We start from the raw sequence: 57,671 nt of genomic DNA on the forward strand, positions 1-57,671 counted from the left end.
GTGCCTGTAACGCCAGTCGGCCCCGTAACGCCCTGAATGCCTTGAACGCCAGCCGGTCCGATATCGCCCGTGGCGCCTGTAACGCCTGTCGGCCCCGTAACGCCCTGAATGCCTTGAGCGCCAGCCGGTCCGATATCGCCCGTAGCGCCGGTTGGTCCTGTAATGCCCTGAATGCCTTGAGCGCCCGTAGCCCCAGTAACGCCTTGGTTGCCCTGAGCGCCAGTCGCTCCGGTATTGCCGGTATCGCCCGTAGCGCCGGTAATGCCTTGGATGCCTTGAGCTCCAGTCGGCCCAGTTTCGCCCTGGATGCCTTGAGCGCCGACTGCTCCCGTTTCGCCTTTAGGCCCTATGGGACCGGTATCGCCCGTTTCGCCGCGGGAACCGGACCACCCGGATTCGCCCTTCTCGCCTTTTTCTCCCTTTTCGCCTTTTTCACCGTTATCGCCCTTCGGCCCTGCAGGTCCTGCCGGCCCCGCCGCACCCTGAGGTCCTACAGGACCTTGCTCGCCACGAACGACTTCCTGCGGCTTCGCGGCGGTTGTCGAACCCGGCAGCTCGACCAAATAAGCGACGCCGTCTTTATGTACGACCGAGATGAGTTGTCCGACCGCAAGCGCGGCGGATTCCAGCTTCTGCGAAGAATTTTTGTCGAAGTATTGGGTTTCGGCGGACAGGATGAAAGTTTCCGCGGACGAGCCTATCGCAACCGAAACGGAATTGCCGGCGACCGAAGTGACGACGCCGCTCGTTACCGCATTGGACAAATTCGCGGGCACCGCCGAGCTTCCGTTCGTCAAGTAAGGGAGCGCATTGCTGAGCATGGCGGCCATCTGCGCGCGAGTGACCAGTTCTTTCGGCTTGAACGTGTTGTCGCTGAAGCCTTCGACGATTTTCAGATCGACGGCGGCGTTAATATATCCGCGCAAGGAAGGGGTGCTTTGGCCAAAATCGGTAAAGGAGCTTGACGTGCCGGCGAGCCGGTCGGCATCGGCCTGGCGATCGATAATGCGAATGATCAGCTTCGTGGTCCATTCGCGGCTGGCAGGTTGTTGTCCCCACTGGCCTGCGCCCGAGCCATTCTCCTCCTGAGCGTTCAACAGCCCTTCCTTCAGCGCCAAAGACACGTAAGGCTTGGCCCAGTCGTCGGAAGCGAGCGGCGGGTTGGCCGACGCTTCCGACGAAACCTTGTCCTCCAGACTGAGCAGCCGGATCGCCATCAGAATCGATTCCTGATGGGTTACGTTGCTGTTCGGATTAAAGAGGCCGGCGTTATCGCCGACGATAATGTCCATCAGTGCGAGCTTGGCGATGTACTTCTGAGCCCACGGTGCCGCTTCGGCGTCCTTGAATGTCGCGCTCGCGGCCGATGCGATCTGGGTCGCCGGACTCAGTGTAGCGAGCACTGCCATGGCAACGGATGATTTTCGTATAAATGGTTGCATAAGGTCCTCCTCATAAATAAATCGTAAACGTTGTTGCTGCGGTATAAAGCCGGACGGACAATCGGGGAGCCGGATGAAGGATAATCCGCGTATTCCCCCTTAGTTGAACGGAGAGGCATGAGGTGCTGCTGCGGCTACGACAGCCTTATAGTATCACAGGGGAAAGAGGTGATATCATTAACAATAGTTCAAATTTCCCCTTTTCGAATAAGAAGGCGATAATTGAAAGTATTGGAATATAGAATAAGAGAATCGAGAATTTATTGCGATAAATGATCGGTTTTAATTGTTTTGTCGGAATACGATTATTAATTTACTCCTTGACAAAAATAATTTATGATATGAATTGTTTTGTATATAGGTACAAGGATTTGTTTTTAGGGAAGAAGCATTAACATTACATCAATTTTTTTTGACATCGTGCATCGCTTTTTTGTTGTAAATAATCGATTATAATCTAGTAGAGGCATCAATTTGGCAGCTTGGAGCGTGATCTGGCATGAGAACCGACATTATAGTGTTTGCACAGCATTTCGAAGCTTTGCAGGAATGTTTATTCAACATAAGACTTTCGACTCAGTCTTCTTACCGTCTGATTGTAGTGGCAGAGGAAGGCGCCAACTCTATCAAGGAATGGTTGGAGCAAAACAGCAATGTCGTCCCGGTTGTCGGCAAAGACGGGATCGGGGTGGCGGCGGCATACAATCTGGGGGAGCGGGTCGCGGATACGGATCATGTCGTATTTATGCGCGACTACATATACGTGACCGACGGGTGGCTGGAGCGTCTGAACGGCTGCATGGAGCGCAATGGGCGGGCAGCGATGGTCGGCCCGGTCAGCAGCGGCGTCAGCGGCATGCAAAATGCCGACTTTCCAAGCGATAATCCGGCGGTCACCGAGCATTTCTCCGAAAGCCTCGGGGTCATGCGGGCCAATGAAAGCAAGCGGGTCCCCCGATTGCTAAGCCATCTCGTCATGATTCGCAAAAGCGTGTTCGACGAGTTGGGCGGTTTCGACGAGCGATTCGAGCCGGAATCTTACGAAGACGACGATATGTGCTACCGTGCGCTGATGTCCGGTTACGAGATGTATGTGGCGAAGGACTGCTTCGTCCGGTATGAGCGGAAATTCGGACCGTACGCCGACGATCCGACCTGGTACCAGCGTCACATTCAGGCTAACGGCCATAGGGCTCTAGCAAAATGGGGCTTCGACCTGCCGGCCGCGCTCTATGCCTGGAGGCAGCCGATCACGATCAGCTTGTGCATGATCGTCAAGAACGAGGAGCAGACGTTGGCCCAATGCCTGTCGAGCGTAGAGGGAATCGCGGACGAGATCGTCATCGTGGACACCGGCTCGAGCGACAGAACGAAGGAAATTGCCGGACGGTTTACCGACCGCATCTACGATTTCGAATGGATCGACGATTTTGCCGCGGCGAGAAATTTCGCCTTCGGGCAGGCTAAGATGGATTACATGTTATGGATGGATGCGGACGATTCCTTCCTGCCCGCGGACGCGGACAAATTCCGCGAGCTGAAAAAGTCGCTGCAGTGGGATACGGACGCGGTCTCCATGGTATATAACCTGTCGTTCGACGAATACGGCAACGTGACGTCCAGTTTGCGCAGAAACCGGCTGGTGAAGCGCGAGAACGGATTCCGCTGGATCGGCGTCGTGCACGAATATCTTGCCGTTTACGGGAAGATCGAAAATGCGGACATTGGCGTAACGCACAACCGCCAGCATACGCAGACTGATCGCAATTTGAACATTTATGCCAGAAAAGAAAAAGAGGGGGTGCCGTTCTCCTCGCGGGATTTGTATTATTACGCCAACGAGCTGTTCGATCATTCGATGTGGGAAAAGTCCCTGCATTATTACGAACAGTTTCTCGACCGCAAGGACGGGTGGATCGAGGATGTGATCAACGCCTTCGGCCAGGCCGGCGATTGTCTGCACAAGCTGGACAAACGGCTGGAAGCGAAAGCGAAGGTGCTGCAATCGTTCGCCCATGCGCTGCCGCGTGCGGAGAACTGCTGCAGATTGGGCTACTACCATATGGAGGAAGGCGATTATGCAGGCGCTGCGTTTTGGTACAAAACCGCCGCTTCGCTGGATAAGCCGGTCAGTGCCATGGCGCTTATGCGTCATGCGTGCTGGACCTGGCTGCCTCATCTGCAGCTATGCGTTTGCTACAACAAGCTGGGACGGAACGATTTGGCCAAGCATCACAATGAGATTGCCGGGACGTATTTGCCCGATGACGCCAGAATCCGGTCGAATAGAACTTATTTTGAAAGCTTGGAAGCTTCCCGCGAGTAGCGGTGCCCCTTCCTGTCGCCTGATGAAAGAAAGCCGCTCCGTAAAGCGGTTTTTTTTCGTCGATGGGCGAAAAAATTTCTTCCCTTCCTCGAAGAAACACGTTTGTTGTTCAGAGAATGTTTAGACCGCTCGTTTATAATCAAAGATCAGAACCGTGCTATCGGACGAGCGGCGGGAGAACTGTCCGCGATAAAGGCAGTAAGGAGGGTGCGTAATGAACGCCATCATAGTGGATGACGAGCAGCCTGCGATCGATGTGTTGAAAGTCATGCTCGAGCAGGACGGCAGAATCGAAGTGGCCGGAACGTTTCGCAAGCCGGCCGATGCGCTCGAAGCGATCGGAACGCTGAGGCCGGATGTCGCTTTCTTGGATATTCAAATGCCGCGAATGAACGGCTTGGAGCTGTCCGAGCGGTTGCTGGAGGTACACGAGGAACTGGAGATCGTATTCGTAACCGCCTACGATCGATTTGCGCTGGAAGCGTTCAGAGCGAACGCGTGCGACTATTTATTAAAGCCGGTAGTTGAAAGCGATCTGGGCAGGACGATTATGCGGCTGTACAAAAGAAAACGTCTCCCTCCGAAAGATGTGCAGCCCGGCAACGCTATCCGCGCTTACTGCTTCGGCGGTTTTACGCTGCTCGGGATGCCTCCCGAGGGTGTGGCTATCCCTTGGAGAACCGTCAAAATACAGGAACTGATGGCTTATTTGTTAATCCGGAAAGGGCAGCAAATCAGCAAGTGGGAAATGATCAACGATATATGGCCCGATTGCACGGAGGAGCAGGCTCATTCCCATTTGCATACGGCCGTATATCAGATCAGAAAGACGTTGAAGCTGTACGGCGTCAACGCCCGCATCGATTTTCGCAACGCCCACTACCGCCTGGAGGCGGACGGACTGTGGAGCGACCTGGAGCAGTTCATGAAGCTCTCCGAAGGGGACAAGGAAGTGTCGTCGGCCAATGCGGGAGCTTATGAGCAATGTCTGGAGCTGTATAAGGGCGAGCTGTTCGGCGCGTGGAGCTATCCGTGGAGCATCCGTCTGAGGGAAGCTTGCCGTCTGCGCTATGCCGTTATGACCAAGAGCCTGTGCGACTATTTGATCGGGTCCGGCCAGCACCAGACCGCCTTGCAGCGGATTCAGCTGCTGATAGACACTCAGCCTCTCGACGAGGAAGCCTACATGCTGTCGATGCGGATTTATAAGTCGTTAAATAACAGGACCGCCTTTATTTCGCAATACCAGAAGCTCGAGCGGCTGCTGCAGGCGGAGCTGGGAGTATTGCCGGAGGAAAAGGTAAGGCGTCTTTACGAGAGTTGGGCCGGTATTATGACGGAATAGGCACGCAGCCGGGGAGCTCCGAAATCCGGAGTAAATCAACGCCCTGCTGGAGGATATTCGGATGTTTACAAAATCGTTACACGCGCAGGGCATTATATGTATTCTATCCGTTCTGATCATCGTTTCCTCCTTCGCCATTCCGATCTACAAGTCGTCCCATTCGTTCCGCCCGATTGCACAGGACGGCGTTGTCGATTTGGACGGATGGGATTGCCGGTCGGCGGATATCGTCAAGCTCGATGGGAGATGGTCGTTCTACTGGGGCGAGCTGCTTACGCCTGATGAGGTCGGCCGCGATCGGCCGCCCGTCTCCGGATATATGGAGGTGCCGGGAAATTGGGACGCCGTCAGCCTCGGAGGGACACGATTGCCGAAGGAAGGCTACGCGACATACAGGCTGAAGGTGCTGCTGCCCTGCGACGAAGGGACATTCGGGGTCAAAACGTCCAACATTCGCGCGTCCAACCGCATTTTCGTCAACGGCGAGCTGATCGGAGCAAGCGGCTCGCCTGCTTCTTCCGCCGATGCGATCGTACACCGGAACACGCCGTACGCCGCTTATTTCGAGCTGAAGGGAAACCGGGAAGCGGATATTCTCGTCCAGGTGGCAAGCTTCAAAAGCTATAACACGGGCATCGTGCATTCGATCTCGTTCGGCAACCAGCAAGCTGTCGCCGCGCTGAGCGAATACAATGTCATGGTGGACGGCATGATCGCCGGAGGCTTCTTCCTCATCTTCCTATATTTCTTCTTCATGTACTTTCAGCGCTTGAGCAAGGAATTGCTCTACTTTGCCCTGTTCGCCTTGAGCAGCTTCGTCTTTACGATTACCCACTACGATAGGCTGTTGATGAAGCTTGTTCCGGGGCTGGAGATTATGCCGCAGCTTATTTTGGAGAACTTGTCGGCAATAGGCGTTATCGCTTTTTTCTCGAGGTATACGTATTATTTACTGCCCGGGCTGTTTGCCAAATCCGTATTGCGCCTGATCGATGCGGTCATGCTCGTCTACGTCGTCCTGATCGTGTTCACGCCGGCTACTTATTATGCGCCGTACATTTACTCGCTGATCCCGCTCTCGCTGTTCTGCCTTGGAGTCAACGGCTACTATTTGTGCAAAGCCGCGCTGCAGCGCACGAGAGGCTCGGTCTATTTGGCGCTGTCCACGCTATGTCTGGCCGTGCTGATTTTGAATACGATGCTGAATACGCTTTGGAAGGTGGACGGTCACTTCTTTCTTCCGGTCGCCCAGCCTCTGCTCGTCGTCTCGCAGGCGCTGTACATGTCGCTTGCGTATACGACGGCGTTTCAGACGATTCAACGGCTCACGCAGAGATTGTCCGAGGTGGACAAGCTCAAGGACGAATTTCTGGCCCATACGTCGCACGAGTTCAGAACGCCGCTGAACGGCATCATCAATATTTCGCAGTCGATTCTGGACGGAGCCAGAGGACGGCTGGATTCGGAGCTGAGAGAGGATTTGCGCCTGATGCGGGACGTCGGCAAACGTCTCTCCGCGCTTGTGCACGATATATTGGATTATTCGCGGATCAAGCACAGGGATTTGGCGCTTCATCCGGAGCATGTCGACCTGTTCATGATCGCGAACGTCGTGGTGGAGCTCCACGAATATCTCATCCGCAACAAATCGCTTCGGCTCATCAATAGAATTCCATCCAAAACGTTCTATGTGTATGCCGATGAAAACCGCCTCCATCAAATTATGCGGAATCTCGTGGACAATGCGATCAAATATACGGACCAAGGAAGCGTCGCGGTTGAAGCGGTGTACAACAGCGATGAAGTGTGGGTCAGTGTGGAGGACACGGGAAGGGGGATCCCCAGCGAACAATTCGAGCGCGTATTCCAATCCTACGAGCAGATCGAGCCGGATAGTCCGCGCATGCCGGGTGGCTTCGGCCTCGGGCTGTCCATTACGAAGCAACTGGTCGAGCTTCACGGCGGGAAAATATGGATACAATCCGAGACGGGGAAAGGGACCAGGATGACTTTCTCCTTGCCTGCGAGCGTAAAGGAGCGCGAAGAATCGACCGGTGCGGCCGGCCCGTTTCCCGTACCGCCCCCCGTTCCCGTCCGTGATCCGTCGACATCCGAACCTGTCGGAAACGGGAGGAAGCCTCCGTATAAATTGCTTATCGTCGACGACGACTACAGCAATTTGCGCGTAATGCTCAATGTGCTCGCTTTGGAGCATTATGCGGCCGATGCCGTTTCCAGCGGCGAAGAAGCCGTCAAGCTTCTGGGTGGAGGCCACCGCTACGATATGTGCATAATTGACATCATGATGCCCGGGATGTCGGGTTACGATTTGTGCAGAGTTATCCGAAAATCTCATTCTTTGCTGGAGCTGCCCGTGTTACTTGTAACGGCGGGCTCGCAGCAGGGCGATCTTGAGGCGGGTTTTGCAGCCGGAGCCAACGATTTTTTGCAGAAGCCGTATAATTTGATCGAGCTGAAAAGCAGGGTGCAGACGCTGATCGGACTGAAGCAGTCGGCGAGTCTTCTCGTCCAGAAGGAGATGGCCTTTCTGCAGGCCCAGATCAAGCCGCATTTCCTGTATAACGCGCTGAATACGATCCTGTCGTTCAGTCATAGCGATCATGCCAGCGCCCGCAAAGTATTGCGGGAATTCAGCAATTATTTGCGCTACAGCTTTGATTTCAAGGACCATTCGGGCACCGTTCCGCTGCATAAAGAGGTATCGCTGCTGAAGTCGTACGTGGAAATCGAGAAGGCCAGGTTCGGCGGGCTGCTGAACGTACAGTTCAGCATCGATCCCGACGCTCTTCATTGCGAGGTCCCGTCACTGATGCTGCAGCCCCTCGTGGAAAATGCGATCCATCACGGCATCATGAAGAAGGAAGACGGGGGCAACGTCATCGTAACCGTTCGCATGAGCGACGGACTTGATATGAAGATCGCCGACGACGGCATCGGCTTCCCCGTATCCGGTACTCCGTGGCAGGAGCTGAAGCCGCAGAACACCGGGGTAGGCTTGCAAAACATTCACAGAAGACTGCTTTCCATGTACGGGGTCGGACTTGATATCGCGAGCGAGCCGGACAAAGGCTCGACCGTAACGTTGCGTATTCCGTTCCCGGACAAGGAAACGCAGGCGGGCGAATAACTTGCCCGCGCACGGATATATGCACTCGTATTCTCGTATTAATGAAGAAAAGGAAGAAGGCAGCGACTCGGGCTGTCTTTTTTACGTTTGACCCCGAAGAGGAAGCGGGGCGATGAACCGACTCGGCATACGCCCAGGTACATTTCCTTCCCGGCGCTCATATTCTAAGATGTAGTCTTCATTACTACCGAGATAAAGGAAGCGAGTCAACGTGCGTCAAGCGATCGCCATATTGGATTCCGGTGTAGGGGGACTTACGGTTGCCAAGGAAGTGATGAGGCAGCTGCCTCAGGAGGAAATCGTCTACTTCGGCGATACCGACCGGGCGCCGTACGGTCCGAGAGCCACGGATGAAGTGTTGGAATTTACGGAGCAAATCGTCAGTTACCTGCTGCACTTTAAACCGAAGATGATCATTATTGCATGCAATACCGCGACCGCCATAGCCCTTCAGCACATTCGTTCGTTGGTCGATATTCCGGTCGTAGGGGTCGTACAGCCAGGCGCCAGAGCGGCGATCAAGAAGACGAGGAACGGCTCCATCGGCGTGATCGGCACGGAAAACACGATTCGCAGCGGCGCTTACCAGCATGCGCTTCAGGCACTCAATCCGCATATTCGAGTCGTCGGATTGGCTTGTCCGAGGCTTGTACCGATTGTGGAAAGAAGGCTGTACCGTACGGATGAAGCGAAGGAGGCCGTGAGTCAGTCGCTGCAGCCGCTACTGAACACAACGATCGACAGTTTGATTCTCGGATGCACCCATTACCCGTTTCTGTCTTCGGCCATTGCCGAGGTGGTAGGGCCGCGCGTGTCGATGATCAGCTCGGCCGACGAGACGGCCCGGGAAGTCAGCGCGATTTTGCATCATCGGGGACAACTGGCCCGATCGGGCAAAATACCGATTCACCGTTTTTTTTGCAGCGGAGACCCGAATACGTTCCAAGCGATTGCCCAGGAATGGCTGGGGGAGCAAATTAAAGTATCGCCGGTATTTTGGCAGATGACCCGCTTGTCCGGGAACTGATTCGCAAACGATACGACAGAGCGAGAAGGCGGAGCGAACGGACGCTCCGCCTTCTTCAACTATTTTCCGGGAAAAGCCCTCCGGAAAAGCAAGGCGCATAGCGCGCGCCAAACAATCATAAAGGAGGCAATTAAAGGGAACGCTACGACTGCGAACGTTCCGGTAGGGAGCCGCCCGAGCCATAGGGAACGGAGGACCAGACCGAGCGGGACGGCCAGGCAGCACGTCAGGAGCGCATACAGCACCGCTTTGCCGACAGAGGAAACGGAGCTTGGCCGGTAAGTGCGGACGACCGCAAGAGCGATGACCCAACCGAGCGCAAACGGGATAGCGGTTGGCAAGGCGGCGAGAAGCGAGAACGTCATATCGTGGTCCTGCCTGCCGAGCAAGACGAACAAAAACAGGACGAGCAAATCCCCGCCGACGAGGATGAGCAAAGGCATTTGTAGCGATCTCCTTTTAATCGGCCGAACAGCCGGGTAATGAATAGTATCGGTGACGCTTTCCGCCGATGAACGTTGCGGAAGAAGGAGGGGATCGTATGATCCGCAGACTGCTGTCGTACAAGCATTGGAGCTCTGTGGTCGGCCGGGTAATCCGTCTGGTCGGTTCCAGGGGAATTCCGGTTAAGGAAAAGCTGCTCTTCGGCATACCGGTGCTGCTGTACTGGGTGCTTCCGGATGCGATTCCGTTTCTTCCGATAGACGATATCGCCGTTACGATGATCGCGATGAATTGGTTCGCGGCGCGCGCGGAGCGCAAGTACGGGCAGATCTCTTGACGGGTCGGCTCACAGCATATGCTTGTCGTATTCTTCCTCGGGCAGCCGTATCCATTTGCGCAAATAGCCTTGATCATACAGCGCTTTGACCAAAATGATGAGCACCGGCGACAAGATGACGCCCGCTACGCCGAACAGCGACAACGAGACGATCATGAACGAAAGCATCGTAAAGGCGGAGACGCCCAGCGAATCGCCGGTTATTTTGGGCTCCAATATTTGCCGCGTGCCGACTACGACGACGAGCAGGACCGTCAGCCAGACGGCAAGCTTGATGTTGCCAACGACGAACAAGTAGATGATCCATGGGATAAATACGGTAGATACGCCGAGCAGCGGCAGTACGTCAAAAATGGCCGACAGCAGCGCGATCGAGAATGCGTTGCCCACTCCGAGCAGCAGGAGTGCGATGAAGACTAGCACGAAGGTTAGCGCTATGAGCTTCGATTGGGCTTTAATATAGGTCACGATGCCCTTCAGCACGTTTTCCTTCAGGAAAAAAAACGCGGTCTTGAACGTACGCGGCGTCTTGTCCGAGGCGAACCGTTTCCACGATTCCGACTCGATGCTCAAAAAATAGGCGAGGATGACGCCGATCGCAAAGTTGAACACGAACGACGATACCGAGGAGAGCATGCCGAACAATCCGCCCAAAACGGTTGTAGCGAATTTGGCCCCTTTATCGGTGACGATCGTCGAATATTCCTTCGCTTTGTCGAGCCAATCCGACGGGATCGCATCCAGCTTGGATTCCCAATACCACATATTGTTGAACAGCTGTTCCTGCAGTGTTTTGGCATAGACGGGAATTTTCTGGGTCAGCTGATAAATTTGCGCCGTGAATATGGCCCCCGCCCCGATCAGAACGCCGAGAATAATCAAGATGAATACGAGCGTCGATATGGTGGTGGCCAGCGATTTCTTCATCCCTTTGCGGTTCAGGAACCGGGCGAACGGCTCGATGATCGCGAAGATGACCAACGCGAGAAAAATCGGCGTGGCGATCCGGTATAAGTAGCTGAAGGCAAGCATGAACAAATAAATCGTCAACGCCATTAACCCGATGTCGAACACCGTCTTGTAATATTTTTTGTAAAACGTGAGCATTGCGTCACCTCGGACCAAGGATGGATTCTCCCCACATTTTATCGGTTTGGGGATGGGAAGTCCACAAAAGTTAGACGATGCCGGCAAAACGTGGTATCATTTTGTAAATGACAAGTCAAACAAGGAGTGGAACCATATGAACGTAAAAATTACGAGAGCCGCGGCGAAGGTGCTGCTGAAAGAATTGGAGCAGGAAGAAAACAACGGGCTGAAGGTTCGGGTCAAAGTCGACTTTACCCACGGCAACCACGTTCATTACGCGCTCGGATTGGACGAGCCGTCCGAAGACGACATTGTAGTGACGACGGACAAAGGGATCGAGATCGTGATGGAGAAAAACGAAGCGATGCTCGACGGCGTCAAGATCGACTATTTATATATGCCTAACGAAGGATTTGTCATTACGAACCCGAGCAAAGGGAATACCGGCGACCACTAAATCCGATTACTCCTGGGCCGAAAGAGGGAACTCGAAAGACATGGCCAACGACATACGCATTTGCGATAAATGCAAACATATGAAAATCAAGACGGCGCTTTCGAAGCTGCAAAAGCTCGCCCCGGATACCGACATCAAGGTGGGCTGCAAATCGTATTGCGGTCCTTGCTCGAGGGCGGCTTTCATATTCGTTAACGGGCGGTATATTACGGCGCCGACCGAAGACGAAGCGATCGAGAAAGCGCAAAAGTATATGAAGGCATAAAGCGAAGACGGCCCCATACGGGCCGTCTTTCTCTTTACAGCCGGACGAGCCGCCTACGTGCAGGCGGCTGCGGTTCGCTACCGTTTCGGCTTGCCCGGCCGTCTTCTGGCCGGCGGCTTGCTGCGCAGCTTTAGCAAATAGGCGCCGTTCAGCAGTCCGGCGATGCCTCCGAGGACAAGGACCGTTTGAATCCATACGTCGCTCCTTTGATAAATAAAGACGAGCGCGGACGTTACGGCGAACGCTACGGCGATGACCAGTTCGACGATGACGAGAATAAGCATTCGGTTGCTGCGCATGAATCGGTCTCCTTTTAAGATAGGTAGGTAGTCCTTCTCGGGCTCTTGTCCCCTTATCATATCAAATAACGGACGCGGTAGGATATATGAGACGACGGTTCCGTGTTATAGTGAAAAGAAAACGGTTCGGGAGGAGAGTGTAACGAATGGAAGCTGTAGTAGTCGCAGGGATCGTCCTGCTTATAACATTGCTGTTGATAGGCAACGCCTCGGGCAAGAAAAAACGGCCAGGGAGGACGGGAAATAGGGGAACGCGATCCGTGGGCTCGAGGCCGTCTCCGCAATTGCCGCCATACGAAACCGGCGTATTGCCGGATCGATTGGGATTGCTGCCGGACGTTCCGTTGCATGGCACGGCCCGGCGGTTGGAGCGCGCTTTCGACGCCGGCTTCGGGTCGCAGCTGAAGCGTCGCGTGCTGGATAAATATACGCGAATGACGGAAGCGGAATATGATTATAAGCTGCTGGAGCTGAAACGGTATTTGCTCATGAATGCGGTACTGAAAGGGGTTCCGATGTTCAGCCCCGAGGTGGACGACATTTGGCATGAAATGCTCATGTTCACCCGCGAGTACGAGCGGTTTTGCGAGGAATGGAACGGCAGAACGGTTCATCACGCACCTCACGGGGAAGCGGAGCCGATGCCTGGCGAGCGGGCTTGGTTCGATTGGGTGTACAGCCAGTTGTTCGTAGCCACCCCATACAGCGGCCGGATATGGCGCGGATTTTTCCGCTACCCGCTCGATGCCGGGCTGCTGCAGTCGTTGGAGCGCGAAGCTCCGGAAACGATAGCCGAGAAAAGGTTCAGCGGGGCGTCGGCACAGACGAATCCGGAGACGGAGCAGACGATAGCGCTGCTCATACGGAAAGCGAAGGAGCAAATTTCGCAATCGAAAACCGCTCCTGCCGCGAACGGAACCATACCGGGGACGGGGAGTCCAAATGCACGCGAACGGTGGCAGGATCGGCCCGATTCTTCTTCGGCGTATTCGGGGACTGCCAACTTCGCGATGCTGGGCTCCGCGATGCTTCTGTTCTCGATGACCGATCCAACCGGCTACGAGCAGCAGATGGAGGCGATTATGCCCGAGGAAGAGAAGCGCAATCAGTCTTCGTGCGGCGGATCTTCCTGCTCGGGCGTAAGCGGAGACCGCCGCGATCCGGATTCCGGGGACGGAGGCGACACCGGAGGGAGCTCCGATGGAGGCAACTCGTCGGGCGATTCCTCCTCATGCAGCTCCAGCTCTTCTTCTTGCTCGTCCGGCTGCGGGGGCGGAGGGGACTGACCGCTCTTGTATGGCAAAGCGGCTATGGATGGATTAAAGGCGGTGTAGCCTTCTATATAGCAACAGGCATGAAGTCGGCGTCCCGATAATGGTTTGTTCCGACAAGAATGAACCCCGTTTTGCTAATGCTGAACTCAAGTTCGCCATTAGCAGGACGGGGTTCATTTTTTCTCCGCAGGTGCCGGACTAACCGGAGCGGGAAGCTGCGGCGGGAACGGAGGCCGATCCGGCCTCCTTCTCCTCGCCGCATCCCCCGATCAGCGCGAAGCCGAGGATGAGCAGCACGATGGCGTACGCATAGACGAACGCTTTGTTGGTCACCCCGGTCTACACCCTTTCGCGGGCCAAATCGATTTCTTCGATGAAACCGACCAGCGAATCGTGCAGCCGCTTGCGCGCTTCCTCCTCGATCGTGAGCTTGCCTTGATCGTCGCGGAGCACTTGGGAATCCACGATATATACGCCGGTTTGCAGACGGGTTGCTCCGAGAGCCGACAGGACGGGCTTGAGCGAGTAATCGATGGACAGAAGATGGGCGATCGTGCCGCCTATGGCGACGGGCAATATCGTTTTGCGTACGAGCGCCTTCTGCGGCAGCAGATCGAGGAACGTTTTCAGCAAGCCCGTGTAGGCCGCCTTATATACGGGCGTGGCGATTAGGACAGCGTCCGCTTGCTCCACCGATGCGATGCTCTTCAGCACCTCTGGGCTGTCGAAACGGGCGTGAACCAGATCGGCGGGAGGCAAGTCGCGGACTTGCAAACGTTCTACATAGGCGCCGGATGTTTCCAGCACATATTGGGCGTAATCGAGAATGCCGTTCAGACGGGAGGACTCGGTCGGACTTCCGGAAATAATTACGATTTTGGACATATGGGACACCTGCTTTTCTTCAAAATGGTTGCATACCTCGTAAAAAATATTGGCGGACAAACGCACGAAAAAGAGGCTTTCGCCTCCCGCTTCGATCATACGAATCGGGGTGCGAAAGCCTCCGGCGGTCCGGTAGGCTTATCGGCTTTGCTGTTTCAGAGGCTCGGGACGGGAACGGCCCGGACTCGCGGAGTACGAATCGAACCGTTTCCGCTCCGTCCGTTCGATTTGCACGATTTTGCCGTCATGCACGATGATCTGCACGTTGCCGTATTCCAACCCCTTCACGCTGCTCAATATGCGATCCGCCCAAACGTCATCCAATTGAACCGCATTGCCCATCTTGCATTCCTCCGTTTCGAATCGATCTTTATCAACTATTCCTATAAATATAGTTGGTTTATCTATGTGGGCATCTTATCATCGGCTGGCTGCGGCTGTCAATCGTCTCCGGAGATGTTGTTGGAATGATTTAAAGATGGACCTGGCGGTTGGAAATATACGGTTTCCCCGCGTTTTTGCGATCCCGGCGGCCGGAGGCGCTCGGTCCTTTCGTTCAAAATGACGGAAATTTGGCGAGCGTCCGCAGCCGGTTTTTCCGATGGTTGGAGCAAACGGGAATGCAACCGTCGAGGCTGACAATGCTCCATATTTCCGGATGCTTTCGTGTATATACTTTCCGCTTCTACGGACTTATGATCAAATACGTAAGCTAAAGATGAAAGCGTTTTAGAAACCGATTACTGGGAGGTCGACTCATGAAAAAACGCGTATGGACGAAAGGAAGAAAAGGCGCGAGCCTGCTGTTGTCCGTCTCGTTGCTGGCCGTCTTCGCGGCGGCATGCGGGGGGAATACGCCGCAGCAAGCGGATGGGCAAACGGGAGCGAGCGGGGGAGAGACGCCAAAGGAGCCGTCGAAGGAGCCGGTCACGCTCGTGTTTTATTCGAATAACGGCGGTACGGTCGAGGCGTTCGACCAGCGGTTCGGCGATGCGCTCCGCAAGAAGTTTCCGCATTACACGATCGAGTATATCCGCGCCGAGAAAGGAACGATGCTGCCCGATCTCGTAGCTGCGGGGAAGAAATTCGATATATTTTTCGCTTCCATCGGCAACTATGAAAGCGCCCTGTTCGAGTACAAGCTGGAGAAGGATATGACTTCGCTGATCGCGAGCAAGCAAATCGACTTGAACCGGTTCGAGCCGTCGATCATCGAGGCGATGAAGCAAATTTCGGGAGGCAAAATGTACGGCCTGCCGGTGTTCAACAATGTGATGGTGACGTTCTACAACAAAACGATATTCGACAAGTTCGGCGTGACGTACCCGAAGGACGGCATGACTTGGGACGAAGCGCATGCGCTGGCGAAAAGACTGGACAAAAACGAAGGCGGTCGCCAATACGTGGGCCTGACGGTCAATCCGGGCAAAATCATCAGCCTGAACCCGTTCTCGATACAGGCTCTGGACACGAAGACGGGCAAGCCGACGATCAACTCGAACGACGGCTGGAAGAAGCTGTTCGACACGATGTTCGTCAAGCCGCTGCAGGATGCCGGCGTACGCGAGGAAATGGCCCGGCAGAAAAAAATTCCCGACCACTACTCTTTCGTGCGCGAGCATAATTTGGCGATGTATGTATATTCGGCCGATCTCCCCGCCGTACTGCCGGCGGAAATGGAAAATGTCGATTGGGATATGGCGGCGATGCCGCATTACGCCGATCAGCCGCGTATCGGCTCTCAGGCGTATCCGAGCTACTTTGGCATTACGACCTTGACCCAACATCCGAACGAGGCGATGGAGGCGATCAAATATTTGACCTCGGACGAATATCAGCTGGACATGTCCAAATCGGGCAACATTCCGGTGCTCGGCAAGGAAAACATCCAGAAGGCGTACGGGACGGAAGCGAAATACAAGGATAAGCGCCTCTCGTCGGTATTCTACAACAAATCCGCCCCGATTCCCCTCAAGTCCGCGCTCGATCCGGCGATCGCGAACATTTACGCGAAGCAGGCGGCCGCTCAGATGGCGCTGACCTCGATCGATATGAACACCGCGTTCCGGGTGGTGGAGGAAGAGGCGTTGAAAACGATCCAGCAGGAGAACAGCAAGTAAACTCGCATTCGGGAGGTTGGGACAGTGACGAATAGCAACAGGGCGTATTATATGGCAAAAGAACGGGAAATTCGATGCCGCATCGTAAGCGCGGAAGACGGATTCGGCGCGGAGGCCGCTGACGAGTTCCGCAGGGCGGTCCGCAAATCGTGCGGAGCCGGGACGGAATCGGCTGCGGTGGAGGAACCGGAGGTTATTCCGCCGGACGGGGTGCAGGTTGTGTTCGTGCGGAACGGGGAATTGGAGCGGTACGGGGTCGCGTCCAAGCCGCTCCCGGAGGAAGGATATCGCATCGTGTCGACGGAAAACCGGCTTCTGTTCGCGGCCGATGCCGATTTGGCGCTGCTGTACGGGGCATGCGATTTTCTGGACCGGTATATGGGCGTACGCTGGCTGTGGCCGGGAGAGCTCGGCACGTTCGTGCCGAAGCGCGATACGTTCGTCCTGCCGGACATCGATACGATCGACCGTCCGCAGCTGGAGCACCGCCGCCTGCGCTCGGCGAAGAACACGCCCGAGGTGGCCCGCTGGAATGCGGCGCACCGGATGGGCAACCGCTCGGTGTTCAAGTTCGGGCATGCATTTACGCATTGGTGGTCGCGCTACGGGCAAGACCGGCCGGATTACTTCGCCCATCCGCCGCAGGGAGAGCGGCAGGTGGAGGACGATCGGATCAAGCTGGACCTGAGCAACGAAGCGGTCGATGACGCGATCATCGCCGAATGGACAGAGGCCGGACGTCCGGACAATTGGAACGTGTCGCCGAACGACGGTATCGGCTTCTGCGTCAGTCCCGGCTGTCTGGCGATGGATGAGCCTCCGGATCCGGACGAGTCCGCCGTATGGAAGGGGAGCGTCAATTTGACGCCGCGGTACGTGAAGTTCTGGAACCGGCTCATTCGCAAAATGCGCGCTCTTAACCCGAACGTGACGTTGTCCACCTATGCGTACAGCTGCTACAGGGAGCCTCCCGCTCCGCCTCTGCGGCTGGAGGACGGGATGATCGTAGGCATCGTCCATTCGTGGGAAGCTTACGACCAGTGGAAAGGCTGGCACGAGGCCGGGGCCAGGCTGTATTTGCGGCCGAACTGGTGGCATTACGGCGCCGCCGCGCCGCATCTGATGCTTCGCGCCACCGGAGCCTACTTCAAATTTGCTGCCGGGCACGGCATGCTGGGCTTCGATTTCGACAGCATTATGGGACATTGGGGAACGCAAGGGGCGAGCTATTACTTGATCGCCAGATTATCCGTAAGGCCGGAGCTATCGTTCGAAGAGGTGCTGGCGGAGTTTTGCTCGGCTTTCGGCGAGGCGGCGCCGGCGATACGCGAATACCTCGCCTACTGGGAGACCTTCTCGGAAGAAGCGGCGTACAACGTCATCGCCCGCAAAGCCATTCCCGGCAGCGTCGAAGGGAAATTCGAACAGGTCGTCGCCCGATACGATCTCCCGAGCGCTCCGACGAGCGCGGGTTGGTTCACGCTGCCCTATTTGCTGACGGACGACGTGCTGCAGCCGGCGAAGGCGATTCTGGACCGGGCGGAAACGATGCTCGCGGGCGGAGACGGCGCCGACGCGGAAGCGGCCGGCCGAATCGGATTTTTGCGGGACGGTTTGCGGCACGCGGAGCTTACCCGGGACGTCATCCGTTACGGATACGAGCCGTCGCGCCCTGCGGGTGCCACGTTGGAGCAATACGTCAAGCTTCGGAGCGAGCTGGACGAGCTGCGCGCGGAGCTGGATGCGAGTAACGTCGTGTGGAAAGACTTTACCGACCTTCAGGAGTATAGACGGAACGTGCCGACCCACGAAGACCGCACGACCGGCTGGGAGCGCGGAGCGCCGTCGGAATTGTCCGGAAAGGAGGTGGATGATATTAACCGGGGACTTTTTTAAACCGGTAGTTTCCCGGTATTCGCAGGTAACCATACTTTCGACGGTAAAGGAAGGTGCGAATCATGAAAGGGACATGGAAAAAAGCGGCTTGCACGGCGGCGGTTGCCCTCGGTGTGCTGGCGGGGGCTCTGCTGGCCCCGTCCGGCACGGCGTTGGCGGACGACCCCATCCCGGCTTTCCCGGGAGCGGAGGGCTACGGCATGTACACGACCGGCGGACGCGGCGGAGCCGTCTACGAGGTGACGAATCTGAACGACAGCGGACCGGGCTCGCTGCGCGATGCGGTCAGCGGCAGCAATCGGACGATCGTCTTCCGCGTAGGCGGAACGATCCAACTGAATTCGCTGCTGCCCGTCACCGGGTCCAACCTGACGATCGCGGGGCAAACGGCTCCGGGGGACGGCATCGCGGTGGTCGGTTATCCGATCCATATCCGGGCCGACAACATCATTATGCGCTACATGCGCTTCCGGCTCGGCGACGTCAACAATTACGAAGCCGATGCGGGCTTCGCCGGCGGCCGCAAAAATCTGGTCATCGACCATTGCACGTTTACGTGGGGGAACGACGAAGTATTATCGATGTACCCGAACGAGGACGTTACCGTCCAATGGTCGATCGTCGGAGAGGCGCTGGACAACTCCGTCAATCACGAGGGCAGACACGGACTCGGAGGCATATGGGGCAGCGGCGCCAGCTACCATCATAATTTGATCGTCCATAACCTGGACCGAAATCCCCGCTTCATGACTTACCCGAATCCCCCTTTCCCTCCGGATCGGGTCATCGATTTCCGCAACAACGTCATCTACAATTGGAATCTGCACTCGATCACTTATGGACAAAACTTGAATTTCAACGTCGTCAACAACTACCTCAAGTGGGGACCGGATACGCGGAGCGATAAGAAGGCCGTCATTCTGGCCGCCATCCGCGACTCGACTTATTACCTGAACGGCAATTATGTCGACGGCTCGCCGACCGTCACGGCGGACAATTCGCTCGGCATTCTGTATCCGTCGGCGGGAGCGATCAATTTGACCGCATCCGAGACGGAAATCCCCCGCACGGAAGGCTACCCGGAGACAACAATCACGACGCATACGGCAACGGACGCCTACGAGCTCGTGCTCTCCGGAGCCGGTGCAATATTGCCGAAGCGGGATTCGGCCGACGCGCGGACGATATCGGAGGTACGCAACCGGACGGGGCGCATTCTCGATTCGCAGCGGGAGGTCGGAGGCTATCCGGTGCTGGCTTCGGGCACAGCTCACGTCGACACCGACCACGACGGCATGCCCGACTCGTGGGAGATCGCGAACTCTCTCGATCCGAACGACGCCTCCGATCGCAATAGCGATGCGGACAGCGACGGGTATACGAATCTGGAGGAATATCTGAACTCCATCGTCGGCAACGGCTCCAACAATCCGGTTGTTAGCATCACGACCCCGGCGATGCATTCCCATCTGACGGCGGGCGGCAGCGTCACGATCGACGTGTACGCTTGGGACAGCGACGGCACGGTGCAGAAGGTGGAATTTTATGCCGGCGACACGAAGCTGGGAGAAGATATGTCGAGTCCTTACTCGTATACTTGGACCGGCATTCCCGAAGGCGCGCATTATTTGACGGCACGCGCCGTCGACAACTCGGGAACGTCGACGACCTCGTCTTCTTTTCCGGTCTACATTGACTACACGGGCAGTATTTCGCCTTGGGAATCGCTTGATATCGGCACGGTCGGCATACCCGGGCACGCCGATTTGACCGGAGGGACGTTGACGGTCAAAAGCGCGGGATATATCCGAAATACCGGCGACGCATTTCAATATGTGTACCGTCCGCTCGGGGGCAACGGCGAGCTGATCGTGCGCGTCGATGCGATTACGCGCACGAATGAAGAGGCGAAGGCCGGCATCATGATCCGCGATTCGTTGACCTCGGACTCGAAGATGGCGATGGTCGGTCTAGACAACAACATGCAGCAGTACCGCCCGACCTTCTATGAACGGACGGCGAACGGGGTCCAATGGGTGACGGAGCAGGAAAGCTTTACGGTGCAGCTGCCGTATTGGCTGAAGCTGATCCGTTTCGGCGAGCGGGCGTCCGCCTACATATCCCAGGACGGGACGATATGGACGCTGGTCGGCGAGACGGAGTTCGGGGACGGGGACGCCTACATCGGCATCGTGTCCGATCCGGCCCAGGAGCCGCATGACCGGTTGAAATATAATACGTCCCGCTTCTCCGGCATACAGTTCAACGAGATTCCTGACGTTCCGGCAGCGCCTGCGGGGCTTGCCGTGTCCCGTTCCGTATACGACGTTCAATTGAGCTGGAATCCCGTCGCATACGCCGACGGTTATATCATCAAGCGCAGCTACACGAAAGGCGGACCGTACCACGAGATCGGCATTTCGTCGACAACCTCCTATACCGATACGACGGCGCAGTCAGGAATCAATTATTTCTACGTCGTTCATGCGAGCAATACGTATGGCGAAAGCGTGTTTGCTTCGAATGAAGCGAATGGGGCGATTCTGGACAGCGATCCGCGTACCCATCTCGTCTACGAGGATTTCGAATACGCGACGCTCGCGACCCGGTCGCCGCCTTTGTTCCAGCCGAGGGAAACGACGTTGGCCAACTATTTGACCGTAGCGACTGTGCCTTCCGGCTCCAGCGGCAACGCCTCCGAGCAAACGCTGGAGCTGTACGACGCGAGCGCCGTCACGACGGAAGGCTCGTTCGCCTTCCCGGACCAGGGCGGCGTATTCACGGTGGAAGTCGATTTCATGGAGCCGGTCACGCTGAACCCGACGCGGGTATTCCGGCTGCTCACGTCCACGCGTTATTACGTGGAGCTGATGATGTACAAAGGCAACGGCTGCGGCGCCAATCCTTGCTTCTCGTACCGGGCGTCGGACGGCATCTACTACGCCTTGCCGAGCAATAACGGGTTTACCGCCAACGTCTGGTACAATATCCGCGCATCCGTCGACGTGCCGAACGAAGAAGTCACCTATTGGATAAACGGATTGCCGGCCGGAACGGTGCCGTTCTACAAGGCCGCCGGTTGGCCGAGCCCGGCCAGTCTCGCCAAGCTCGTCACCTTCTCGGACACGTCCAGGCAGTACAGCTATTACTTGGATAACGTCAAGCTGATCGTGGACGGTCCGGATGTGCCGGCGCTTCAGGCGGAAGGCTCGGACGCTTCGGTACGGCTGGAATGGTCCGCGGTTGCCGGAGCGTCATCGTATAACGTGTATCGTCTGAATCCGGTTACGGGCCGATATGTTCCTGTCGCTCTGGGTGTGGCGGGCGGCGAATGTACCGATTCCGGCCTGACCAACGGCTCGATCTACACGTATGCGGTAGCCGCCGTTCATCCGTCGACCGGGGAAGGCGACTATTCGCAAGCGGCGGCGGCCGAGGCGGGAGCGTAAGAAATTCCCGTTGCGTGCTTGTCCCGACATACGGATCGGGTACGATCCAACCGATACTCCGGCAGCTGTATCGCCGGAGTATTTGGCGTCCGCACCCGCGAAGCGGCGAGACGATTCGATCGATCAATAATCCAGCTATTCCATACGTATTGTTTATATGAATCGCGCCCCATTCTTTCTATGATAATGACATGCACCGTCACGGTATGCGGCATAAGCAGCTCAGGAGGAATGAATGATGAATGAAGGCCCATCGTTGATCGACACCGACGTCCATAACGCGGTCGGCGATCTGATCCCGTATTTGCCCAAAGCTTGGCATGCGCAATGGAAACGCTCGAGCGTCGGCATAGGCGGATTTTATACGTCCCCCGTCAGCGTCAGCCGATCCGACGCCGTTCCCGATCGGGGAGGCGCCCCCGGGGGAGACCCGGAGTTTATGATCAAGGACCATTTGGACCGGTACGGGATCGATTACGCGATCTTGACCGGCTCGAACATATTGGCCATATCGCTGCATCCCGACCCGGATTATGCGAACGCGGTCGTCGCGGCTTGCAACGACTGCACGATCGAGACTTGGCTGAAGGTCACCCCGCGGTTCAAAGGCTCCGTCTTCGTCAACGCGTCGGATCCGGCCGAGGCGGCCACAGAAATAAGGCGCGTAGGCGGCCATCCCGACATGGTGCAGGTCATCCTCACAAGCGCGGCCAGAATGCCTTACGGGCAGCGGTTTTACCACCCGATATACGAGGCTGCGCAAGAAATGGGCCTTCCCGTCGCGATCCATCCCGGAGCCGAAGGCAGAGGCGTTTCCGGCGCGCCCACTCCGTCCGGATATCCGACGAGGTATATGGAGTGGCACAACATTTTGCCGATCAATTACATGGCGCATATCAACAGCCTCGTATGCGAAGGAGTATTCGAGAAATTCCCGCGGCTTACGTTTGTCGCGATCGAAGGCGGAATCGCTTGGCTGCCCCATCTGATGTGGAGGATGGACAAAAATTACAAAGGCTTGCGGGATTCCACGCCTTGGCTGAAGAGGCTGCCTTCCGAATATATCGTCGACCATGTGCGGCTGACGACGCAGCCGATCGAGGAACCGAAAAATCCGGAGCATCTGGTGCAAATATTCCAGATGATCCAAGCGGAGAAAACGGTCATGTTTTCTTCGGATTATCCGCATTGGGATAATGACAATCCGAGCCTCGCGCTCCCGCGAATGCCGAAATCGATGAAGCGGCGCATACTGGCCGGGACGGCGGCCGAATTGTACGGGCTGGACCGCAAGCCGGAGGAACGGCAGTCCGAAGACCGGCTGCGCGGGGAACCTATGGCGCCGGTTGCCGCGTTCCATGCGGCGGGCGGGGAGGAAGAGGAATGAAGCAGCGGCATTATGCGGCCCGGACGGGCGATATTCCCGAGGGCGGGCGGAAGCTCGTCCAGATCAAGGGGATGGAAATCGGACTGTTCCGGGTAGGAGGCGAGCTGTACGCCTGGCGCAACGTATGTCCTCACGCCGCGGCCCCGGTATGCCGGGGACCCGTATGCGGAACGAAGCTGCCATCCATGGTCTACGAATACAAGTACGGGATGGAGGGGCAAATATTGCGCTGCCCGTGGCACGGTTGGGAATTCGATCTCAAGTCGGGCGAGCATCTGGTCGATCCCGCCGTCCGTCTGAGAGGCTTCGACATCGAGGTGGAAGGCGAAGACGTATATGTCATGCTCTCGTCCGGAGAGAAACGCTCCGGATAGACGAAGCGTACGGGCGGTTATGGCATGGCCGCAACAAAAAGGTTGATTTCGGGCCCGTGGCCGGTACAATCAATAGTAGGCAGAGAGTATCGGCGTTCGCCCGGCGGCATGAGCAAGATCAGGAATGCGCTTGATCGGGCCGATCCGGGAGGGCGGCGGTGTAATGAACTATGAGGTGCTCGAATCGTTTCAACCCGTTCTGACCAAAATTACGGAGCGGGACGAGTCCATGTGGCAACGGTACGATTATGATTTGCTCAGGGAAAGAACGGAAATACATTCCCTCGCCTATATATCCGACGGGGAGGGGCTATTGGAGCTGAACGGCGCCAGATTTGTCCTCAGAAAAGGCATACTGATGTACGTGCCGCCCGGAGTCCGGATGCGAATTACGACCGGCAAGGTCAACATGCTGCGTTATTTCTCCGTATTGTTCCATTACGGCGAGCTGCGTTGGGAAGGAGCGGACGGAGTATGGCAGGACACGACTCACGCCGCGCTCCCGCTGAACAGCGTATACTACGTTGAGGAATATCCGATCGTTCTGGACATTTACCGTCGGATGACGGAAATATGGGACGGCAAGAAGCCCGGGTACATGTGGCACTGTCGCATGGAATTCATGCAATTGCTGCACCGGCTCATGAGATGGATGCTGGAGGATTCGCAGGAGGGGGTGCGCAGCGCCGCTTTGGTCGATTCGATCATCGTCTACTTGCGCGACCATCTGCACGAGCCGTTCGACCGTTCGGCCGTGGCCGCCAAGCTGGCGCTGTCGCCCGGCTATTTCTCCGTCCTGTTCAAAAAGTATACGGGCTGCACGCCGATCGAATACGTGACGAGGCTGCGCATCGACCGGGCGAAGCAGCTGTTGATGAACAGCGATATGCCGGTAGGACGCATAGCGGAGGAGGTCGGCTACGCCGATCCGCTTTATTTCACGAGACTGTTTACACGCGAGACGGGAATTTCGCCGCGGGAGTTTCGCAAGCTGTAATCATACGAACATAAGCTCGAACGAAGGCGTGTTCAGGAGAAATCAAGCCTCCTCTTCGCAAAAGGTGCGGGATGGAGGCTTGGTTTCTTTATGTTTGGGCGGCTTTTCGCCAGTCCCGCGGGAGTGCGAATCCGCAAATAGCGGAAATCGAGTACGTTGCGGACGCGAATTGCAGTGTAGACAGCGAAAGTAACGGAAGGCTATTCCTTTATTTCGCGGTGCATGCCCATTCTTCCCCCGCAAGCAAGAAGCAACGGAAGTCGGTTCCGTTATGTTCGGAACGGTCGCGGAAACGGGAGTTTAGCGGAAAAACGTTCAGCTAGTTTCTAGGGAGTGTACTGTACCGGTTTCTCCAAATTGGCTTCGAAAAATCACGTATGCGGACCGGATTGTCGTATTTTTTTCGCAAAACGGCGGATATAGGTTACAATGGAACAAAGCGGTTTTAGCGAGGAGTGGCATAATGGCCAAGGATGAAGTAATTTTGACGCAGGAGGGCTTCGATAAATTGGAGGCGGAGCTCGAAGAACTGAAGACGACGAAGCGCAAGGAAACGGCCGAACGGTTGAAGGTGGCGATCAGCTACGGGGATCTGAAAGAAAATTCCGAATACCATTCGGCCAAGAACGATCAGTCGTTTATGGAAACCCGAATCAAGATTTTGGAGAATATGATCCGAAACGCTCAAATAGTCCAAGCAGAGAGCTTGGACAGTACGACGGTTCAAGTAGGTTCTACGGTTATTCTCCATGATATAGAGTTTTCCGAAAATGTGGAATACACGGTTGTAGGCCCTGCCGAGGCCGATGTGACGAATAATAAAATCTCTTACGAGAGCCCCTTGGGCAAAGAGCTGCTGGGAAAATCGACAGGCACCACGATCAGTGTTACCGCGCCTTCCGGATTAATCAAGTACGAGCTGCTAGAAATCAAAATCGTGTAATAACGTCATTATTCGCAAATTGCCGTGGATTCCGACGACATCGCTCCACGATAGTTCATACAAGCCAGCGGCAGTCGAGGACTATATGCGTCCCGGGCTGCCGCTGCGTTTTTTTCGTAAACCGGCCCGGAATATTCAAGTAAATCCAAACAGTCCTTACTTTCACGATAACGATAAGGGTAATATGAGATGAGAATAATTGGATCGTCAGGAGGCTGAAAACGTGCGTTTCGTCATTAGGGATGCCCATCTGGGAGACGCCCGATCGCTGATCGAGCTCAGAAAGCAATTGGACGACATCCATGCGGAAGCTCGTCCCGATCTGTTTGCAAGCGGTTATTTTTACGATGAGAACGAGATCGTAACGCTGTTCGCCGCACAAAAATCGAAAATTATCGTAGTGGGGGACGGGAGTTCGAGCCGCGTGCTCGCATACATGGTCCTGAACACGGAGAAGGCGCCGCAATCGCCGATTTTCAATTACCCGAGAACGTTCGTGTACATTAACGATTTATGCGTAAGCGAGGCGTACAGAGACCAAGGCATCGGAAAAGCATTGATGGAATATGCGATAGGCTACGCCAAAGAAATAGGGGCGCACACGCTGGAATTGAACGTGGCCGAATTCAACATGAAGGCGATCGGATTGTACGAATCGATGGGCTTGCGGACCCGAAACAGAAGAATGGAGCTGTTGCTGGCAGAAGAAGCCAGAGGACGGGACGGGGATGAATGAACGGAGCTATTTAGCCGATTGGCGGGCTGTCCTGGACAGGAGGGTCGTGGAAGTCGTCGACTGCTACAGCAAGGTCGAAGGGGTCCGTGCGTTGATACTCGGAGGCAGCCTTGGGGGAGGGAAGCCCTGGCCCCTTTCCGATATCGACATCATTCCGATTTATGAGGATTGCGATCAGTCGACGGCAAACGAAACTATCCAAGAGCTTAGGGTACGGCTGATAGAGGGTTGGGAAAAGGAAGGCAGGCGGACTGCGCTCGATGTCGGTACGCTTTATTTTCCGGCCGGACTGGCTTCGAAAATCGTCCAAGCCGAGCCTGCCTCCTTTGAGACGCTGCTGGACCAGCCTTCCGTCTATTATTGCCTGGACAAGGCTTATGGGGGAAGGGCGCTATTCGATCCTCTCGGGATAGGCCGCGATTTGGTGAACTGGTTCAACCGGCATCGATTCGAGGACGGAATGGTCGCGCTGCGTATGAACAAGCTGAAACGCCGTTTCGCGGAAACCGAGACGGTTCTGAGCCAATCGATTGCCGACGGCCGGCATTTGGAGGCGACTTTCCACCTGTACGAAGCGGTGGAACACCTGCGAACGTATTTGTTGGAAAGCTGGAGAGAACGGGATAATTCGTTCGCGCGGCTCGGGACGAGATTCGATAAGCTTGCCGCCGCCAAAAATGTGCAGCACGTGGCCGATAGGTTCAATCATTTGAAATCGCTGGACGATCGCTCCGTAATCGGCAGAATGGAATGCGCTACGGATTGGATTCGGGAACGGCACCGGCTCTCGCATAGGAGCAGAACAATGGTCGGGGAAGAAGTAACCGAAGTTCAAGACGCCCGCGACGTGCTGAGAGTGTTCGCGCGGTACGAGATGAGAAGCTTGATACGGGAGCGGGTCGGGGTGTGCCCGGATTGGTTGGGGGTCGTGACGCAAACGGAGGAGCTGCGGTTAAGGCATCGACAACTCACGGAGCTTTGCCGCGAAGTGCTTGAAAGGAGTGATTAGGAGGCGGCCGGTTGGTAAATAATACCCTTATACAAATCGGTAACGGGGGTATTGCTTTGAACAGATGGATACGGAGAACGCTGCTTGTCCTGATTTTGTGCATAGCGACGAGCGGCGGCGCAGGGTATGCCGATACGAATCAAGCCTTGCAGGCGGCTTTTATCCGCAATGGCGATTTGTGGCTGAAGCTGGATGAAGCGGACGAGCTGTCCGTTACGAAGGACGGCAAAGCGACCGCCCCAAAATGGTCGCACGATGGCAAATTCGTAGCCTTTGCCGCCGGAGATCAAGCCAACGATATTTGGGTGTACAGTCTGGAGAGCAAGCAGCGGCTTCATGTATATAACGGCGCATCCCGCTATGAATGGGCTCCTGACAAGAACAGGCTGGCCTTTCAAACGGACGGGGTTCTGAGCTACGCGGATGTAAGCCCGGAGCGGGTCGAGCCGTTTAAAAACGTTTCTTCCGGAGTCGACAACTATTCCTGGCTGCCGAGCGGTACGGGCTTCCTGGCTTCCTCTGCCGCGCAGATGCTTCCGACCGGATGGACGAATGTCAAGCTGTACGTGATTCCGGCGGACGCCAATATGGACCCGGGCAAAGCCAAATTGCTGTTTACGCTTCCTTCCCAATCGAGAAGCTTTTTTGCCGTTGGCACAAGCGCGTTCAAATGGTCGACCGACGGAAAATGGATTTCGTTTCTGGCCATACCTACGGCTTCCTGGTCCGCGGACAGCAACACCCTTTGCGCGCTATCCTCGGATGGCAGGACGTTTCGGCAAGTGGGCGAGATGCTGCGCTACGACGAATGGTTCGGCTGGGCGCCCGGTCAAAGCATGCTTGCCTATATTGAAGGCATAGGCAGATTCGCGATCGAGAACAAGCAGGTAAGGGTCAAGGAATTTCCCGTTATCCAACGAGTCCCGTATACGCCGAAAGGATTTGTGGACAGGGATTTCACGTGGGACAGCGACCGGTACATTACCGTTGCCCGATCGAAGGAAAGCGAATGGGTGAACGATGCCTCTCTCAGACCTTTGCCGTCGCTGTACCGGATCGATCTCCACCGCAACGAGCAGAAGCAATTGACGAGTCCGCCGGACCATTACGGCGATTTTTATCCGAATGACCTGGCTTCGGGCAAAAAGCTGGTCTGGCTCCGCTCCGACCGGGAGCGAGCCGATGCGTGGATGTCCAATGCCGACGGGACGGAGCCGGTGAAGCTGATTGCCGATATCGACGCCGCATCCTCGTATTACGACGCTTGGAGCTGGGGCTCCGTCATCGCGTGGTACAACCCGCGTCGTTAGCGTGCTAACAAACGAACAAGCTCCCGCTGCCGTTATTCGAATGAATAAACGGGGGCGGAAGCTTGTTTTGCCGTTTGCTAGCCTTTTTTCTTTTTCCATTGCGCCACCTGCGGATTGCCGTCCGTCCGGCTCGCGTTCTGGGGTTGGGGAGCGGAGTCGAACCGTTTCCGTTCGGTTCGTTCGATTTGCACGATTTTGCCGTCATGCACGATAATTTGCACACTGCCGTATTCCAAGCCGGCGACGCTGCTCAAAATCCGCTCCGCCCATATATCGTCCAATTGAACCGGAATGCTCATAACGGATCCCTCCTGTTTGTAAAATGCCGGGAAACAGCCGCATCGCGGTCTGCGTTTTCTATGGATCCTTCCCCTGTGGCAAGCGGCGAGGGCCCGGGTTAGGGATTGCTCCTGCGCGAATGCGTACCGGTTATATGTTGTACGGCATCGGATCGGTTTTCATGTTGTTCTCCGCGATGCGCGAATGCTTGTCGTTGAATACGTATAGGCGATGAATGAGCACGTTGACGCTGTCTCCGGCTTTGAGCGGATCTTTCTCCAGGGAACGATATGCCGATATCGTCTGGGAGCCGATCTGTACTTCGACCTGCCAGCTGTTTCCTCGGAAAAATACGTCGCGGACGATGCCGGCTTCCGCCGCAAGCGGGGTAGGCAGCTCGCCGATTTTGCCGATCTCGACGAATTCCGGCCGGATAATCGCTTTGGTCCCGGGCAGTTCTTCCTCGAAGCCTTTCAGCCCGCCCGGGTTGTCCAACTGGCTCGATTCGCCGATAAAGCCGGCCACGAAGGGCGAGAGCGGGTTTTTGTAAATATCGATCGGGGAGCCTTTCTGCTCGAGGCGTCCGCCGCTCACGATCATGATTTCGTCGGCTACCTCCACCGCTTCCTCCTGATCGTGCGTCACGAAGATGGTCGTGATCCCGATTCGTTCGATCGTCGCTTTCAGCCAGGCGCGCAGCTCCTTGCGAACCTTGGCGTCGATGGCCGCGAAAGGCTCGTCGAGCAGGAGCAGATGAGGCTCCGGCGCGAGGGCGCGGGCGAAGGCGACGCGTTGGCGCTGGCCGCCGGACAATTGATTCGGGTACCGTTTATCCAGCCCCTTCAGCCCTGTCAGCTCGATGAGCTCCGTGACGCGGGCTTTTATTTCGCTCTTCGATCTTTTCTGGACCGTCAAGCCGAACGCTATATTGTCGTATACCGTCATATGGCGGAACAGAGCGTAGTTCTGAAATACGAAGCCGATTCCCCGCTGTTGCGCGGGAACGTCGTTGACCCGCTTGCCGTCGATGTAGATGTCGCCGGAATCCGGCGAGTCGAGTCCCGCCAGCATCCGCAAAATGGTCGTTTTGCCGCCTCCGCTAGGTCCGAGCAGACCGATCAGGCGTCCTTTTTCGATGCCGAAGCTGATATTGTCCGACGCGGCGTAGGTGCCGAACGTTTTGATCAAATTGTTCACTTCGATGTACATTGCCCAGTTCCCTCCTGATTTTCCGGGGGCTCCCCCAAAAGTACTCGGAATAATCACTTTTGGGAGATAGATTCCGTTTGTACGGTAGCCTGATGATGCTTCCATTCGACGACGCTTTTTACGACCAGCGTGACCAGCGCCAGCAGCACGAGCAACGAGGCGACTGCGAACGAGGCGGCGAATTGGTATTCGTTATACAAAATTTCCACGTGCAGCGGCATCGTGTTCGTTTCGCCGCGAATGTGACCGGAGACGACGGAGACGGCTCCGAATTCGCCCATCGCCCGGGCGTTACACAAAATAACGCCGTACAGCAGTCCCCATTTGATATTGGGGAGCGTGACCCGCCAAAAGATGGTCCATCCGCTGGCGCCGAGACTGACGGCGGCTTCCTCTTCCTGGCTGCCCTGCGCCTGCATAAGCGGAATCAGCTCTCGGGCGACGAACGGGAACGTGACGAAGACGGTGGCCAGCACGATGCCGGGCAGAGCGAAAATGATCGGAATGTCGTTCTCGATGAAAAACGGGCCGAACCAGCCTTGGGCGCCGAACAGCAGCACGAAAATCAAGCCGGAGATGACGGGCGAGATCGCGAACGGCAGATCGATCAGCGTAACGAGAAATTGCTTGCCGCGGAATTGAAATTTGGTGATCGCCCAGGCCGCCGCAACGCCGAAAACCGTGTTGAGCGGGACTGCGATCGCCGCAGCCGTAAGCGTAAGCCGGATCGCGGACAGAGCTTCTTTCTCGACGATGGCAGCGAAGAATACTTCGGCCCCTTTCCGGAAGGCTTGGGTGAATACCGTAATCAACGGCAGGATAAGCACCAATCCGATAAACAAAAGCGCGATTGCGATAAGCAGCCATTTGACCGCGGTCGTTTCGCTCGTGGCGGCCGTCCGGGGCTGGCTGGATGGCGATACGGTACGTGCGGCTACAGTTCCGGCCATGGAAATTCCCTCCTATGCGTTGATCGTACGGCGGCTTGCACGCCATTGCAGAAAGTTGATGACGAGCAGCAGAACGAACGAAATGATCAGCATGACGAGGGCTATGGTCGTGGCGCCGACATAGTCGTACTGCTCCAGCTTGGTCCGGATGAGCAGCGGCGCAATTTCCGTTTTCATCGGCATGTTGCCGGAGATGAAGACGACGGAGCCGTATTCGCCGATCGCCCGTGCGAAGGCAAGGGCGAAGCCGGTGAGCAGCGACGGCAGGATGGCGGGAAAGATGATGCTTCGGAACGTTCGCCACCGGGAAGCGCCGAGGGAAGCGGCCGCTTCCTCGACGTCTTTCTCCAAATCCTCCAGCACCGGCTGGATCGTCCGGACGACGAACGGCAAGCCGATAAACAGCAGAGCGATCGTAATGCCTAGCGGCGAGTAGGCGGTCTTGATGTCGTATTTGGCGAAAAAGCTGCCGAGCAGTCCGTTTTGCGAGTAAATCGCGGTCAAGGCTATGCCGGCTACGGCCGTAGGGAGGGCGAACGGCAGATCGACGAGTCCGTCGATAAACCGTTTGCCCGGAAATGAATAGCGAACCAGCACCCAAGCTACGATAAGTCCGAATACCGCATTGATGAGAGCGGCGGTCAACGACGTGCTCAAGCTGACCTGTATGGAGGCGACCACGCGGGGATCGGTGACCGTCTCCCAAAATTTGCTCCAGCTCTGCCCGGTCGATTTCACTACGATCCCGGCTAGCGGGAACAGCACGATCAAGCTCAAGTACAGAACGGTAAAACCCATCGACAAGCCGAATCCCGGCAGGACGGAACGTTTCTTTTTGGATTTCCGGAATCCCCGCGAGACTTCGCTTGGCGGGATCGTTTGGTTTGCTGCCATCGGCTCAGGTCACTCCTGTCACCTAATTGTATAAGAAATTAGGCTTAGCTAGTTTCTATAGTTTGGGACTCTACTTGGAAGGTTTATAAATTTGGTCGAAGGTGCCGCCGTCCGCGAAATGCGTCTTTTGCGCTTTTTGCCAGCCGCCGAAATCTTTGTCGATCGACAGCAGCTCGATTTTCGGGAATTGCTTCTCATGCTTTTTCGCCACGGATTCCAGGCGAGGACGGTAAAAGTTTTTGGCGGCGATTTCTTGGCCTTCCTCGGAGTACAAGTATTCGAGATACGCTTGCGCGACTTCGCGGCTGCCTTTCTTGTCGGCCACTTTGTCGACGACGGTGACCGGCGGCTCCGCCAAAATGCTGAGCGACGGCACGACGATCTCGAATTTATCCGGACCGAACTCCTTCAAGGACAAGAACGCTTCATTTTCCCAAGCGAGCAGTACGTCGCCGATGCCGCGCTCGACGAAAGTGGTCGTCGATCCGCGTGCGCCGGAATCGAGCACCGGTACGTTTTTGAACAGCTTCGCAACGAAATCTTTTGCCGCATTCTCGTCATTGTTGTTATGCTTCAATGCGTAGCCCCATGCGGCCAAGTAATTCCAGCGCGCTCCGCCCGACGTTTTCGGATTCGGCGTAATGACGCTGACGCCCGTCTTGATCAGGTCGTTCCAGTCTTTGATGCCCTTCGGGTTGCCTTTCTTCACCAGGAACACGATGGTGGAGGTGTAAGGCGAGCTGTTGTCCTTCAGACGCTTCTGCCAGTCGGCATTGATCAGGCCCTTCTCTTGAATCGCGTCGATATCGTAAGCGAGCGCGAGCGTGACTACGTCGGCTTGAATGCCGTCGATGACCGAGCGTCCTTGGCTGCCGGAGCCGCCGTGCGATTGTTTGACCGTTACTTTTTGATTGGCTTTGCCTTCCCAATATTTGGCGAATGCTTTGTTGTATTCTTCGTACAGCTCGCGGGTAGGGTCGTAAGAGACGTTCAGCAATTCGATCGGCGGCTTGGCGGCCGTCGCGGCCGGTGTCGAGGTTGCCGGCTTCTGGTCTCCGCCCGAAGCGGTGGTGTTCCCTCCTCCGCAAGCGGTAAGACCCACTAGCAGAATGGCGGAAATGGCGGACAGCAGGATTGGTTTTTTCATCGTTTTCAAACTCCCTTTTTTTCTAAAATATAGTTTTGTTTGCAAGGCGGAAGTGTTCGATCTAGTTGCCCAAGTCTCCGGCTGTCCGGTTGACCGATTAATCCTATAAATATAGTAGGTATTAATTATGGATGCAATCGTAACACCGCGGGAAATGGGTGTCAATACGGCATGGAGATTATGTTATTTTGGAATTAAGTGCTTCGTCCATGGCGATCTGCCGCCCAAAATTCAGAGCGATTTCGAACGTTTCCCCTATGTTTGGCGAGAACTTTTGTTCATCATGAACTTTTTGGTTTTCCATAAGAAAAAGTAATAAATGGGACATGAGCGTTCGCCGTCGATGCGGGAAACGGAGTCCTCCGCCCTCTCCGCCAATGCACAGGTTACTCGATGTTTACAATATGCGATAGATGCGGCAACGGTGCTATGACGGCGGCATGACGCGCGAAAAGTAAAAATATTTTCATTTCGGTCAACGCAGACGCTTACGGGCGGTGAGGCCCGTTCGATAAAATGGAGAAGCGCAAAAGCCATAGGCCGCGCCAGCATGACATATCAACGGGAGGTCGAACGGGTTGCAGCAACAACCTAACGCGGCGACCGGAGCCAGACGGTCGACAGCACGCCGCAGCAAGCGACAATGGAAGGAAACGCTGACAGGCTATGTATTCATATCGCCGATGCTCCTCGGTGTCACGTTATTGACGATAGTGCCGATACTCGCCTCGTTCGCGCTCAGCTTTACGGAATGGAACTTTTTGCTCGGCTTCAAGCAGGTGAAGTTCGTCGGACTCGACAACTTCGAGCGGCTGTTCGCGGACGAAGCTTTCTGGAAATCGCTTAAAAACAACATCATCTTCATCCTCGTCGTGCCGATTACGCTCGCCGCGTCGCTCGCGCTGGCCATCCTGATCGATCGGTACGTCTATTTCAAGGATCTGTTCAAAGTCATTTACTTCATGCCGTACATTTCCAGCGTCGTGGCCGTCGCCATCGTCTGGCAGGTGCTGTTCCATCCGTCGTACGGACCCGTCAACAACTTTCTCCGCTCGATCGGCATCGCGGATCCGCCGAAATGGATCGCCGACCTCCATTTCGCGCTGCCGAGCGTCATGATGATTATGGTGTGGGTATCGATCGGCTATAACCTGATCATCTACATGGCCGGTCTGCAGTCCATACCGAAAGACTACTACGAGGCGGCGGAAATCGACGGGGCCAAGTCGTGGCACAAATTCCGCTTCATCACGCTGCCGATGCTGTCGCCGACCACCTTCTTCCTGATGATTACCGGTATTATCGGGACATTTAAAGTGTTCGATCTCATTCAGGTGCTGACCAAGGGCGGACCTGCCGGGTCGACGTCGGTCGTCGTATTCCATCTGTACGAGACGGCGTTCGTCAACCTGAAGATGAGCTATGCGTCCACGATGGCATTGTTCCTGTTCGTCGCCATATTCGCGGTTACGCTCGTTCAATGGTGGGGCCAGCGCAAATGGGTGAATTACTAGAAGGGAGAGGGCCATGATCAGAGGTATAAACATTCGCAAGCTGCTCGCAACCGCATTGATGCTCGCGTTCGGTCTCGTATTCCTGCTCCCGTTCGCCTGGATGATTTCCTCCTCGATGAAGCCGGAGGCCGACGTGTTCCAATACCCGATCCGGTGGATACCGGAGCATTTCCAGGCCGTGAAAAACTATACGGATGTCTGGGCCGGGCAATATCCGTTCTATCTCTATTATTTGAATTCGATCAAAGTGACGCTGATCACGACGTTCGTGTCCGTTCTCGTCTCGTGCATGGCCGCATACGCCTTCGCGAAAATCCGCTTCGCCGGCAGCGGGGCGTCGTTCATGATCGTCCTGGCCACCTATATGATTCCGTCGCAGGCGATACTGGTCCCTCAGTTTATCCTGTTCCGCCAGCTCGGCTTGTTCGATACCCATCTCGGGCTCGTGCTGCTGAACTGCTTCAGCGTGCTCGGGACGTTCATGCTCCGGCAATTTTTCCTGGGCATCCACAGCGAGTATATGGAGGCGGCGAAAATCGACGGCGCGGGCCATTGGCGCACCTTTTTCCGCATCGGCATTCCGCTCGTGAAGCCGGCCATCGCCACCTACGCGATATTGCGGTTCATCTGGACGTGGAACGACTACCAGAACCCGCTCATATTCCTGAAAAGCCCGGATTTGTTCACGCTGCCGCTCGGCATCAAGAAATTCGCCGACGCTTACGGGGAGTTTTATTCGCTTATGATGGCCGCTTCCGTATCCGCGATCATCCCGCTCCTGATCATATTCATCGTCGGACAGAAGCAGGTCATCGAGGGCATATCGCTCGGCGGAGTGAAAGGGTAAAAATAATTCCAAACCGGTAAAACGAGTCGCCTTTCGCCGCGCGCAAGGCATGCTATGATGCATACAGAACGCCAATCGAGACGAAATACGGGGGGATACGGCATGTGGAAAAAACAATGGACGGTCATGACGACAGTCATGCTCGCGGCGGGGGCGCTGGCGGCTTGCGGCAGCGATAGCGACGAGAAGAAGCCGGGGGCGACGGGGAGCGGCGACGGAGCCAAGCCGAACGTTACGGTGCGTTTCCATGCGCAGAACGCAACATTCGATAAAACGATGATGGCTCCGGTCATCGCCAAATTCGAGGAGAAAAATCCGGGCGTCAAAATCGATTTTGTCGGCATGACCGAGCCTACTTCCGACGAGGTGACGAAAAAAATCGACCTGCTTGCCGCTTCCGGAGAGCCGCTCGACGTCATCCTGCTGGCGGACGCCCGCAGCTACTCGCAGCGTGCGGCCAACGGCATGCTCGAGCCGCTCGACAAGTTCATCCAGAAGGAAGGCTTCAAATTCGAGGACGAATACAAGACGGATACGAAGTGGAACGGGAGCTATTACGCGCTGCCGGGCACGTTCAACCAATGGTTCGTCATCATGAACAAAAACCATCTCGATGAAGCCGGCTTGAAGGTGCCGACCGTGGAATGGACTTGGGACGACTATTTGGATTACGCGAAGAAGCTGACGAAGGGCGAAGGAGCCTCCAAGCGCTACGGCACCTATTACCACTCCTGGGCGGACTACTTCCTGCTCGGCATGTGGAACCAGCCGGGCAAAAACGACATCGTATGGACCGACGGCTCGCTCAATATGGATCATCCGGGCGTGCGCAAATCGCTCGAAATCCGTCAGCGTTCCGAGATCGCGGACAAGTCGGCGATTCCTTACGCGGACGCGCTTTCGCAAAAGATCGCCTATCGTCCGATTTATTTCAACCAAAGCGTCAGCATGATGGCGATCGGCTCCTGGATGATCGGGGAAGTCGGCGGCACCGACCAGTTCCCCGCTACGTTCAAGACCGTATTCGCTCCGATGCCGAGAAACAGCCAGTCGGACCCGGCCGGGCACGCGATGTCCTCCTCGAACTATTTGGCCATCGCCTCCACGTCGAAGCAGAAGGAAGCGGCTTACCAGTTTTTGCGCTTTTTCTCGACGGAAGGCTTGACGATGATGCAAAAGTATACGACGTCGTGGAAAAAGGAAGATACGAGCAAGCTGCTCGACGCGATTATCGGCGCGACGAAGACGCCGCAAAATGTCGACAAGGAATCGCTGCTCTACGTATTGAACAATACGAAGCCGGTGACGCTCCCGCCCGCCCTTCCCTATCAGGCGGAAGTTTACAAGCTGTACCAGGAGGAAGCCGAGAAAATGCTGCTCGGGCAGCAGGACATCGCCGCCTCGATTGCCGGCGCCAAGACGAAGCTCCAGAAGCTCGTCGATTCCAACAAAAAATAAGCCAGCGAGCGAGGGAGCGGTCGATACCGCTCCCTTACCGGGCGTTTGCGGCGCCAGCCGGGTTCAGTCAGACATCGGCAACCCCGCGGGGATGGTAGTCGAGGTGCCGGAGCGGGATACTCCATCGCAAACGTTCCCGCACGGCTTTTACGCTTTTCCCGAACATTTGGTATACTGGTCATATACAAGTTTAAGCGGGAGTATGGTGCATCATGATCGGCAAAGGACCGAAACGAATAGGGAAACAATCTCTCCGCAACAAGCTGCTGCTGTCCTCCATCCTCTGTTTGATCGTACCCGTTCTGTTCAACCTGTTCGCCACGCAGCACTTTACCAAGGACGCGCTCCAGGAGCAGGCGGCGGCGAATGCGGCCGATTCGCTGGACGTCGTCGACCGTTATGTGACCAATTTGGTCAACAAAATGATTTACGTGACGAACTATTTGCAGTTCGATCCGGAAATATCGATGATCGTCTCGGAAAACTGGAACGCCTATAAGAACGGCAGTCCGATCGATGTCGTTTCCCAGGTGGCGAATGTCAAGAAGGTGGCGCAGAAGCTGGAAGCGATTTCGTTTCCGAACGAAAGAATGCATATGTCGATCGTGCTGCCGAACGGCACGTTTTATTCGAATTACCCGACCTCCGAATATGACCCGCGTTCCTTCGGGGAACAGCCGTGGTTTCCCCAATTCGCCCGGATGAGCGGCTACGATGCGTATTGGATCGGGATACACCCGAACTATTTGCAATACGACAAGGCGGAGAACCCGTATGTCATGACGATCGCCCGGGCGATCCGCGGTTTGTCGGGCGAGCCTCAGGCCTACATGATCGTCAGCTTGGGCGAAAGGCATGTCAGTCAAGTGTTCAGCTCCAATGTGTCGAAGCAGAACATTTTCCTCATCGACTCCGGCGGAACGGTGTTGTCCCAGCGGGAAGAGAGTCGGCTGGGCCGTCCGTTTCCGCATATGAAATTGCTGCCGCAGGAGGGGAAGGCGAACATGGCCGATATCGACGGGGAGGCGACGATGCTCGTCCGCAGCAAGCTGGCTTATGCCGATTGGCAGCTTATCGGCACGGTGCCCTACGACGAGGCTGTCGGCAAAATCACGATCGTCCAGCGCACGAATGTACTGGTTCAGATCGTGTCTTTCACCGCTTTTCTGGCCGTGCTCGTGACGCTTATCAGCCGGTTGACGAAGCCGATGATGCGACTCGCGCGCGTAGCCGCAGAGGTGGAATCCGGACAGTTGAATGTTCGCTCGCACATCCGCGGCCCCGACGAGATCGGACGGCTAGGCCGTTCGTTCGACCAGATGCTCGATCGGATCGAAGCGATGATCGGCCAAATCCGCGAGGAGCAGACGCTCAAGCGAAAGGCCGAGCTCGAAATGCTGCAGGCGCAAATCAACCCGCATTTTTTGTTCAACGTGCTCAATTCGATCCGGATGGGGATCATGATCAAGGGCGACAAGGACAGCGCCGCGCTCATCAGCTCGCTCGCGGCGCTGCTGCGGATGACGATCAATCGCAGCAACGAGTACATCGCGCTGAGGGAGGAAGTCGATACCGTCTTCCATTACGTCAAGCTGATGAATTTCCGGATGAACGAGTCGATCGTACTCGATGTCGCACTGTCGCCCGAGACGCTGCCCGTGCGGGTGCCGCGCTTCTTCATGCAGCCGCTTATCGAAAATGCGTTATTGCACGGTTTGGAGCAGGCCGGGGGGAAGATCCGGATCATGGCATGGTTGTCCGGCTCATGGCTTCTCGTCCGGATCGAAGACGAAGGGACGGGCATGGACGAAGAGAGGCTGCGCACGCTTCTCGACAAGCTGGACGGTACGGCCGTACCGGAACGAAGCGGCGCCGGGCTGACCGGAATCGGCGTCAAAAACGTCGTCGATCGGATGAAGCTGCTGTATGGGGCGGCGTTCACCGTCGACATCGACAGCTCGCCCGGACGTGGGACGCGGTTCACGCTGCATATACCGATTGAGCAAGGAGATGTATCCGATGCGTAATGTTATGCTAGTCGACGACGACGTGCCCGTACTCGATTTTATGAAGCAGGCTATTGACTGGGAACAGTTGGGATTACGGCTCGTAGGCATGTTCGAAAACGGGGCGAAAGCATATGAGTACGCCGCCTCCGTGCAGGCTCCGGACATTTTGGTCACCGACATCGGCATGCCGCACATGAACGGTCTGCAGCTGATCGAGAAGGTCAAGGCTCTCAGACCCGAGCTGTCGGTCGTCATATTGTCGTGTCACGACGAATTCAAATATGCGCAGCAAGCGATTAAGCTGGGCGTTGACGATTATATATTGAAAGAAACGATAGAGCCGGAGATGTTGGGCGAATTGCTGAGGGGCATTGTCGCCCGGCTCGAGGGGCGGGAGGCGGCCGTCGTCCCGGGAGCGGGCGACCTGGCGGACAAGCTGCCGGACTCCGGACGCTCCATCGTCAAGGAGCGGTTTATCCGTTCCATGCTGTACAATCCGCTTTCCGCCCCGGAGGCATGGAAGGAGACCGCGTCCGAGTTCGGCATTCGGCTCGGCTCGGCGCCGTATTTGCCGGTCCTGCTCGTGATCGACCGTTTCTCCGAAGCGAGGGCGCGATTCGTATCCGAGGATAGCTGCATGTTCGCGGTGGAGAACGTCACGGACGAGCTGCTGGGCCGATATGGCGGCGATGCCGCATCGTTTCGGGTAGCGAACCGGGAATTGCTGCTATTGTTCGGAACGGGAACGGACGAGAGTGGGCGATCGGTCGGTCTGTACCGGGTAGAGCCGGCGCTTCGGCGCATTCGCGGCGCGCTCGGCAATTATTTGAAGCTGTCCGTCTCGTTTGTCGCCGGCGGCTCGTCCTCGGTTGATCCGCACCGCCTTCGCGACGAGATGAGGCGGCTTGCGGCGAGCGGCGAGCACAGGTTTTATTTGCCGGAAGGCACGATCGGGGAGCTGGCGGAGCGCGAATTTTCACGGGACGATCTATTCGCCTATTATCCGGAGGCGCTGGAGACATTTCGACACGTCGTGCTCCGCCAGGAAGCGGAGCGGATCGAGCCCGTCGTTCGCCTCTGGGCGGACCGGATCCGGGAGCGCCGATTTGCCCCGGAGACGGTGAAGCAATGGTTCATGAAGCTGCTGCTCGATTTGCATATGAAGTTCATGACGATGGAGCGCGTTCCGTCCGCTTTCTCGCGCGAGGCGCTGCATCAGACATTTCTGGAGGCGGACCGGCTGGATCGGCTGGCGAGCATCGCCGCCGAGTACATGCGGGAGGCAGCGATGCGGATGAGCGCGATCTACGGACAGCCGAGGCGCGCGGAAATTTCCGAGGCGCAGCGATTCGTCGCGCTGAACGCGCACCGCAAAATATCGCTGGAGGAAGTCGCGGCCCACCTCCATTTGAACGCCAGCTATTTCAGCCGGCTGTTCAAAAAAGAAACGAACGAAACGTTCGTCGACTTCGTGACTCGGACGAAGATGGAGAAAGCGAAGGAGCTGCTCGACCTGTCCCGCTATACGGTGCATGAAATCGCCGACCGGCTCGGGTATGACAACAAAAGCTACTTCGTCAAGCTGTTTAAAGCGCACAGCGGAATGAAGCCCGGAGAATATGCGGGAAAAGCTCGCGAATAGGGCTTGCGCCTGCTGCAGCTGGAGTGACTGGAGTACTGAGTAGCCGGATAGCGCAATGAGTAAGCAAATTTGGTTCATTGGCAAGTAAGGGCCTACCCTTTTCCAGTCAACCTGCTGCTCTGGACTGGAGCAGCTCGACAAGCTGCTGTCCGACATAACAACCTGACCCCGCAAAAGTGGGGCGTTTGCTCCGATGCTTACCAAGTACTTAGCGGGGACCCCGAATTTTATAAATTCTGTCAAAAAACCGCGATCGGGCATAATGCCCGTTGTCGCGGCGGCCACGCTGATTACCGGCCGTTCAATGCGGATAAGCGCTGTCGTTCAAAACCCCGCACGGACCGCCGGCGGGATTGGCATCCAGCATCACTTCCGAGCCGTCGGCCCGAAAGAGCGGTCTGTAATGCGCGGCGATGCTGGCGGCGGAAGCATTCGCGTAGTGGCAGATGAACGCCCTGCGGAACCGGTCCTTCGTTTTGTTGCGGTAGGAGCCGTGGATCAGGTTGCCGTTGAAGAAGAGCACGTCCCCTTTGGCCATGACGGCCGGAACGACTTTACGGTCTTTGGGCGGCTTGACATAGTGGGTCGTAAACGATTCGTTCTCGTCGGCTTTGTCCGGACAGACGATGTCGTAGCCGTTCGTCTTCGGCACGACCAGCAGACCGCCATTATCCTCGTCCGCGGCATCGACGGCCGTCCAGGCGGCGATGCAGTTGCCCGGTTCGACCCGCAAATAAAAATTGTCCTGATGCAGCGCTTGTCCCCGCGAGCCGGGCGGCTTGTAGTAGAACATGCTTTGTGCGGCGAGCGGCTCTTCCTCGTACAAGTCCCGCAGTACGTCCAATACCGGCTTGTGAAGCATGTACGACTTCGCCGTTTCGTTGAACCGGTGCGGATGCATGACGCGCGGATACCGCTTCAGCGGGTCGGACGCGGCTGCGTTCAAATCCGGCATGAAATAGCCCGGTATCGTCCGATGGCTGATTTCTTCGAAAGTCCGCTCGATCTCCTTCAATTGCTCCGCCTCGAACAAGCCTTTGACGATCAGGAAGCCCTCGTTCTCGAACTGGCTCTTCTGATCTGCCGTTATGGCAGTCGGAATGCTGGTCATCGCGTTATCCCCCTTACATGCAAAAGATTGCTGCATTCAATACAATTCCATGATACTGCCGGCGTGCGGCCGCGGGTAGTCTCATTCGTGCCGAATACTCGCACGATCCTGCTATTTACGAATTGCTCCGCCCGGCGGATGATTGTCGTGCGGGAGCCGATACGATATGCTGGTGCCAACGGACATAATCGATTCTGTCCATTGGGCAGGGGAAAGGAGAGCATCCGGTTGGAAAAAGAGACGAACCGTCCCACAGCGAACAGCGCCTCGGCTTCCGGCGTCGTAATCGCCGGTCATTACAACGAGCCGGACACGTATGTGACCAAGCGCCCCGAAGGAATGGACGACTGGCTTATAACTTATACGCTGGGAGGTCACGGATATTTCGTAACATCCGGCACTGTCAGCCGCTGCGGAGCGGGCGATATCACTCTGCTGAAGTCCGGGACCCCCCACCAATACGGAACGGAGAAAGGGGAGCGCTGGCATTTCGTCTGGGCCCATTTCTCGTCCCGCATGATGGAGACCGGGCTGTTGCCCGACAAGGAACTGATCGTTCACCGCGTGGAGAGCGATGCGGTGCGCAAGCGCGTGTACCGGGCTTTCAAGAGGGTCATATCCGATTTCGGCGAGCGGGGACCGTACTGGCACGAGCTGAGCGAGAATGCGCTGCGGGAAATATTGCTGCTGCTGGCGAGAAGGATGAGCAAACAAACTGACCCCCGCATCGAGGAAACGCTTCGTCTGCTGTCGGAAGGGATGCGCGATACGGTGAGGATCGACGCCTTGGCCAAAGCTGTCGGTCTGTCCCCTTCGAGACTATCCCATCTGTTCAAGGAAACGACCGGCCATTCGATCGTGGAGACGTTGAATCTGATGCGCGTTCGTCAGGCCGCCCTGCTGCTGAGGCATACGGACCGGAACGCCTCGGAGGCCGCCCTCGACGTCGGCTTCGCCAATTACAATCATTTTCTGAATCAATTTCGCAAGCAATTCGGGGTAAATCCGAGTACGTTTCAGAAAAACGGGTATAGATCGAACCTTCAGTGACGGAACGGTCGGAGCTTCGAGTTGATCCTATAGTCCATGGAGCTGGCCGCTATATCCATTCCTTCTTATGCCTCTTGATGGTAATTTAAGTATGCAGTGCAGTCGGGGGACCGGCTGTGGCGTTTTTGAAGAACTTTGTTCTCCAATGTAGAACGAATTGTGGGGCTTGGCAGAAGCAAAGAGAGGGAGCGATGCGATTCATCCAAACAGGCAAAGGGGATTAACCGGTTGATTAAGCGTTTACTCATCACCGTCAGTCTTCATATTGAAAGCGATTCAAAAAGTATAGGGGGAATTCATATGCAAACGAAAAGGACCGCCATGTTGAGCATGCTGGCAGTTGTTCTGCTGCTGACAGGTTGCGGAGGGCAGGGGAAAACCGCATCGGACACGACCGGGCAAGCTTCGCCGGAAAAGCAAAAGCAGGAGCCCGTCACGCTGAAATTTTATGCCAAGACGCCGATCGACGATTTCGAGAAATATATTAACCAATTCGTCAAAAAGAAATTTCCGCATGTCACCCTGCAGGTCGTCGAGAACAAGAAGGGCAGCGAAATTCAGGATTTGATCACGGCGAATGAAATTCCCGACATCATATGGGAAGGGCTTACGAACATGGGAGCGGCGCTGGCGGAGTACGATGTGCCCATGGATTTGACTCCTCTTGCCAAGAAATACGGATTTGATATGAACAAATACGACACGAAGCTGGTTGACAGCATCAAATCGTACTCCTCCAAAGGTGAAATTTTATATATTCCATACAACGTTCTCGTGTTCGGCTTGCACTACAACAAGGACATCTTCGACAAGTTCGGCGTTTCTTACCCGAAGGATAATAGGACGTGGGAGGAAGTGACCGAGCTGGGCAAAAGGCTTACGCGCAAAGAGGGAGACCTGCAGTACATCGGTCTGCGGCCGCCGCTCGGCGTCAACCGGGTGCAAAGCCAGCTGAGCCTGTCCTATGTCGATGCCGGGGGGCAGAAGGCGGTGCTCGCCGCCGATGGTTGGAAGCGGCTGTTCGATACGTTCAAATCGATGAATGAATTTCCGAATGCCCCTGTTATCAAATCATTTTTCGACGCTCGGGATGAGTTTCTGAAAAAGCGTACCGTGGCCATGCTTCCTGACATATTGCAATTGCAAAATTCGGATATGGCGTTATTGGAAAAAGAAGGGCTGAAATGGGACTTCGTCACCTACCCGACCTTCAAGGATAAGCCGGGTGTCGGCGTAGGCGTATTTTCCGACGGCTTCGTCCTTCCGAAGGGGAGCAAGCATGCCGATCTGGCGTTTCAAATCGTCACCTTCCTGAGCACCGATCCGGACGTGCAGACGGAAGCGACCAAGAACGGAAGGATCACCGCCTTGAAAGACCCCAAGGTGCTTGAGCATGCTTTCGAGAATAATCCGGCCGCCAAAGGCAAAAACGTGCAATCCGTTTTGACGCAAAAATATCCCGATCCGATCCGATCCTCTCCTTACAACGGCACGGGCAGCGGGATAATTAACGCGAAGCTGGTGGACTATGTAAATGGCAAGGCCGACGTCAACACGCTGCTCAAGCAGGCGGAAGAAGAGTTCGACAAGAAGATTGCCGAATTGAAATCCAAATAAAGGTCAAGAAGGCGAGGAGGAAGGGCTCATGGTCGATCTAAACGATTCGAACGAATCGATGTCCCGCAGGAAGATGCTTGCTTCGATGGGGGTCGCGGGTGCTGCGGTGCTGTTGTACGGGGCTTCGCCTGGGGTGGTTGAAGGCGTGGGGGGATCCGTTATGAACTCCGTCTACGGGAACGGTCAATTAGGCAATCTGTTCCGCGCCCGCGGCGTTTTCCGACCCCAAGTATCGATCAAGCATGAGTGGGACATTCTGGAATTTACCTCTGCTGACGGTTTAACGACAGGATACCGATGGGCCGGAGCCCTTCCGTACACGACGACGGCAAATAATCCTGCTGCAGACGGCGGCGTCGGCGATGCGGGCTGGGTGGCCGTTTACCAGATCGGGCTGGCTGCCGCGCTGGCCGAAAGCGGCGGCGTCGCCCTTGTTGGCGGCGCTAAGCCGAGTTGGCGCGTCGCCGATTCCGCAATGTGGCCCTCCGATCCGACGGCTGCGCTCAAGGCGGTGCTGGCAATGGCGTCGGCAACAGGCGGGCAGGTGCTGATTCCTGCCGGAACGTATTCGTTTACGGCGACCGGCGGAAACATTGAATTGCCGCCCAATGTAGTCGTTTCCGGCGAGGGAGTCGGGGTGACGAGTCTGGTTTGGAACGGCGCCGGGCATTTGTTTCGCTATTGGCGCAATTCGGCGACATGGAGCGGTGCGGTCGGCACCAGTCACGCGATTGCCGATATGTCCATTAACGGCGGGAGCAATCCGGATTCGATTGCCGTCGAGATTTCCGACACATACGGATTCAAGCTGCGCAACGTCAGCTTCTACGGGTTCACGGCCGGCGACGGTCTGGTCCTCCATTCCCGCAATTATTGGGTGGAGGGGACGACGCTGGAAAACGTTTCAATCAGCAACTGCAAACGACATATCGTGTTTAAACGTCAACCGGGAACCGCCAGCATGGATTCGTTCGGGTATACGACGTTCCGCAACGTTTCGCTTAACGTTCGGGACGACCAAATCGGAATTCTGGTTGGCGACGATGCGTATAACGACGCACAGCATGAGGTATATAATGCGATTCTTGAAGTAAACATCTGGAAAACGGGCAGCTCCATAGGCGTAGCTTTCGGCAAGAATGGCGCCATCCGGGATTCGAGCGGCATATTCCGCTGCGAGCAGCCGCCAGAGGGGCAATCGTTCACCGGTACTTTCATTCAAATTCAACATCCGGAAACGTCGGGATTTTTCAATTTCGACGGACCGGTCAGAACCTCTCATTTGAACCACGCCGAGAATTGGAAAAATACGTGGCGCGATCTGCGTTACCAGAAGCTGAGGGACATCGGCGAGCCCAAGCCCGGCGTGCAGAACTATGCGCAATGGTTCAGGGTATGCCGTATCGGAGAGGATAAATCTTTATTCAGCGGCCGGGTGAGGATGGTTACGGATTACGGCAAGGCGTCTTACCGTTCCGCTTCCGCGGAATTTGCTTTCGGAGCACGGGGCAAAGAGGTTGGCGGGATGAAGCCGGTATTCACCGTGGATGGCGACGGGTTTAACGGAACAACCGACGCGTACGCGAAATTCGCCGTATATGCGGATGCGGAAGGCAAGCACTGGCTCTATTTCCGCCGCCCCAAATATACGAATTATTGCGTGTTTGAATACACGTACGACATGTACCCGCAGGGCACGTTCGAATATTGGGACAAGACGGATTCGCCGGAATCCGAGCCTTCCCTGACGAAAGTTTGGGACTCCGTATCCTACCCGTCACAGGCATCCTACATCGGCGACGAGATCGTATTTACGGGGCAAAGGGCGATCGCGACCGCAAACGGCGGAAACGCATCTTATCAAGTGGCCCATCAATTGGGAGTCGCTCCGGAATGGTACATGGCAACGGCATTATCCGCCGACGCCAATTCCATAGGCATTTCATCCGTTACAGCCGATGCGGGTAATATTGTAATCGCATTCAAATCGGCAACTCCCGCCGGGACCGGGAATATCAGATTCGCGGTAGAGTGGGGGCGCAAGCAGTTCAATAACCGTTTTCGCCCGACATAAAGCAATATCGTAGCCCGCTCCGGCGGGCTTATTGAACGGTTGCGATACCGAATGCTATTACGGATTTCTATACAGGTTCGGCGATATGCCTACATACTTTTTGAACAGGCGCGAGAAGTAAAAGACGTCCTTGTATCCGAGGCACGAGGCGATTTCCTTCAACGTTTTTTCCGTATTGAGCAGTATATTTTTCGCCTCCGCGATTTTTAATCGGTGGACGTACTCGTTTAAAGGATATCCTGTATATTTGCCTATGTTTCGTTTCAATGTGGAGAACGAAATGTGATGTCTCTCGCACAGCTTCTTGGCGTCAAAGGGGGAGTAGATGGACTCGGAGATGTCGTCCAATATTTTAATCGTGGCTTCGTTTCTGCCGCCGCCGGGAGAGGTCTGTGCGTTCATCATGAAATCGAACAACAACGATTCCAGCAACAGCGCCGCACGATCCGCATTGCCGGGAATACCGCTTTCCATCAGCATGAAAATCCGATCTATTTTGCTCATGAGGGCATCATCGCTCTTTGTCTGCTTCACCGTACCGGGTTCGAACATCCATGTATTCAACCATTCCTGAATCCGGGGGCCTTCGATCGTAAAAAAATATTCGTCCCAATAGCCGTTCGGCTCCGGCCCGAAGCAGAATGCGGCACCGGGATAAACCCAGAACAGGCTGTCTTTTTTTATGGGCAGCTTGTCGCGGTCATTCACCCGGTACGTCCCCGTTCCGTCCGTAATATAGCATAGGGCCCATTTGTTGCCGAATATTGCTTTTTTCCTGTAGATCGTCCTGCCGGGCATATGTCCTACATCCAGAATCGTTAACGATTTCAGGTTTAATTTGCTTTTGTCCACTTTGAGGTCGACAACTCGGATCGGTTTCGTTCCGATACTATAGTCCATGAAGCGGGTCATCCCGGTTCCCCCTTTTTCGCGACGTCGGCGATAAGTCAAGTATAGCTCGTTCAGACGATGTCTCGCAATTTCAGAGAAATACCAGAATCGTCGTGTACACTAGAGCCGAGTGAAAGTCGAGACATTCGGGAGGAATCCGAGATGGACGTCGCCGGGTATACGCCCGTGCTTCTAGTATCAGCCGACGATGCGGTCAAATCCCCGCTTCGCAGCCATTTTAAGGAGAACAAGTTCGGACTTGTCGAAGAAAGCGATTATGTTCGGATACGGCATCAGCTCGAATCGGTAAAGCCGCATTTGGTGCTGCTGGACAATCAATTGCCCGGAACCGACAGTCTGGAAGTATGCGAGCAAATTCGCAGCGTGTCCAATGTGCCGATCGTGGTGATCGGCAACCAGGGGGATGCGGAGGATGTCGTGCATGCCTTGAACTGCGGGTGCGACGATTATATTGCCAGACCGTTCAATTTGTACGAGGTAGTCGCCAGAGTAAAAGCCAAATTGAGAAGGGCGCCCTTGTATTTGGCCAAGGATGTCGCAGTATCCAATGCCGCGACCGAGCCGGAGAAGGATACGGGAATTCGTATCGATCCGAAAAAAAAGCTGGTTCACGTTAATGGGCGAAACGTACAGCTGACCGCCAAAGAGTATGAACTTCTGTTCGTTATGATCAATCGACCGGGAGAAGTGTTTTCGTCATCCGAGCTGTACGAATTGGTATGGAGAAGAGACAGCAACGGGGATTCGAGAACGGTGCTCGTGTGCATCTACAAATTGCGGCAAAAGCTGGAGCAGGATCCGGCGAATCCGAGGTACATTATAAGCGAACGGGGCAGAGGCTATCATTTCCGGAGCGAGCGGGCCTGCGGGAAGCTTTGACCGACCCGCTTCGAAAAAACGATTATAACGATTGTATCGGGAGTAATTCGGGACCGTTTGGAATATAATGGAGAGGGCTGCATCTGTTGTAGCCTTCTCTTTTTTTAACAACTCGAAAGGATGATGTTATATGGTGATCCTAATGGTACAAAGTGCCGCAGCCGGCAAATCGGATAAAGGAATCAAACATTCGGCGGGAGCAGCGTCCGCGTAAGCGCAATCACGTGGCGGATGACGCTTCCCGCGATATTTCGGGAGGAATCCGCATTGAATATGGAAAAACTGGGCTGGAAGCCCGATATGGACGAGCAATTTCGCCGGATGGCCGAGCCGGGGGACGGTTACGGCCGGGTAGCGCTCGAGCATACGCATTTGTACCGGATCTATACGGAACGGGGAGACATGCTTGCCGAAGTGGCAGGTCGGCTAAGACATCAGGCACAAGGAAGAAACGATTACCCGGCGGTAGGGGACTGGGTGGTGATCGGTTACCGGGAAGCCGACAACCGGGCGATCATCCGTGCGGTTATGCCGAGGTTCAGCAAGTTTTCCCGGAAAATGGCCGGGCTCATTACCGACGAGCAGATCGTAGCCGCGAATGTCGATACGGTGTTTCTCGTAAATGCGCTCAACCAGGATTTTAATGTCCGCCGGTTGGAACGGTATTTGGTGCTGGCCTGGGAAAGCGGGGCGAACCCGGTCGTTCTGCTGACCAAAGCGGATTTATGCGGGGAGCAAGAAAGCAGGGAGCGGGCGGCCGCAGCGGAAGCCGTGGCGATCGGAGTCCCCGTCCACATAGTCAGCGCGGCATCCGGGGAAGGGCTGGAGCAGCTCTCGCCATACGTGGGAGAAGGGCAAACGGTCGCGCTGCTCGGTTCCTCGGGCGTAGGCAAATCGACGATCGTCAACGCCCTATACGGCCGTACGATCATGCAGGTGAGCGAGATCCGCGAAGGCGACGACAAGGGCCGCCATACGACGACGCACCGCGAGCTCGTGCCGCTGCCGGGAGGCGGCGTATTGATCGATACGCCGGGGATGCGGGAGCTGCAGCTGTGGCATGCCGACGAAGGGCTGGATCAAGGGTTCCGCGACATCGAGGAGTTGGCCTCCCGGTGCCGGTTCGGCGATTGCGGCCACCGTCGGGAACCGGGCTGCGCCGTTCAGGAGGCGCTCGGCGGCGGCAAGCTTGCGGCCGAGCGCTACGACAGCTACCTGAAGCTGCAGCGGGAGCTCGCCCATTTGGCGCGGAAAGAAGACGCCGCGCTTCGCAGCAAAGAGAAGGAACGCTGGAAAAAGATCAACATGGACATGCGCAAAAACGGCAAGTAGACCCGATTCGCGCATCGTTCCGGCAAGAGCCCGTATGCATGTGCGGTCCGATCCGATTCCCGGATCAGCCGCCCATGCGATGCGCTTGCGCTTCCGTGGCAACCTCCATCAGCTTCGCATAAAACGCATTGTCTTGCGGAGTTTTCCACTGCTGCATATAGATAAGCATCTGGTTAATGACCGTGTCGAACTCGATGACCGTGTTGTCCATGCCTCGCGCGACGAGCGCTTCGGCTTTTTCTTTCTGTTCCCTCGTAATTTTTTTGCTCGTGTAGAAGCTGTCGATATAGCGTTGTACGCCGGCCGGCCCGCCCTTGCGCGGATAAGCCAGCTTCGAGTTCAGCAGTCGGACCTGCTCTTTCGTAAAATCTTTCGGATCGAGCAATGCGAGGAGCGCATCCAGATCGCCGCGGCGCTTCTCCACCAAATTCATCACCTCGTCGACGGAGGCGTCCTTGTCGAAGGCGAAGAACAGCGCCGTATTGTCGAACTGCTCGGAGATCGACACATGGGTCAGCTCATGCGCAAGCGAGCCGAGGCGCTCCGAGGAGCCCCCGGGCGCGTTCATGTTATGATTGACGACGTATTTCTCGGCAATTCCCCGGTCTTTTTCTTTCTGATTCGTAAAACGGGCCCCGGGGGTGAGCGCTTCCAAATGAATCTGATCGGCGTTGCCGAGCGCTTCGGCCAATATTTGCTTCGTAATGTCGGGCGTATCCGCATCGTTCATAATAGCCCGCAGCTGGTCCATTTCGTTCTGCAGCAATTCCTCCATCGCTCCGGGAACGGCGCGAATTTCGCCGATGCATTGGGAAATTTCCGGATCGAGCGACATGTTGTTCAAGCCGGGAACATCCTCCTTCACTTCCACAAGGGCGTCCTGCCCTTCGCACAGCTTGGCGAATTTTTTCTTCGGATCGGCTTCGGCCATCGCCTCGCTTAAGGGAGCGAGAACACGCCGCTCCTTGACGATCTGCTCCAGCAGCCGGTCTACCCCGGCGACGCGGTACGGGTGCGCTTTGGGATGGGCTTTATATTTGTTGCAAGCTTCGCGGATGACGTCCAACTGGGCGTTGCGTCCCGCAAAGTTGTTTTTCTCGATTTTGCCGTAGTTGGCCAAAGCTTTATCGACGCCTTTTATTTTCATGCGGAATCGGTTTTTTACTTTCGTTTCCGCCTTGAAGCTGCTCGCATCGATCAGCCTCTGCACGAAGGGCGCTTCCGTCCCGAGACGGCCCGGTTCCTCCCGCTTGCGCGAAATCGTATGCTCGATCATACGTCCGACGGCACGATTGCCCATCGTTTGTTGAGCCGTATGCCAAGAGTCGAACGATCGCGCAGCGCTTATTGCGCTCCGGTCGCCTTCCCGTTGGGGAACTGCGGATGTACGGGCCGACGGGGCCGATTCCCGCTTCTTGTCCAGCTTCATAGTGTGTACTCCCTCCCGATATTCCTTATTATAACAAAGGAGAGAACTGCGATGGAAGTCTCCCAATTCGGTTTCTTGCATAAGGAACTACCCGGTCTGTACCGATTGGCGGCCCGTGCCGAGCGGACGTACGGGAGCAATCCTGCCGCCTCATTGGCCGATTTGAAGCAAGCGGGCAACTGGCTGACGGCGAATATTTTGAAACGGGAGGAACGGTCCGTCGAAGAAAGGGAGTCTTTCGAGCTGCTGGCGGAATTGGAGCGATTGGAGCTGCTGAAGCCGGATTTCATCACCGTTCTGAATCGGCTGGAGCTGACCGATTTGAGAGAAAGCGAGCTGTTTCTCGACGCCTTCGCCGTGAAGGAATTGTTGTACGGAATCTACGATCTGGCTTGCTGGTATTATACAACGTACGTTGACGATGGCTTCGTCCCGAAGCCGTTGTACGTCGCGCCTGCTGCCGGAAGAGGCGAGGTTGCGATAGCTGGAGGAGAAGAGCTCTTGCCGGGGCTGCCGGCTACAGTCGGTATCGACGACGCCTTCTATGATGCCGAATGGGGAGAAAGCGGCGCAAAAACAGCCGACGCGGTTATCCGGAAGGATGAGCGCGGAGGGACGTACATCGGCGCGACGCTTCAGCACTGGCGACACGGCAAAGGCGCTTATGTATGGAGCGACGGGACGAAATATGAGGGCGGCTGGTACCGGGACATGGAATACGGCAAAGGGGAGAAACGGTTTGCCAACGGCGACAGCTACTGCGGCGAGTGGAAGGAAGGCTGCTTTCACGGACAGGGCATGTACAAATGGGCGGATGGAACTGTCTATGAGGGAGAATGGGACAATCATCTCGAGCATGGCCGCGGTCTGAAAACGTACCCGGACGGCACCGTTCAGAACGGTTTTTGGTCCTACGGGGAATTTGTTTATACAGAGGACCGGCTTAACGGTCCCATGGTTCAACCCGGGCAAAGTGGGGTATGAATATAGTAGGACCGTGTGCGGAATGTGACGATTCTCACAGCTGCCGGGACAATCCGTTGCTACAATAGGACCAAATCCAATTCCCGATAAGAGGTGTCCGTCATGCCATTTCAACATGTATTAGTCGCATACGACGGTTCGGCTCAAGCCCAATCGGCGCTTGACCGGGCCGCGGATCTTGTCCGTACGACGCCGGGTGCGCGTCTTACGATCGCCCATGTTTACCAGATTCCCAATTTTGTCGTAGGGGAAGCCATCGTCGTAGCTCCGGTGCGCATGGAGCTCGAAGAGCTGTCGGATTCGGAACGGCTGTTGGAGGAAGCGAAAGCCCGCACTCCCGGACTTCCGAACACGGCGTCGGCGCTGCTGCAGGGCGATCCGGCCCAGGCACTGCTGAGATATGCGGACGATCAGGACGCCGATCTGATCGTAATCGGCAGCAGAGGCTTCGGAACGCTGAAGGAACTGTTCCTGGGCAGCGTAAGCCATTATGTCGTGCAGCACGCGGAAATTCCGGTACTCGTCATCAAGGCGCCCCACGAGTAGGCGCCAGCCGATATTCCCATAAAAGTTTGAGCCTACAGGACATTTGTACAGTCCGGGGCGACTGCAATCTCATATGGTAGATCGTGTGGTTGGAACCTCTTGCTGAAGCGGTTGCATCAGGACATCGGTTCCTCGGAGGATCTCAATCACCCGAATATATGGGAATTTTGGGGAGGACTGAACATGGGATTCGGAGTTGGCGGAGTTGGCGGAGTTGGCGGAATTGGCGGAGTTGGCGGTTGCGGAGTAGGAGGAGTGTTCACTTCTACTGGCGTCATTTTGGTGCTGTTCATCTTGTTGGTCATCGTTAGCCGCGCTTGGATCTAATTGCCAAGACATCACGGCCAATAGAACCGGGCTAATCGCCCGGTTCTTCGTATGTAAATCGATATGCGTCGGTACGATGTCGCAATTCCGCATCGTAGAAAGTCGTCCCGTGTCAAAAAATAGGTATAAAGGAGGATGCAATGCGGAGTGCCCCTCCCTTATCCTTAGAATAAGGAATCGACACCACACACGCCAAAACTTCGAGAACTTCACGATAACGGCAAACCCGGCGAAAGCCGGCGACGCAAAGCTAAAGGGGCTAAAGTCTTAGGTCGCGAGAAACGACGGACATGCCAGCCAGCTGCCGAACGAAACGGATTGAAGTTTTTTTGTTTTGGGTATATAAGAACGGGGGAACAAACTGTCCTGTGCATATGGCCATTAAAAACAAAGAGCAAAGGAGTTGGGAATGATGGACGGTGGGCTCAAATGTGCGGAACACGGCTTTTACTTGAAATTGTGCGACGATTTTTTCGGGATGTACTACTCCTCGGAAGGGCCGAAGCTTTTCTTCAACCGGGATAAATACCGGTTGACCGATTCGAGATGGGACGTGGAGCTCGTCATCGGACGTAAAAACAATTTATTTATTTTTTATTGGCAGGGCGAAGTGAAAATTTCGTTCCGGTTCAGCAAAAACCAAGATTCGATCATTCAGCTGTACCGGCTGCTGCAGGAGCATGTCTCGTCCAAACGGCCCTCCTGACAAGCCGCATACATACATTCGCAATCCCGGCCACCTCGCATGCAAGCGTATGCGGGGCTTTTTGCCGTCCGGCTCCTAGTGTTTGCGGGAAGCTTGTCCGCGTCTGCGGATGTTGCGGACGACCGTGCCCGTCAAAGCCAGCAGCAGCGGCACCGAGAAGCAGATCGCGATAAACGGCCAGACGACCGTCCAGCATTCGAACGCCTCCGACTCGGTCGGGAACATCGTCACGGATAAGAAAAGGATCGCCACCGTGATCGGATAAATGAGCAGCCGGTCGTCTTTAAGGTTGAACAGCCTGGAGGCCGTCAAGTTCAGCACGAACAGGCAGATCGATATTTTCATATACGAGCCGGCGATGAGCGTAATGCCCACGATCGATTCGATCCTTTCGAAAATGCCGGTAATTTCGATTACTCTGGCTACCTCGTACAGCGAATATTTACGCTCGGCGGCCGACTTCCCGAACGTCATGATCGTACAGGCGATGACGATGCTGAAGACGAGCATATGGAAGACGAGCGCCCCGTATAAGGGCTTCGTCCACTTCTTTTTCGTATCCGTGCGCACAAAGCAAAATATGGAAGTAAACAGAAATATTTCGGAGTAGGGCCAGCCGTAAGTCAAATACGTGCCGTATGCGATCGGCTTCCACCCGTCGTTGAATTGTGGAAGCAGCGCTCCGGGGTCATAGTCGGGAATGGCGAACAGCAGCACGAACGCTACCGTAACGATTACGATGAAAATCAGCAGCCCGAACATGCGTGCCATAACCTCGATACCTGCTCGTACCGTAAGAGCGGCAGCCACTAAAGTAAAGGCGTGGAAAATGTACATCGGCGTCTCTACCATCATCGAGCTGGTCAGAAAAAGTCCGAGCCCTTGCGTAATGTTGGCAGTCATCATAAACAACGAGAGCAGGAAGGGGACGATGACGAGTACTGTAAACCAGGCGCCGAACATGTCGCGAAAATATTGCACGAACACGATGGACGGGTGCTGTCTGTACAAATACAAAACGAGTGCGAGCATAAGCATGCCGCACAAGCCGGAAAGCAGCATCGACAACCAAGCTCCGTTATGGGCGGCTTGGATAACCGGGTTCGGAATGAAGACGATCGCCGAACTCGTAATGAAGGATAGGAACAGCAGCGTTACTTGCTGCGGGCTTATCGTTGCCTTGTTGTTCATCGATTCACTCCCCTGCATCCGGCGGTGCGATTTACGACGGCTTGAACATCCGGATGATCGCTTTGGCGGGCCAGGCATAGATGGAATAAAGGATCGTATCCAGATTGGGCCACTGCTTCTGCAAAACGAAGAGAATTCCCGCATATGCGGAAAGCGCCGTCAGCGCCCCGTATACGGCGAGTTCCTTCCGGCTGCTCCGTTTCAGGGCGGACGTATTCGAAGCAAACATCAGGGCGTATAGGACGATCGTGACCGTAAACCTGATGAGCATAGTAATCCTCCGCTTTCCGTACGGTCTTGTTATGGCTCGAAGGTCGATTTCCATCCCCCGAGACCGGTATTCGAAATACGGACCTGGATGCGGTATTCGAACGGGAGCTGCGAGAACCGGTCATCCCAATCCTCTTTCCATGATTTCCACAACCGCGGGTGCTTTTTGTACAGGTCGTTTCCGATCTCCAGCACGTCGGCCTTCCGCTTTTGAAGCGATTGGATGAATTCGCGCATTTGCCGCTCGAGAGTCGCCTCGATTTTGCCTTGGAAAGCGACGTGGTCTTCCGGCTTCATCAGCGAAGAACAGACAAGCTCGCGGACAGTCCCGGAAACGTTCATATGTACCGTAACCGATAAGGCTTCCCGATCGATACGCGGGACCAGCTTCGTTTCCGTTGTCTGAACCTCGAACGATTCGGATTGATCTTCGTTCTTATCGCAAGGAATCGGAACGATTCCGCTCCTGAATTTGCTTAGAAGCATCAAGTAGGCATGCACCTGATCGGGAGCAAGCTTGCCGACCAACACTCCCTTTGTGATGAGAGCGCCGCCGGAAACGACGGCATGCTTCGGTTCCTTTTGCTGGATGTAGACATAGGGCATAACCGCGGCCCCCGTCTCGGTGTTCAATTGGGATTGGAGCTCGAGCAGGTTCATCTCGACCGATTTGCCGGAATATTGCGTGGCGGACTGTCCGGCCCCTTTAAACTGGCGGCTTATCGTTTTCTCGATGTACGGCTTTTCGTCCAAGTACGGACCGGCTTTGCCTTGGGTGATCAGGATCGGAGTCGTCAAGCGGGGCTCGTCGTCCCGATAGAAGAAGTCGAGAATGTCTCCGAGCGGCCTTTTTCTCGCCAAGTCTTCCCCGATCAGAATTGCCTGCATGTGGCTCCACTGCGCCTTGCGTCCGAGATGCACCGTCAAATCGCGCGCCGCGTCGAAAACCGAATATCCCGTAGTCCGTATGTTGAAGGAAGACGCTTTCTTCGGCGTGGCGGCGGTCGTTCCTTCGTTCGGCTTGTAAAATTGCGTCGTCAGCTCGAGCTTGCCGTCCGCCGTTTCATCTATCGCCGCTCCCAGAATGAAGCCTCGCTCGTTAAGCTCCATTCGGCTGCAGCCGGGAGCGGACATCGTCACGACGAGAACAGTTCCTAAGCTTACCAAGCGAACGACGATTCCTCTCAAGCGGCATGGCTCCTTTGACCGGGCGGTTAGTCCGGACGCGCGAATTTTCGTCTCTTCGATAAACGGAACCGCTCCTTAAGCGGGGCCCGCACGATGACATCGAACAGCTGCAGCGGCCGCAGCGGGGCGATCGGCGCCAAATAAGGCTGGCCTAGCGAGCGAAGGCAGGTCAAATGGAGCAGGATCAGGATGAAGCCGATCATCAAGCCGAACCCGCCCAAGAAAAACGCCATGATCATCAACGGAAAGCTCAAAATGCGCAATGCGATCGCAATTTCGTACTGGGGAATGGAGAAAGAAGCGATCCCCGTCAAAGCGACGACTACAACCATGATCGGCGAGGCGATTCCCGCCGAAATGGCCGCATCCCCGATAATGAGAGCGCCGACGATGCTGACCGAAGAGCCGATCGGCCTCGGCAGGCGAATGCCCGCCTCGCGCAGCAGCTCGAAAAAAAACTGCATAAGGACCGCCTCGACGAACGCGGGAAACGGAATGCCTTCCCTCGTGTCAAGCATGGCCAAGAGCAGATTCGAAGGAATCAGCTCCGGGTGAAACGTGGACAGGGCAATGTACAGGCTCGGCAGCGTGAGGGCGATGACGAACGCGATCACCCTTAGCCAGCGAACGAGCGTTGAAATGATCGTCCGCTGATAATAGTCCTCCGCCGACTGGAACAGCTCCGTAAATTTGATTGGGCATATGAGGATCGTTCCGCTGCCTTCCATCATTATGACGATTTTGCCCTCCAAGAGAGAGCTGACCGCGACGTCCGGGCGTTCGGTAATCCGGTATTGGGGGAACGGGGAATACACGGCATCCTCGATAAGCTCGCGGATATACGTAACGTCCAACGCTTCCGTCCTGTCGATGACCGAGACGCGGCGCTTCAGCTCGGCCAGCAGCTCGGGCTGGACGACGTTTTGCAAATAGCCGAGCACGAATTTCTGTTTCGTATGCGTGCCGGTCTCGTACATCTCGATTTTGAATTCCGGTGTCGATAGACGGACCCGCAATAGTCCGATATTCGTATGCAGATCCTCGATCGTTCCTTCGCGAGGTCCGCTGATGACCGCCTCGCTGCTCGGCTCGGTGACGGCTCGGCGTTCGATCGATAACGCATCGAAACCGAGCGCCTTGTTCCAGCCGTCGAACAACAGCACCATCCTGCCTTCGACGACGGAGCGAACGGCCTGGCCGATCCCGTTCAACAGCTCGAACGGCTTGTAAGATGCGCCGCCGCGCTCGAAAAAGGCTGCGATCCGATCGACCGAGGCAATTTCCGTCTCCCCCGGCATTTCGCGGACCAAGTTGAGCAGGACGGATTTGACGATGCTGACGTCCGGCTGCCGGATCAGAGTCTCGCAATACACGACTGCCATATCGTGGGATAACGAGTTTCCGTACCGATAAGGATGGACTACAATATCATGGCAAGCGGCGAATGCTTCATTCACGGCTCGAAGGTTGTCGGCAAGCTCGGCCGCAATCGGAATGTCAGTAGCGCTCATGGAATCAGCCTCCGATCTGTCGTCCGCCCCGAGTCG

Annotated in this window: 51 protein-coding genes and 1 riboswitch; of the genes, 32 read left to right on the forward strand and 19 right to left on the reverse strand. The window is 55.8% G+C overall.

Features of this window, described 5'->3' with window-relative positions; all coding sequences use genetic code 11:
• Positions 1–1,442 (reverse strand): S-layer homology domain-containing protein (locus tag FE784_RS42410; RefSeq protein WP_176706236.1); only part of this gene is annotated, 1,442 nt, incomplete at its 3' end.
• A 499-nt stretch (positions 1,443–1,941) separates the two neighbouring features.
• On the opposite strand from FE784_RS42410, the gene FE784_RS15120 reads away from it, so the two are divergent.
• The 4 genes from FE784_RS15120 to racE all read left to right on the forward strand — a co-directional run bounded on the left by FE784_RS15120 (position 1,942) and on the right by racE (position 9,288).
• A complete protein-coding gene (locus tag FE784_RS15120; RefSeq protein WP_139603048.1) occupies positions 1,942–3,768 on the forward strand; it encodes a glycosyltransferase in 1,827 nt (608 codons plus the stop codon).
• Between the two features lie 214 nt (positions 3,769–3,982).
• Positions 3,983–5,113, forward strand: a complete 1,131-nt coding sequence (locus FE784_RS15125) for a response regulator (RefSeq protein WP_139603049.1) — start codon at positions 3,983–3,985, stop codon at positions 5,111–5,113.
• A 61-nt stretch (positions 5,114–5,174) separates the two neighbouring features.
• Positions 5,175–8,261, forward strand: a complete 3,087-nt coding sequence (locus FE784_RS15130; protein ID WP_139603050.1) for a hybrid sensor histidine kinase/response regulator — start codon at positions 5,175–5,177, stop codon at positions 8,259–8,261.
• A 211-nt stretch (positions 8,262–8,472) separates the two neighbouring features.
• Positions 8,473–9,288: a glutamate racemase gene (gene racE / locus FE784_RS15135; RefSeq protein WP_139603051.1), complete on the forward strand. Its 816-nt coding sequence runs from the start codon at positions 8,473–8,475 to the stop codon at positions 9,286–9,288.
• Positions 9,289–9,347: 59 nt separating this feature from the next.
• On the opposite strand, the gene FE784_RS15140 is transcribed toward racE, so the two are convergent.
• Positions 9,348–9,731: a DUF3054 domain-containing protein gene (locus tag FE784_RS15140; RefSeq protein WP_139603052.1), complete on the reverse strand. Its 384-nt coding sequence runs from the start codon at positions 9,729–9,731 to the stop codon at positions 9,348–9,350.
• 98 nt (positions 9,732–9,829) lie between these two features.
• Between FE784_RS15140 and FE784_RS15145 the strand changes: the two genes are divergently transcribed.
• Positions 9,830–10,069: a hypothetical protein gene (locus tag FE784_RS15145; RefSeq protein WP_139603053.1), complete on the forward strand. Its 240-nt coding sequence runs from the start codon at positions 9,830–9,832 to the stop codon at positions 10,067–10,069.
• 9 nt (positions 10,070–10,078) lie between these two features.
• On the opposite strand, the gene ytvI is transcribed toward FE784_RS15145, so the two are convergent.
• Positions 10,079–11,176, reverse strand: coding sequence for a sporulation integral membrane protein YtvI (gene ytvI, locus FE784_RS15150; protein ID WP_139603140.1), 1,098 nt, complete (start codon positions 11,174–11,176; stop codon positions 10,079–10,081).
• A 136-nt stretch (positions 11,177–11,312) separates the two neighbouring features.
• On the opposite strand from ytvI, the gene FE784_RS15155 reads away from it, so the two are divergent.
• Both FE784_RS15155 and FE784_RS15160 read left to right on the forward strand, forming a co-directional pair.
• Positions 11,313–11,615 carry a HesB/IscA family protein gene (locus FE784_RS15155; RefSeq protein ID WP_139603054.1) on the forward strand — a complete coding sequence of 101 codons (303 nt, stop codon included), beginning with the start codon at positions 11,313–11,315 and terminating at the stop codon, positions 11,613–11,615.
• A 40-nt stretch (positions 11,616–11,655) separates the two neighbouring features.
• On the forward strand, positions 11,656–11,880 hold the full coding sequence (locus tag FE784_RS15160) for a YuzB family protein (protein WP_139603055.1): 225 nt from the start codon (positions 11,656–11,658) through the stop codon (positions 11,878–11,880).
• A gap of 77 nt (positions 11,881–11,957) precedes the next feature.
• On the opposite strand, the gene FE784_RS15165 is transcribed toward FE784_RS15160, so the two are convergent.
• The gene (locus tag FE784_RS15165; protein ID WP_139603056.1) at positions 11,958–12,179 is read right to left on the reverse strand and encodes a hypothetical protein; all 222 of its coding nucleotides are present in this window, start codon (positions 12,177–12,179) and stop codon (positions 11,958–11,960) included.
• 146 nt (positions 12,180–12,325) lie between these two features.
• On the opposite strand from FE784_RS15165, the gene FE784_RS15170 reads away from it, so the two are divergent.
• Positions 12,326–13,465, forward strand: coding sequence for a glycine-rich domain-containing protein (locus FE784_RS15170; RefSeq protein WP_139603057.1), 1,140 nt, complete (start codon positions 12,326–12,328; stop codon positions 13,463–13,465).
• A 186-nt stretch (positions 13,466–13,651) separates the two neighbouring features.
• Here FE784_RS15170 and FE784_RS42415 read toward each other — a convergent pair whose 3' ends face one another.
• From FE784_RS42415 to FE784_RS15180, 3 genes are all read right to left on the reverse strand, one after another.
• On the reverse strand, positions 13,652–13,786 hold the full coding sequence (locus FE784_RS42415) for a hypothetical protein (RefSeq protein ID WP_281287099.1): 135 nt from the start codon (positions 13,784–13,786) through the stop codon (positions 13,652–13,654).
• A 6-nt stretch (positions 13,787–13,792) separates the two neighbouring features.
• On the reverse strand, positions 13,793–14,338 hold the full coding sequence (ssuE, locus tag FE784_RS15175; protein WP_139603058.1) for an NADPH-dependent FMN reductase: 546 nt from the start codon (positions 14,336–14,338) through the stop codon (positions 13,793–13,795).
• A 138-nt stretch (positions 14,339–14,476) separates the two neighbouring features.
• The gene (locus FE784_RS15180) at positions 14,477–14,680 is read right to left on the reverse strand and encodes a YezD family protein (RefSeq protein ID WP_139603059.1); all 204 of its coding nucleotides are present in this window, start codon (positions 14,678–14,680) and stop codon (positions 14,477–14,479) included.
• A 416-nt stretch (positions 14,681–15,096) separates the two neighbouring features.
• Between FE784_RS15180 and FE784_RS15185 the strand changes: the two genes are divergently transcribed.
• The 10 genes from FE784_RS15185 to FE784_RS15230 all read left to right on the forward strand — a co-directional run bounded on the left by FE784_RS15185 (position 15,097) and on the right by FE784_RS15230 (position 28,559).
• Positions 15,097–16,458 (forward strand): ABC transporter substrate-binding protein, encoded by a 1,362-nt coding sequence (locus tag FE784_RS15185; RefSeq protein WP_139603060.1) that lies wholly within the window; start codon positions 15,097–15,099, stop codon positions 16,456–16,458.
• A gap of 24 nt (positions 16,459–16,482) precedes the next feature.
• Positions 16,483–18,354 (forward strand): DUF4838 domain-containing protein, encoded by a 1,872-nt coding sequence (locus FE784_RS15190; RefSeq protein ID WP_139603061.1) that lies wholly within the window; start codon positions 16,483–16,485, stop codon positions 18,352–18,354.
• Positions 18,355–18,416: 62 nt separating this feature from the next.
• On the forward strand, positions 18,417–21,803 hold the full coding sequence (locus tag FE784_RS41590) for an Ig-like domain-containing protein (protein WP_218103779.1): 3,387 nt from the start codon (positions 18,417–18,419) through the stop codon (positions 21,801–21,803).
• A gap of 238 nt (positions 21,804–22,041) precedes the next feature.
• Positions 22,042–23,190, forward strand: coding sequence for an amidohydrolase family protein (locus FE784_RS15200; RefSeq protein WP_139603141.1), 1,149 nt, complete (start codon positions 22,042–22,044; stop codon positions 23,188–23,190).
• Positions 23,187–23,564, forward strand: a complete 378-nt coding sequence (locus tag FE784_RS15205) for a Rieske (2Fe-2S) protein (RefSeq protein ID WP_139603062.1) — start codon at positions 23,187–23,189, stop codon at positions 23,562–23,564. The genes FE784_RS15200 and FE784_RS15205 overlap by 4 nt, the downstream gene beginning before the upstream one ends.
• Before the next feature lie 163 nt (positions 23,565–23,727).
• Positions 23,728–24,561 (forward strand): AraC family transcriptional regulator, encoded by an 834-nt coding sequence (locus tag FE784_RS15210; protein WP_176706237.1) that lies wholly within the window; start codon positions 23,728–23,730, stop codon positions 24,559–24,561.
• A 463-nt stretch (positions 24,562–25,024) separates the two neighbouring features.
• Positions 25,025–25,504 carry a transcription elongation factor GreA gene (gene greA, locus FE784_RS15215; RefSeq protein ID WP_139603064.1) on the forward strand — a complete coding sequence of 160 codons (480 nt, stop codon included), beginning with the start codon at positions 25,025–25,027 and terminating at the stop codon, positions 25,502–25,504.
• Between the two features lie 223 nt (positions 25,505–25,727).
• Positions 25,728–26,240: a GNAT family N-acetyltransferase gene (locus FE784_RS15220; protein WP_139603065.1), complete on the forward strand. Its 513-nt coding sequence runs from the start codon at positions 25,728–25,730 to the stop codon at positions 26,238–26,240.
• Positions 26,233–27,249, forward strand: a complete 1,017-nt coding sequence (locus FE784_RS15225) for a hypothetical protein (RefSeq protein WP_139603066.1) — start codon at positions 26,233–26,235, stop codon at positions 27,247–27,249. The genes FE784_RS15220 and FE784_RS15225 overlap by 8 nt, the downstream gene beginning before the upstream one ends.
• Before the next feature lie 56 nt (positions 27,250–27,305).
• Complete coding sequence (locus tag FE784_RS15230) at positions 27,306–28,559, forward strand: alpha/beta hydrolase (protein ID WP_139603067.1); 1,254 nt, start codon at positions 27,306–27,308, stop codon at positions 28,557–28,559.
• A gap of 77 nt (positions 28,560–28,636) precedes the next feature.
• Here the strand turns inward: FE784_RS15230 and FE784_RS15235 are convergent, their stop codons facing one another.
• The 5 genes from FE784_RS15235 to FE784_RS15255 all read right to left on the reverse strand — a co-directional run bounded on the left by FE784_RS15235 (position 28,637) and on the right by FE784_RS15255 (position 33,038).
• On the reverse strand, positions 28,637–28,858 hold the full coding sequence (locus FE784_RS15235) for a YezD family protein (protein ID WP_139603068.1): 222 nt from the start codon (positions 28,856–28,858) through the stop codon (positions 28,637–28,639).
• Between the two features lie 130 nt (positions 28,859–28,988).
• A complete protein-coding gene (locus FE784_RS15240; RefSeq protein ID WP_139603069.1) occupies positions 28,989–30,047 on the reverse strand; it encodes a sulfate/molybdate ABC transporter ATP-binding protein in 1,059 nt (352 codons plus the stop codon).
• Between the two features lie 53 nt (positions 30,048–30,100).
• Positions 30,101–30,997, reverse strand: coding sequence for a sulfate ABC transporter permease subunit CysW (cysW, locus tag FE784_RS15245; RefSeq protein WP_139603070.1), 897 nt, complete (start codon positions 30,995–30,997; stop codon positions 30,101–30,103).
• A 12-nt stretch (positions 30,998–31,009) separates the two neighbouring features.
• Positions 31,010–31,891 carry a sulfate ABC transporter permease subunit CysT gene (gene cysT / locus FE784_RS15250; protein ID WP_139603071.1) on the reverse strand — a complete coding sequence of 294 codons (882 nt, stop codon included), beginning with the start codon at positions 31,889–31,891 and terminating at the stop codon, positions 31,010–31,012.
• A 70-nt stretch (positions 31,892–31,961) separates the two neighbouring features.
• Complete coding sequence (locus FE784_RS15255) at positions 31,962–33,038, reverse strand: sulfate ABC transporter substrate-binding protein (RefSeq protein ID WP_139603072.1); 1,077 nt, start codon at positions 33,036–33,038, stop codon at positions 31,962–31,964.
• A 578-nt stretch (positions 33,039–33,616) separates the two neighbouring features.
• On the opposite strand from FE784_RS15255, the gene FE784_RS15260 reads away from it, so the two are divergent.
• The 5 genes from FE784_RS15260 (at position 33,617) to FE784_RS15280 (ending at position 40,508) form a co-directional block, all read left to right on the forward strand.
• Positions 33,617–34,552: a carbohydrate ABC transporter permease gene (locus FE784_RS15260; protein WP_246132037.1), complete on the forward strand. Its 936-nt coding sequence runs from the start codon at positions 33,617–33,619 to the stop codon at positions 34,550–34,552.
• Positions 34,553–34,565: 13 nt separating this feature from the next.
• A complete protein-coding gene (locus tag FE784_RS15265) occupies positions 34,566–35,399 on the forward strand; it encodes a carbohydrate ABC transporter permease (protein WP_139603073.1) in 834 nt (277 codons plus the stop codon).
• A gap of 102 nt (positions 35,400–35,501) precedes the next feature.
• Positions 35,502–36,857, forward strand: a complete 1,356-nt coding sequence (locus tag FE784_RS15270; RefSeq protein ID WP_176706238.1) for an ABC transporter substrate-binding protein — start codon at positions 35,502–35,504, stop codon at positions 36,855–36,857.
• Positions 36,858–37,069: 212 nt separating this feature from the next.
• Positions 37,070–38,884 (forward strand): cache domain-containing sensor histidine kinase, encoded by a 1,815-nt coding sequence (locus FE784_RS15275; RefSeq protein WP_139603075.1) that lies wholly within the window; start codon positions 37,070–37,072, stop codon positions 38,882–38,884.
• The gene (locus FE784_RS15280; RefSeq protein ID WP_176706239.1) at positions 38,877–40,508 is read left to right on the forward strand and encodes a response regulator transcription factor; all 1,632 of its coding nucleotides are present in this window, start codon (positions 38,877–38,879) and stop codon (positions 40,506–40,508) included. Before FE784_RS15275 ends, FE784_RS15280 begins: the two co-directional genes overlap by 8 nt.
• Positions 40,509–40,809: 301 nt before the next feature.
• Here the strand turns inward: FE784_RS15280 and FE784_RS15285 are convergent, their stop codons facing one another.
• The gene (locus FE784_RS15285) at positions 40,810–41,619 is read right to left on the reverse strand and encodes a phytanoyl-CoA dioxygenase family protein (RefSeq protein WP_139603077.1); all 810 of its coding nucleotides are present in this window, start codon (positions 41,617–41,619) and stop codon (positions 40,810–40,812) included.
• A gap of 228 nt (positions 41,620–41,847) precedes the next feature.
• Here FE784_RS15285 and FE784_RS15290 point away from each other — a divergent pair, with 228 nt between their 5' ends.
• From FE784_RS15290 to FE784_RS15300, 3 genes are all read left to right on the forward strand, one after another.
• Positions 41,848–42,669: a helix-turn-helix domain-containing protein gene (locus FE784_RS15290; RefSeq protein WP_246132038.1), complete on the forward strand. Its 822-nt coding sequence runs from the start codon at positions 41,848–41,850 to the stop codon at positions 42,667–42,669.
• 300 nt (positions 42,670–42,969) lie between these two features.
• Positions 42,970–44,286: an ABC transporter substrate-binding protein gene (locus FE784_RS15295; RefSeq protein WP_139603078.1), complete on the forward strand. Its 1,317-nt coding sequence runs from the start codon at positions 42,970–42,972 to the stop codon at positions 44,284–44,286.
• A gap of 28 nt (positions 44,287–44,314) precedes the next feature.
• A complete protein-coding gene (locus tag FE784_RS15300) occupies positions 44,315–46,360 on the forward strand; it encodes a hypothetical protein (RefSeq protein WP_139603079.1) in 2,046 nt (681 codons plus the stop codon).
• Between the two features lie 57 nt (positions 46,361–46,417).
• Here the strand turns inward: FE784_RS15300 and FE784_RS15305 are convergent, their stop codons facing one another.
• Positions 46,418–47,272, reverse strand: a complete 855-nt coding sequence (locus tag FE784_RS15305) for an AraC family transcriptional regulator (protein ID WP_246132039.1) — start codon at positions 47,270–47,272, stop codon at positions 46,418–46,420.
• Between the two features lie 141 nt (positions 47,273–47,413).
• Between FE784_RS15305 and FE784_RS15310 the strand changes: the two genes are divergently transcribed.
• On the forward strand, positions 47,414–48,151 hold the full coding sequence (locus FE784_RS15310) for a response regulator transcription factor (protein WP_176706240.1): 738 nt from the start codon (positions 47,414–47,416) through the stop codon (positions 48,149–48,151).
• Positions 48,152–48,424: 273 nt separating this feature from the next.
• Positions 48,425–49,483: a ribosome small subunit-dependent GTPase A gene (gene rsgA / locus FE784_RS15315; RefSeq protein ID WP_139603145.1), complete on the forward strand. Its 1,059-nt coding sequence runs from the start codon at positions 48,425–48,427 to the stop codon at positions 49,481–49,483.
• A gap of 64 nt (positions 49,484–49,547) precedes the next feature.
• Here rsgA and FE784_RS15320 read toward each other — a convergent pair whose 3' ends face one another.
• On the reverse strand, positions 49,548–50,912 hold the full coding sequence (locus FE784_RS15320; protein ID WP_176706241.1) for a hypothetical protein: 1,365 nt from the start codon (positions 50,910–50,912) through the stop codon (positions 49,548–49,550).
• Positions 50,913–50,963: 51 nt separating this feature from the next.
• Between FE784_RS15320 and FE784_RS15325 the strand changes: the two genes are divergently transcribed.
• The 4 genes from FE784_RS15325 to FE784_RS15335 all read left to right on the forward strand — a co-directional run bounded on the left by FE784_RS15325 (position 50,964) and on the right by FE784_RS15335 (position 53,475).
• Positions 50,964–51,896, forward strand: coding sequence for an MORN repeat-containing protein (locus FE784_RS15325; protein WP_176706242.1), 933 nt, complete (start codon positions 50,964–50,966; stop codon positions 51,894–51,896).
• Between the two features lie 102 nt (positions 51,897–51,998).
• The gene (locus FE784_RS15330; RefSeq protein ID WP_139603083.1) at positions 51,999–52,442 is read left to right on the forward strand and encodes a universal stress protein; all 444 of its coding nucleotides are present in this window, start codon (positions 51,999–52,001) and stop codon (positions 52,440–52,442) included.
• A 183-nt stretch (positions 52,443–52,625) separates the two neighbouring features.
• Positions 52,626–52,769, forward strand: a complete 144-nt coding sequence (locus FE784_RS40885) for a hypothetical protein (RefSeq protein WP_176706243.1) — start codon at positions 52,626–52,628, stop codon at positions 52,767–52,769.
• Between the two features lie 209 nt (positions 52,770–52,978).
• Positions 52,979–53,078, forward strand: a riboswitch (cyclic di-GMP riboswitch).
• 100 nt (positions 53,079–53,178) lie between these two features.
• On the forward strand, positions 53,179–53,475 hold the full coding sequence (locus tag FE784_RS15335; RefSeq protein WP_139603084.1) for a hypothetical protein: 297 nt from the start codon (positions 53,179–53,181) through the stop codon (positions 53,473–53,475).
• 75 nt (positions 53,476–53,550) lie between these two features.
• Here the strand turns inward: FE784_RS15335 and FE784_RS15340 are convergent, their stop codons facing one another.
• From FE784_RS15340 to FE784_RS15350, 4 genes are read right to left on the reverse strand one after another with little or no spacing between them, the layout of a single operon-like run.
• Entirely contained in the window at positions 53,551–54,666 is a 1,116-nt protein-coding gene (locus FE784_RS15340) for a GerAB/ArcD/ProY family transporter (RefSeq protein WP_176706244.1), read from the reverse strand.
• Between the two features lie 31 nt (positions 54,667–54,697).
• Positions 54,698–54,937: a hypothetical protein gene (locus FE784_RS40890; protein ID WP_176706245.1), complete on the reverse strand. Its 240-nt coding sequence runs from the start codon at positions 54,935–54,937 to the stop codon at positions 54,698–54,700.
• Positions 54,938–54,966: 29 nt separating this feature from the next.
• A complete protein-coding gene (locus tag FE784_RS15345) occupies positions 54,967–56,124 on the reverse strand; it encodes a Ger(x)C family spore germination protein (RefSeq protein ID WP_139603086.1) in 1,158 nt (385 codons plus the stop codon).
• Between the two features lie 26 nt (positions 56,125–56,150).
• Positions 56,151–57,635: a spore germination protein gene (locus tag FE784_RS15350; protein ID WP_139603087.1), complete on the reverse strand. Its 1,485-nt coding sequence runs from the start codon at positions 57,633–57,635 to the stop codon at positions 56,151–56,153.
• Between the last annotated feature and the right edge of the window lie 36 nt (positions 57,636–57,671).

Origin of the sequence: Paenibacillus hemerocallicola, assembly GCF_006265175.1 — a bacterium.
Classification (GTDB): Bacteria; Bacillota; Bacilli; order Paenibacillales; family NBRC-103111; genus Paenibacillus_AB; species Paenibacillus_AB hemerocallicola.

What these genes read in the sequence shown, in the direction of transcription:
- FE784_RS15120 (WP_139603048.1), top strand. Translation starts at nt 1,942, where the DNA reads ATGAGAACCGACATTATAGTGTTTGCACAGCATTTCGAAGCTTTGCAG.
- FE784_RS15125 (WP_139603049.1), top strand. Translation starts at nt 3,983, where the DNA reads ATGAACGCCATCATAGTGGATGACGAGCAGCCTGCGATCGATGTGTTG.
- FE784_RS15130 (WP_139603050.1), top strand. Translation starts at nt 5,175, where the DNA reads ATGTTTACAAAATCGTTACACGCGCAGGGCATTATATGTATTCTATCC.
- FE784_RS15140 (WP_139603052.1), bottom strand. Translation starts at nt 9,731, where the DNA reads ATGCCTTTGCTCATCCTCGTCGGCGGGGATTTGCTCGTCCTGTTTTTG.
- FE784_RS15145 (WP_139603053.1), top strand. Translation starts at nt 9,830, where the DNA reads ATGATCCGCAGACTGCTGTCGTACAAGCATTGGAGCTCTGTGGTCGGC.
- ytvI (WP_139603140.1), bottom strand. Translation starts at nt 11,176, where the DNA reads ATGCTCACGTTTTACAAAAAATATTACAAGACGGTGTTCGACATCGGG.
- FE784_RS15155 (WP_139603054.1), top strand. Translation starts at nt 11,313, where the DNA reads ATGAACGTAAAAATTACGAGAGCCGCGGCGAAGGTGCTGCTGAAAGAA.
- FE784_RS15160 (WP_139603055.1), top strand. Translation starts at nt 11,656, where the DNA reads ATGGCCAACGACATACGCATTTGCGATAAATGCAAACATATGAAAATC.
- FE784_RS15165 (WP_139603056.1), bottom strand. Translation starts at nt 12,179, where the DNA reads ATGCGCAGCAACCGAATGCTTATTCTCGTCATCGTCGAACTGGTCATC.
- FE784_RS15170 (WP_139603057.1), top strand. Translation starts at nt 12,326, where the DNA reads ATGGAAGCTGTAGTAGTCGCAGGGATCGTCCTGCTTATAACATTGCTG.
- ssuE (WP_139603058.1), bottom strand. Translation starts at nt 14,338, where the DNA reads ATGTCCAAAATCGTAATTATTTCCGGAAGTCCGACCGAGTCCTCCCGT.
- FE784_RS15180 (WP_139603059.1), bottom strand. Translation starts at nt 14,680, where the DNA reads ATGGGCAATGCGGTTCAATTGGATGACGTTTGGGCGGATCGCATATTG.
- FE784_RS15185 (WP_139603060.1), top strand. Translation starts at nt 15,097, where the DNA reads ATGAAAAAACGCGTATGGACGAAAGGAAGAAAAGGCGCGAGCCTGCTG.
- FE784_RS41590 (WP_218103779.1), top strand. Translation starts at nt 18,417, where the DNA reads ATGAAAGGGACATGGAAAAAAGCGGCTTGCACGGCGGCGGTTGCCCTC.
- FE784_RS15200 (WP_139603141.1), top strand. Translation starts at nt 22,042, where the DNA reads ATGAATGAAGGCCCATCGTTGATCGACACCGACGTCCATAACGCGGTC.
- FE784_RS15205 (WP_139603062.1), top strand. Translation starts at nt 23,187, where the DNA reads ATGAAGCAGCGGCATTATGCGGCCCGGACGGGCGATATTCCCGAGGGC.
- FE784_RS15210 (WP_176706237.1), top strand. Translation starts at nt 23,728, where the DNA reads ATGAACTATGAGGTGCTCGAATCGTTTCAACCCGTTCTGACCAAAATT.
- greA (WP_139603064.1), top strand. Translation starts at nt 25,025, where the DNA reads ATGGCCAAGGATGAAGTAATTTTGACGCAGGAGGGCTTCGATAAATTG.
- FE784_RS15225 (WP_139603066.1), top strand. Translation starts at nt 26,233, where the DNA reads ATGAATGAACGGAGCTATTTAGCCGATTGGCGGGCTGTCCTGGACAGG.
- FE784_RS15235 (WP_139603068.1), bottom strand. Translation starts at nt 28,858, where the DNA reads ATGAGCATTCCGGTTCAATTGGACGATATATGGGCGGAGCGGATTTTG.
- FE784_RS15240 (WP_139603069.1), bottom strand. Translation starts at nt 30,047, where the DNA reads ATGTACATCGAAGTGAACAATTTGATCAAAACGTTCGGCACCTACGCC.
- cysW (WP_139603070.1), bottom strand. Translation starts at nt 30,997, where the DNA reads ATGGCCGGAACTGTAGCCGCACGTACCGTATCGCCATCCAGCCAGCCC.
- cysT (WP_139603071.1), bottom strand. Translation starts at nt 31,891, where the DNA reads ATGGCAGCAAACCAAACGATCCCGCCAAGCGAAGTCTCGCGGGGATTC.
- FE784_RS15255 (WP_139603072.1), bottom strand. Translation starts at nt 33,038, where the DNA reads ATGAAAAAACCAATCCTGCTGTCCGCCATTTCCGCCATTCTGCTAGTG.
- FE784_RS15265 (WP_139603073.1), top strand. Translation starts at nt 34,566, where the DNA reads ATGATCAGAGGTATAAACATTCGCAAGCTGCTCGCAACCGCATTGATG.
- FE784_RS15270 (WP_176706238.1), top strand. Translation starts at nt 35,502, where the DNA reads ATGTGGAAAAAACAATGGACGGTCATGACGACAGTCATGCTCGCGGCG.
- FE784_RS15275 (WP_139603075.1), top strand. Translation starts at nt 37,070, where the DNA reads ATGATCGGCAAAGGACCGAAACGAATAGGGAAACAATCTCTCCGCAAC.
- FE784_RS15280 (WP_176706239.1), top strand. Translation starts at nt 38,877, where the DNA reads ATGCGTAATGTTATGCTAGTCGACGACGACGTGCCCGTACTCGATTTT.
- FE784_RS15285 (WP_139603077.1), bottom strand. Translation starts at nt 41,619, where the DNA reads ATGACCAGCATTCCGACTGCCATAACGGCAGATCAGAAGAGCCAGTTC.
- FE784_RS15295 (WP_139603078.1), top strand. Translation starts at nt 42,970, where the DNA reads ATGCAAACGAAAAGGACCGCCATGTTGAGCATGCTGGCAGTTGTTCTG.
- FE784_RS15300 (WP_139603079.1), top strand. Translation starts at nt 44,315, where the DNA reads ATGGTCGATCTAAACGATTCGAACGAATCGATGTCCCGCAGGAAGATG.
- FE784_RS15305 (WP_246132039.1), bottom strand. Translation starts at nt 47,272, where the DNA reads ATGACCCGCTTCATGGACTATAGTATCGGAACGAAACCGATCCGAGTT.
- FE784_RS15310 (WP_176706240.1), top strand. Translation starts at nt 47,414, where the DNA reads ATGGACGTCGCCGGGTATACGCCCGTGCTTCTAGTATCAGCCGACGAT.
- rsgA (WP_139603145.1), top strand. Translation starts at nt 48,425, where the DNA reads ATGGAAAAACTGGGCTGGAAGCCCGATATGGACGAGCAATTTCGCCGG.
- FE784_RS15320 (WP_176706241.1), bottom strand. Translation starts at nt 50,912, where the DNA reads ATGAAGCTGGACAAGAAGCGGGAATCGGCCCCGTCGGCCCGTACATCC.
- FE784_RS15325 (WP_176706242.1), top strand. Translation starts at nt 50,964, where the DNA reads ATGGAAGTCTCCCAATTCGGTTTCTTGCATAAGGAACTACCCGGTCTG.
- FE784_RS15330 (WP_139603083.1), top strand. Translation starts at nt 51,999, where the DNA reads ATGCCATTTCAACATGTATTAGTCGCATACGACGGTTCGGCTCAAGCC.
- FE784_RS40885 (WP_176706243.1), top strand. Translation starts at nt 52,626, where the DNA reads ATGGGATTCGGAGTTGGCGGAGTTGGCGGAGTTGGCGGAATTGGCGGA.
- FE784_RS15335 (WP_139603084.1), top strand. Translation starts at nt 53,179, where the DNA reads ATGATGGACGGTGGGCTCAAATGTGCGGAACACGGCTTTTACTTGAAA.
- FE784_RS15340 (WP_176706244.1), bottom strand. Translation starts at nt 54,666, where the DNA reads ATGAACAACAAGGCAACGATAAGCCCGCAGCAAGTAACGCTGCTGTTC.
- FE784_RS40890 (WP_176706245.1), bottom strand. Translation starts at nt 54,937, where the DNA reads ATGCTCATCAGGTTTACGGTCACGATCGTCCTATACGCCCTGATGTTT.
- FE784_RS15350 (WP_139603087.1), bottom strand. Translation starts at nt 57,635, where the DNA reads ATGAGCGCTACTGACATTCCGATTGCGGCCGAGCTTGCCGACAACCTT.